Annotated in this window: 56 protein-coding genes (2 of these 56 cut by a window edge); 25 read left to right on the top strand and 31 right to left on the bottom strand. The window is 64.6% G+C overall.

Annotated elements, in window-relative coordinates; genetic code table 11:
• A protein-coding gene (gene queF, locus K0P03_RS13260; protein ID WP_272789829.1) for a preQ(1) synthase crosses the window boundary here: on the top strand, positions 1 to 283 show its 3' portion. 182 nt of this gene lie to the left of the window's left edge; the window shows 283 of its 465 coding nt (coding positions 183-465); the start codon falls outside the window, past its left edge; the stop codon is at positions 281 to 283.
• A 35-nt stretch (positions 284 to 318) separates the two neighbouring features.
• On the opposite strand, the gene K0P03_RS13255 is transcribed toward queF, so the two are convergent.
• Positions 319 to 897, bottom strand: coding sequence for a HupE/UreJ family protein (locus tag K0P03_RS13255; RefSeq protein WP_050744174.1), 579 nt, complete (start codon positions 895 to 897; stop codon positions 319 to 321).
• A gap of 245 nt (positions 898 to 1,142) precedes the next feature.
• Between K0P03_RS13255 and K0P03_RS13250 the strand changes: the two genes are divergently transcribed.
• Together K0P03_RS13250 and leuA are read left to right on the top strand one after the other, a co-directional pair.
• Complete coding sequence (locus K0P03_RS13250) at positions 1,143 to 1,721, top strand: ATP-dependent Clp protease proteolytic subunit (RefSeq protein WP_024270161.1); 579 nt, start codon at positions 1,143 to 1,145, stop codon at positions 1,719 to 1,721.
• 463 nt (positions 1,722 to 2,184) lie between these two features.
• A complete protein-coding gene (leuA, locus tag K0P03_RS13245; RefSeq protein ID WP_024270160.1) occupies positions 2,185 to 3,894 on the top strand; it encodes a 2-isopropylmalate synthase in 1,710 nt (569 codons plus the stop codon).
• 94 nt (positions 3,895 to 3,988) lie between these two features.
• On the opposite strand, the gene K0P03_RS13240 is transcribed toward leuA, so the two are convergent.
• The 4 genes from K0P03_RS13240 to K0P03_RS13225 form a co-directional block, all read right to left on the bottom strand.
• Entirely contained in the window at positions 3,989 to 4,846 is an 858-nt protein-coding gene (locus K0P03_RS13240; protein WP_272789828.1) for an anti-sigma factor family protein, read from the bottom strand.
• Positions 4,846 to 5,364, bottom strand: coding sequence for an RNA polymerase sigma factor (locus tag K0P03_RS13235; RefSeq protein WP_024270476.1), 519 nt, complete (start codon positions 5,362 to 5,364; stop codon positions 4,846 to 4,848). Before K0P03_RS13235 ends, K0P03_RS13240 begins: the two co-directional genes overlap by 1 nt.
• Before the next feature lie 196 nt (positions 5,365 to 5,560).
• Positions 5,561 to 6,193: a tetratricopeptide repeat protein gene (locus K0P03_RS13230; RefSeq protein WP_443020551.1), complete on the bottom strand. Its 633-nt coding sequence runs from the start codon at positions 6,191 to 6,193 to the stop codon at positions 5,561 to 5,563.
• Positions 6,194 to 6,324: 131 nt separating this feature from the next.
• A complete protein-coding gene (locus tag K0P03_RS13225; protein WP_024270474.1) occupies positions 6,325 to 7,227 on the bottom strand; it encodes a metallophosphoesterase family protein in 903 nt (300 codons plus the stop codon).
• Between the two features lie 110 nt (positions 7,228 to 7,337).
• Here K0P03_RS13225 and K0P03_RS13220 point away from each other — a divergent pair, with 110 nt between their 5' ends.
• A complete protein-coding gene (locus K0P03_RS13220) occupies positions 7,338 to 7,838 on the top strand; it encodes an NUDIX domain-containing protein (protein ID WP_443020550.1) in 501 nt (166 codons plus the stop codon).
• A gap of 1 nt (position 7,839) precedes the next feature.
• Here K0P03_RS13220 and K0P03_RS13215 read toward each other — a convergent pair whose 3' ends face one another.
• Positions 7,840 to 8,826: a glutathione S-transferase family protein gene (locus K0P03_RS13215; protein ID WP_272789827.1), complete on the bottom strand. Its 987-nt coding sequence runs from the start codon at positions 8,824 to 8,826 to the stop codon at positions 7,840 to 7,842.
• A gap of 290 nt (positions 8,827 to 9,116) precedes the next feature.
• Between K0P03_RS13215 and K0P03_RS13210 the strand changes: the two genes are divergently transcribed.
• The gene (locus K0P03_RS13210; protein WP_443020580.1) at positions 9,117 to 9,641 is read left to right on the top strand and encodes a GNAT family N-acetyltransferase; all 525 of its coding nucleotides are present in this window, start codon (positions 9,117 to 9,119) and stop codon (positions 9,639 to 9,641) included.
• Positions 9,642 to 9,808: 167 nt separating this feature from the next.
• Here K0P03_RS13210 and K0P03_RS13205 read toward each other — a convergent pair whose 3' ends face one another.
• The 5 genes from K0P03_RS13205 to K0P03_RS13185 all read right to left on the bottom strand — a co-directional run bounded on the left by K0P03_RS13205 (position 9,809) and on the right by K0P03_RS13185 (position 17,353).
• The gene (locus K0P03_RS13205; protein ID WP_130517317.1) at positions 9,809 to 10,342 is read right to left on the bottom strand and encodes a glyoxalase superfamily protein; all 534 of its coding nucleotides are present in this window, start codon (positions 10,340 to 10,342) and stop codon (positions 9,809 to 9,811) included.
• Between the two features lie 185 nt (positions 10,343 to 10,527).
• Positions 10,528 to 12,600 carry a hypothetical protein gene (locus tag K0P03_RS13200; protein ID WP_272789825.1) on the bottom strand — a complete coding sequence of 691 codons (2,073 nt, stop codon included), beginning with the start codon at positions 12,598 to 12,600 and terminating at the stop codon, positions 10,528 to 10,530.
• Between the two features lies 1 nt (position 12,601).
• A complete protein-coding gene (locus K0P03_RS13195; RefSeq protein WP_272789824.1) occupies positions 12,602 to 15,409 on the bottom strand; it encodes a DUF4159 domain-containing protein in 2,808 nt (935 codons plus the stop codon).
• Complete coding sequence (locus K0P03_RS13190) at positions 15,406 to 16,326, bottom strand: DUF58 domain-containing protein (protein ID WP_272789823.1); 921 nt, start codon at positions 16,324 to 16,326, stop codon at positions 15,406 to 15,408. Before K0P03_RS13190 ends, K0P03_RS13195 begins: the two co-directional genes overlap by 4 nt.
• A gap of 13 nt (positions 16,327 to 16,339) precedes the next feature.
• Positions 16,340 to 17,353, bottom strand: coding sequence for an AAA family ATPase (locus K0P03_RS13185; protein WP_272789822.1), 1,014 nt, complete (start codon positions 17,351 to 17,353; stop codon positions 16,340 to 16,342).
• A 193-nt stretch (positions 17,354 to 17,546) separates the two neighbouring features.
• Between K0P03_RS13185 and K0P03_RS13180 the strand changes: the two genes are divergently transcribed.
• Genes K0P03_RS13180 through K0P03_RS13170 form a run of 3 tightly spaced genes read left to right on the top strand, consistent with a single transcriptional unit; the run spans position 17,547 to position 20,067 of the window.
• Positions 17,547 to 18,164 (top strand): DUF1285 domain-containing protein, encoded by a 618-nt coding sequence (locus tag K0P03_RS13180; RefSeq protein ID WP_050744181.1) that lies wholly within the window; start codon positions 17,547 to 17,549, stop codon positions 18,162 to 18,164.
• A complete protein-coding gene (locus K0P03_RS13175) occupies positions 18,161 to 18,793 on the top strand; it encodes a CoA pyrophosphatase (RefSeq protein ID WP_272789821.1) in 633 nt (210 codons plus the stop codon). The genes K0P03_RS13180 and K0P03_RS13175 overlap by 4 nt, the downstream gene beginning before the upstream one ends.
• On the top strand, positions 18,790 to 20,067 hold the full coding sequence (locus K0P03_RS13170; RefSeq protein WP_272789820.1) for a CCA tRNA nucleotidyltransferase: 1,278 nt from the start codon (positions 18,790 to 18,792) through the stop codon (positions 20,065 to 20,067). The genes K0P03_RS13175 and K0P03_RS13170 overlap by 4 nt, the downstream gene beginning before the upstream one ends.
• A 152-nt stretch (positions 20,068 to 20,219) precedes the next feature.
• Here the strand turns inward: K0P03_RS13170 and K0P03_RS13165 are convergent, their stop codons facing one another.
• From K0P03_RS13165 to hemF, 3 genes are all read right to left on the bottom strand, one after another.
• Positions 20,220 to 20,411: a DUF1059 domain-containing protein gene (locus K0P03_RS13165; RefSeq protein ID WP_023516291.1), complete on the bottom strand. Its 192-nt coding sequence runs from the start codon at positions 20,409 to 20,411 to the stop codon at positions 20,220 to 20,222.
• A gap of 166 nt (positions 20,412 to 20,577) precedes the next feature.
• Positions 20,578 to 20,826, bottom strand: a complete 249-nt coding sequence (locus K0P03_RS13160) for a hypothetical protein (RefSeq protein ID WP_024271235.1) — start codon at positions 20,824 to 20,826, stop codon at positions 20,578 to 20,580.
• 85 nt (positions 20,827 to 20,911) lie between these two features.
• On the bottom strand, positions 20,912 to 21,823 hold the full coding sequence (gene hemF / locus K0P03_RS13155; protein ID WP_272789819.1) for an oxygen-dependent coproporphyrinogen oxidase: 912 nt from the start codon (positions 21,821 to 21,823) through the stop codon (positions 20,912 to 20,914).
• Positions 21,824 to 21,994: 171 nt separating this feature from the next.
• Here hemF and K0P03_RS13150 point away from each other — a divergent pair, with 171 nt between their 5' ends.
• The gene (locus tag K0P03_RS13150) at positions 21,995 to 22,252 is read left to right on the top strand and encodes a hypothetical protein (RefSeq protein WP_023516294.1); all 258 of its coding nucleotides are present in this window, start codon (positions 21,995 to 21,997) and stop codon (positions 22,250 to 22,252) included.
• Positions 22,253 to 22,256: 4 nt separating this feature from the next.
• Here the strand turns inward: K0P03_RS13150 and K0P03_RS13145 are convergent, their stop codons facing one another.
• Positions 22,257 to 22,649 (bottom strand): tautomerase family protein, encoded by a 393-nt coding sequence (locus K0P03_RS13145; protein WP_272789818.1) that lies wholly within the window; start codon positions 22,647 to 22,649, stop codon positions 22,257 to 22,259.
• 95 nt (positions 22,650 to 22,744) lie between these two features.
• On the opposite strand from K0P03_RS13145, the gene K0P03_RS13140 reads away from it, so the two are divergent.
• Both K0P03_RS13140 and K0P03_RS13135 read left to right on the top strand, forming a co-directional pair.
• Positions 22,745 to 23,617, top strand: coding sequence for a LysR substrate-binding domain-containing protein (locus tag K0P03_RS13140; RefSeq protein ID WP_050744186.1), 873 nt, complete (start codon positions 22,745 to 22,747; stop codon positions 23,615 to 23,617).
• Positions 23,618 to 23,729: 112 nt separating this feature from the next.
• Complete coding sequence (locus K0P03_RS13135; RefSeq protein ID WP_023516297.1) at positions 23,730 to 25,010, top strand: hemolysin family protein; 1,281 nt, start codon at positions 23,730 to 23,732, stop codon at positions 25,008 to 25,010.
• Positions 25,011 to 25,046: 36 nt separating this feature from the next.
• On the opposite strand, the gene soxR is transcribed toward K0P03_RS13135, so the two are convergent.
• On the bottom strand, positions 25,047 to 25,481 hold the full coding sequence (gene soxR / locus K0P03_RS13130) for a redox-sensitive transcriptional activator SoxR (RefSeq protein ID WP_272789817.1): 435 nt from the start codon (positions 25,479 to 25,481) through the stop codon (positions 25,047 to 25,049).
• A 98-nt stretch (positions 25,482 to 25,579) separates the two neighbouring features.
• Between soxR and K0P03_RS13125 the strand changes: the two genes are divergently transcribed.
• Positions 25,580 to 26,152, top strand: coding sequence for an NADPH-dependent FMN reductase (locus K0P03_RS13125; protein ID WP_023516299.1), 573 nt, complete (start codon positions 25,580 to 25,582; stop codon positions 26,150 to 26,152).
• On the top strand, positions 26,149 to 27,357 hold the full coding sequence (locus K0P03_RS13120) for an MFS transporter (protein WP_272789816.1): 1,209 nt from the start codon (positions 26,149 to 26,151) through the stop codon (positions 27,355 to 27,357). The genes K0P03_RS13125 and K0P03_RS13120 overlap by 4 nt, the downstream gene beginning before the upstream one ends.
• Before the next feature lie 37 nt (positions 27,358 to 27,394).
• Here the strand turns inward: K0P03_RS13120 and K0P03_RS13115 are convergent, their stop codons facing one another.
• Complete coding sequence (locus tag K0P03_RS13115; protein ID WP_272789815.1) at positions 27,395 to 27,856, bottom strand: tRNA (cytidine(34)-2'-O)-methyltransferase; 462 nt, start codon at positions 27,854 to 27,856, stop codon at positions 27,395 to 27,397.
• Positions 27,857 to 28,306: 450 nt separating this feature from the next.
• On the opposite strand from K0P03_RS13115, the gene K0P03_RS13110 reads away from it, so the two are divergent.
• From K0P03_RS13110 to K0P03_RS13085, 6 genes are all read left to right on the top strand, one after another.
• On the top strand, positions 28,307 to 30,160 hold the full coding sequence (locus K0P03_RS13110; protein WP_024271238.1) for an ABC transporter ATP-binding protein: 1,854 nt from the start codon (positions 28,307 to 28,309) through the stop codon (positions 30,158 to 30,160).
• A gap of 128 nt (positions 30,161 to 30,288) precedes the next feature.
• Positions 30,289 to 32,157: an ABC transporter ATP-binding protein gene (locus tag K0P03_RS13105; RefSeq protein WP_272789814.1), complete on the top strand. Its 1,869-nt coding sequence runs from the start codon at positions 30,289 to 30,291 to the stop codon at positions 32,155 to 32,157.
• 263 nt (positions 32,158 to 32,420) lie between these two features.
• Complete coding sequence (gene petA, locus K0P03_RS13100) at positions 32,421 to 32,999, top strand: ubiquinol-cytochrome c reductase iron-sulfur subunit (RefSeq protein WP_023515767.1); 579 nt, start codon at positions 32,421 to 32,423, stop codon at positions 32,997 to 32,999.
• Between the two features lie 14 nt (positions 33,000 to 33,013).
• On the top strand, positions 33,014 to 34,282 hold the full coding sequence (locus K0P03_RS13095) for a cytochrome b (protein WP_024271239.1): 1,269 nt from the start codon (positions 33,014 to 33,016) through the stop codon (positions 34,280 to 34,282).
• A gap of 27 nt (positions 34,283 to 34,309) precedes the next feature.
• Positions 34,310 to 35,197 carry a cytochrome c1 gene (locus K0P03_RS13090; protein WP_050744235.1) on the top strand — a complete coding sequence of 296 codons (888 nt, stop codon included), beginning with the start codon at positions 34,310 to 34,312 and terminating at the stop codon, positions 35,195 to 35,197.
• Between the two features lie 107 nt (positions 35,198 to 35,304).
• Entirely contained in the window at positions 35,305 to 35,847 is a 543-nt protein-coding gene (locus K0P03_RS13085) for an adenine phosphoribosyltransferase (RefSeq protein WP_023513604.1), read from the top strand.
• A 182-nt stretch (positions 35,848 to 36,029) separates the two neighbouring features.
• On the opposite strand, the gene K0P03_RS13080 is transcribed toward K0P03_RS13085, so the two are convergent.
• The 3 genes from K0P03_RS13080 to ychF all read right to left on the bottom strand — a co-directional run bounded on the left by K0P03_RS13080 (position 36,030) and on the right by ychF (position 38,213).
• Entirely contained in the window at positions 36,030 to 36,497 is a 468-nt protein-coding gene (locus K0P03_RS13080) for a MaoC family dehydratase (protein WP_272789813.1), read from the bottom strand.
• Positions 36,484 to 36,954: a MaoC family dehydratase gene (locus K0P03_RS13075; protein ID WP_272789812.1), complete on the bottom strand. Its 471-nt coding sequence runs from the start codon at positions 36,952 to 36,954 to the stop codon at positions 36,484 to 36,486. The genes K0P03_RS13080 and K0P03_RS13075 overlap by 14 nt, the downstream gene beginning before the upstream one ends.
• A 155-nt stretch (positions 36,955 to 37,109) precedes the next feature.
• Entirely contained in the window at positions 37,110 to 38,213 is a 1,104-nt protein-coding gene (ychF, locus tag K0P03_RS13070; RefSeq protein WP_272789811.1) for a redox-regulated ATPase YchF, read from the bottom strand.
• Between the two features lie 158 nt (positions 38,214 to 38,371).
• On the opposite strand from ychF, the gene clpS reads away from it, so the two are divergent.
• Positions 38,372 to 38,683: an ATP-dependent Clp protease adapter ClpS gene (clpS, locus tag K0P03_RS13065; protein ID WP_023513608.1), complete on the top strand. Its 312-nt coding sequence runs from the start codon at positions 38,372 to 38,374 to the stop codon at positions 38,681 to 38,683.
• On the opposite strand, the gene K0P03_RS13060 is transcribed toward clpS, so the two are convergent.
• From K0P03_RS13060 to K0P03_RS13040, 5 genes are all read right to left on the bottom strand, one after another.
• On the bottom strand, positions 38,684 to 39,142 hold the full coding sequence (locus K0P03_RS13060; RefSeq protein WP_272789810.1) for a GNAT family N-acetyltransferase: 459 nt from the start codon (positions 39,140 to 39,142) through the stop codon (positions 38,684 to 38,686).
• 1 nt (position 39,143) lies between these two features.
• Positions 39,144 to 39,860, bottom strand: a complete 717-nt coding sequence (gene pth / locus K0P03_RS13055) for an aminoacyl-tRNA hydrolase (RefSeq protein WP_272789809.1) — start codon at positions 39,858 to 39,860, stop codon at positions 39,144 to 39,146.
• 71 nt (positions 39,861 to 39,931) lie between these two features.
• A complete protein-coding gene (locus K0P03_RS13050) occupies positions 39,932 to 40,681 on the bottom strand; it encodes a substrate-binding periplasmic protein (RefSeq protein ID WP_272789808.1) in 750 nt (249 codons plus the stop codon).
• A gap of 21 nt (positions 40,682 to 40,702) precedes the next feature.
• The gene (locus K0P03_RS13045) at positions 40,703 to 43,096 is read right to left on the bottom strand and encodes an EAL domain-containing protein (protein ID WP_443020549.1); all 2,394 of its coding nucleotides are present in this window, start codon (positions 43,094 to 43,096) and stop codon (positions 40,703 to 40,705) included.
• Between the two features lie 229 nt (positions 43,097 to 43,325).
• Positions 43,326 to 43,934 (bottom strand): 50S ribosomal protein L25/general stress protein Ctc, encoded by a 609-nt coding sequence (locus K0P03_RS13040; RefSeq protein ID WP_023513613.1) that lies wholly within the window; start codon positions 43,932 to 43,934, stop codon positions 43,326 to 43,328.
• 234 nt (positions 43,935 to 44,168) lie between these two features.
• Here K0P03_RS13040 and K0P03_RS13035 point away from each other — a divergent pair, with 234 nt between their 5' ends.
• On the top strand, positions 44,169 to 45,212 hold the full coding sequence (locus tag K0P03_RS13035; protein WP_272789807.1) for a hypothetical protein: 1,044 nt from the start codon (positions 44,169 to 44,171) through the stop codon (positions 45,210 to 45,212).
• A gap of 36 nt (positions 45,213 to 45,248) precedes the next feature.
• Complete coding sequence (locus tag K0P03_RS13030) at positions 45,249 to 45,623, top strand: hypothetical protein (protein ID WP_272789806.1); 375 nt, start codon at positions 45,249 to 45,251, stop codon at positions 45,621 to 45,623.
• Positions 45,624 to 45,626: 3 nt separating this feature from the next.
• On the opposite strand, the gene K0P03_RS13025 is transcribed toward K0P03_RS13030, so the two are convergent.
• Positions 45,627 to 46,817: a benzoate/H(+) symporter BenE family transporter gene (locus K0P03_RS13025; RefSeq protein ID WP_272789805.1), complete on the bottom strand. Its 1,191-nt coding sequence runs from the start codon at positions 46,815 to 46,817 to the stop codon at positions 45,627 to 45,629.
• Positions 46,818 to 47,058: 241 nt separating this feature from the next.
• Here K0P03_RS13025 and K0P03_RS13020 point away from each other — a divergent pair, with 241 nt between their 5' ends.
• The 3 genes from K0P03_RS13020 (at position 47,059) to K0P03_RS13010 (ending at position 50,186) form a co-directional block, all read left to right on the top strand.
• On the top strand, positions 47,059 to 48,018 hold the full coding sequence (locus K0P03_RS13020; RefSeq protein ID WP_050744193.1) for a helix-turn-helix domain-containing protein: 960 nt from the start codon (positions 47,059 to 47,061) through the stop codon (positions 48,016 to 48,018).
• Between the two features lie 150 nt (positions 48,019 to 48,168).
• Complete coding sequence (gene adh, locus K0P03_RS13015; RefSeq protein ID WP_023514574.1) at positions 48,169 to 49,677, top strand: aldehyde dehydrogenase; 1,509 nt, start codon at positions 48,169 to 48,171, stop codon at positions 49,675 to 49,677.
• A 134-nt stretch (positions 49,678 to 49,811) separates the two neighbouring features.
• Positions 49,812 to 50,186 carry a DUF779 domain-containing protein gene (locus K0P03_RS13010; protein WP_023514573.1) on the top strand — a complete coding sequence of 125 codons (375 nt, stop codon included), beginning with the start codon at positions 49,812 to 49,814 and terminating at the stop codon, positions 50,184 to 50,186.
• 167 nt (positions 50,187 to 50,353) lie between these two features.
• Here K0P03_RS13010 and K0P03_RS13005 read toward each other — a convergent pair whose 3' ends face one another.
• From K0P03_RS13005 to pgeF, 5 genes are all read right to left on the bottom strand, one after another.
• A complete protein-coding gene (locus K0P03_RS13005; RefSeq protein WP_023514572.1) occupies positions 50,354 to 50,902 on the bottom strand; it encodes a Kazal-type serine protease inhibitor domain-containing protein in 549 nt (182 codons plus the stop codon).
• 75 nt (positions 50,903 to 50,977) lie between these two features.
• Complete coding sequence (locus K0P03_RS13000; protein WP_023514571.1) at positions 50,978 to 51,910, bottom strand: ribose-phosphate pyrophosphokinase; 933 nt, start codon at positions 51,908 to 51,910, stop codon at positions 50,978 to 50,980.
• A gap of 125 nt (positions 51,911 to 52,035) precedes the next feature.
• The gene (locus K0P03_RS12995) at positions 52,036 to 52,791 is read right to left on the bottom strand and encodes a hypothetical protein (RefSeq protein ID WP_037408730.1); all 756 of its coding nucleotides are present in this window, start codon (positions 52,789 to 52,791) and stop codon (positions 52,036 to 52,038) included.
• Between the two features lie 118 nt (positions 52,792 to 52,909).
• Positions 52,910 to 54,061 carry a M24 family metallopeptidase gene (locus tag K0P03_RS12990; protein ID WP_130517364.1) on the bottom strand — a complete coding sequence of 384 codons (1,152 nt, stop codon included), beginning with the start codon at positions 54,059 to 54,061 and terminating at the stop codon, positions 52,910 to 52,912.
• A gap of 35 nt (positions 54,062 to 54,096) precedes the next feature.
• Positions 54,097 to 54,430: the 3' portion of a peptidoglycan editing factor PgeF gene (gene pgeF / locus K0P03_RS12985; RefSeq protein WP_023513266.1), read on the bottom strand. 458 nt of this gene lie beyond the right edge of the window; the window shows 334 of its 792 coding nt (coding positions 459-792); its start codon lies off the right edge, out of view; its stop codon occupies positions 54,097 to 54,099.

The raw sequence follows: 54,430 nt of genomic DNA, 5'->3' as shown, positions 1-54,430 counted from the left end.
GCATATCGTCATCGACTACATACCGGCTGGCTGGCTGGTCGAATCGAAGTCGCTGAAGCTCTATTTGCATTCCTTCCGCAACCACGGCGCCTTCCACGAGGACTGCACCATCGACATCGCCAAGCGCCTCGTCGGCCTGCTGGAGCCGAAATGGCTGCGCATCGGCGCCTACTGGTATCCGCGCGGCGGCATTCCGATCGATGTGTTCTGGCAGACGGGCGACGCGCCGAAGGGTGTGTGGATCCCGGATCAGGGCGTCCAGTCCTATCGTGGCCGGGGGTGAAGGGGGCGGCGGTTTGTCCCGCCGCCCGTCAGGCATCAGCCGAAGGCGAGAACCAGGCCGGTGAGCGCCGTGATGGCCCCGAGGATGCGGGCCGCGATGGCGCCACCCGAAAGGCGCGCGATGCCGAGGCCGAAACCGATGCCGGCAATGTGGAGCAGCGCGGTCGCGACGACGAAGCCGACGCCGAATTCGAAGGCGCCGGCGCTGCCGAGCTCGCCGCCATGGGCATGGCCGTGGAAGAGCGCGAAGGTGGCGACGATCGCGGCCGAGGCCGCCGTGTCGAGTTTTACCGCCATGGCCACGAGCAGGCCGAGGGCGACGACCGAGGCAAGGATCGCCGGCTCGACGAAGGGCAGATCGATACCCGCCAGTGCGAGGCCGAAGCCGACCGCCATCGTTGTAACGAAGGCCGCCGGCACGCCCCAGAGCGCCTTGCCGCCGATCTGTGCCGCCCAGAGGCCGACGGCGACCATGACGAGGATATGGTCGAGGCCGAAGAGCGGATGCGAGAAGCCGGCCATGAAGGAGCCGTGCTCCTCCGGATTGAGATGAGCGAAGGCCGGTACGGCCGTGACGGCGAGCGCGGCCAGCGCCAGCGGGATGCGTCTGATCATGGTGTCCCCTGTTCCGCCGGTCTGGGGAATGACCGGCGCCTGTGTCGGTAAGGCGAGGATCGTAGGAGCAGTGCCGGCGCCGGGTCCATACGCAAAGTGCGCACCTTGCCGGGCGTATTTACCCTGTTTTCCGGTGGTGCGGTGAGGCTCTATCGCCACCTATTGGTTTTGTTGCATTGTCTTGGCCAGTGAGTCGCATTATCTGACAGCGACAGGACTATTGACGAGCAATCCGGAGACTTTGGATGAGCGACGAAGACGACAAGAAGACGGAACTGCCCCTGGGCAAGGAAACGGAGGCGAACCTTTTCAAGTCGCGTTCGATCTTCATCTATGGGCCGATCAACCAGGAACTGGCGCAGAAGGTCTGCTCGCAGCTCGTGGCGCTTGCCGCCGCCAGCGACGAAGACATCCGCATCTATGTGAATTCGCCGGGCGGTCACGTCGAATCGGGCGATTCGATCCATGACATGATCAAGTTCATCAAGCCGAAGGTCTGGATGATCGGCACGGGCTGGGTCGCTTCCGCCGGTGCACTGATCTATGTCGCCGCACCGAAGGAACAGCGCCTTTGCCTGCCGAACACCCGCTTCCTCCTGCACCAACCGTCGGGCGGCACCCGCGGCATGGCGTCTGACATCGAGATCCAGGCGCGCGAGATCATCAAGATGAACGAGCGCCTCAACAAGATCTTCGCCGAAGCGACCGGCCAGCCGATCGAGAAGATCGCCAAGGACACGGACCGCGACTACTGGCTCTCGGCCGAAGAAGCCAAGGGTTATGGCCTCGTCTCGCGCATCGTGACGTCGCAGGCGGATATCTGATCCGCCCTTGCCCCTCATCCCCCTGCCGGGACCTTCTCCCCGCAAGCGGGGAGAAGGGGCAGAACGGAGAGCCCATCGCTCCTCTCCCCGCTTGCGGGGAGAAGATGCCGGCAGGCAGGTGAGGGGCGCTTCGGCAAAAATCCTGCGCCCCGCTTGCCCTTTCGTCTCTCCCCCGCTATAAGCCGCCTCATGTTGAAGACCAGCGCACAGATCATCGAACGGGTTTCTCGCGGCAGCGCAGCTGTGCGTGAGCGTTCGCGCGGCTTCTCCTCGCTTCTTCTTCTCGGCCTTACGCGCGGTTGCCGGGTTCGCTGAGGAGCGCCCGGCGGCCGAAAAGCCCGTCCGGCAATAGCTCCTCGTTTCACCCCCAATGCATGAATTCCGCTGCATTCGCCGTCGCCAAGCCCGTGTGCTTGCGCTAAGACGTTCTCGCGAATGCCGGGACGACGAAGAGACGAAGACGATGATTTTGAAGACCCATTCCCCCAAGCAGGGCATGCCCGAGGCCGTAACCAAGTATCAGGCCTACCCGACGATCAACATTGCGGACCGCACCTGGCCCGGCAAGACCATTACCGAGGCGCCGATCTGGTGTTCGGTGGACCTGCGCGACGGGAACCAGTCGCTGGTCAACCCGATGGGCCACGACCGCAAGGCCCGCATGTTCCAGCTGCTGCTGGATATGGGTTTCAAGGAAATCGAGATCGGTTTCCCCTCCGCTTCGCAGACCGATTTCGACTTCGCCCGCTGGTGTGTCGAAGAGGGCAATGTGCCTCAGGATGTCTCCCTCCAGGTGCTGGTGCAGTGCCGCCCGGAGCTGATCACCCGCACCTTTGAAGCCCTGGAAGGCGCCCACAAGCCGATCATCCATTTCTACAATTCGACGAGTGAATTGCAGCGCCGCGTCGTGTTCGCCAAGGACGTTCCTGGCATCAAGCAGATCGCCACCGATGCCGCCAAGATGATCACCGACATGGCCGCCAAGGCCGGCGGCGGCTACCGTTTCGAATATTCCCCGGAGAGTTTTACCGGCACCGAGCTGGAAGTGGCGCTGGAGATCTGCAACGCGGTCGTGGAGATCGTCAAGCCAACGGCGGACAACAAGCTGATCCTCAACCTGCCGTCCACGGTCGAGATGGCGACGCCGAATATCTATGCCGACCAGATCGAATGGATGTGCCGCAACATCGACAACCGCGAGAACGTCATCATCTCGCTGCACCCACACAACGACCGCGGCACCGGCATCGCCGCGACCGAACTGGCGCTGATGGCCGGCGCCGACCGCGTTGAAGGCACGCTGTTCGGCAATGGCGAGCGCACGGGCAATGTCGACGTCGTCACGCTGGCCTTGAACATGTACACGCAGGGCGTCGATCCCAAGCTCGACTGCTCCGACATCGAGCGCATCAAGGCCGTCTACGAATATTCCAACGAGATGGCCATTCCCGAGCGCCATCCCTATGTCGGCGAACTGGTCTATACCGCTTTCTCCGGCTCGCATCAGGACGCCATCAACAAGGGCATGAAGGCCATCAAGAAGGCCAACAAGCCGATCTGGGAAGTGCCCTATCTGCCGATCGACCCGCAGGACGTCGGCCGCTCTTACGAGGCGATCATCCGCATCAACTCACAGTCCGGCAAGGGTGGCATCGCCTATATCCTGCAGGAAGACTACGGCATCAACCTGCCGCGCAACCTGCAGGTGGAGTTCCGCGAGGAGATCCAGCGCATTACCGACGAAGAGGGCGTGGAGCTGCCGTCGAAGCGCATCCATGAGAGCTTCATGCAGCGCTATGTCACGCAGCCGGGCACGCGCCTGCGCTTCGTCGATCACCACACCTATCCCGATGATGCCGGCCAGAAGGGCACGCGCATTGTTGCCGCCGAGATCACCGATGGCGGCGAGACGAAGCGCATCGAAGGTAAGGGCACCGGCCCGATCGACGGGTTCATCAACGCCCTCTCGATCTATCTGGGCATTCCGATGTCGGTGGCCGACTATTCCGAGCACTCGCTCCAGCACGGCTCGAACGCGGCGGCCATCGCCTATGTCGAGGTCGAGCATCCCGGCGGCAAGCTGTTCGGCGTCGGCATCAACACCAACATCGTGACGGCCTCGCTCGAAGCCATCGTCTCGGCCGCCAACCGCGTGCTCGCCGTTCGCGGCTAAGCCTTGACAATTCTGGAACGGAAAAAGCCCGGCAGCGATGCTGTCGGGCTTTTTCGATGCCGGAAATCCCAAGGTGCACCCGCTGCGGGAATGCTCAGATCGTCGAGGAAACCGCTTCGGCGATGCGTTCCAGCGCCGGATCGGCCGAGGGGCCGACCACGACATAGGACGCGCTGCCTTTCTGCCAGGAGACGAGGCCGATATCGTTGCGCATGCTTTCGGTGAGGGCCGTGACGGTTTCGACCGGGTCGCTCTGGACGAAACAGATGGCGAAGACCTCGTTCTGGGCATTGCGATAGAGCAGCTGTGCCGCCGGCTTGCCGCCGGCGACCAGCAGGCGCGCGCCTTCGAAGGTCAGGTTCTGGTCGGAAAGGTCAGGCAGCTTGAAGGGCACGCCCGTGCTGGCGGACAGCCATTCGACGATATGTTCCTTGTCGCTCGCCGGCACCTCCACGAGATGGCGTGTCTGGCGGGCGTAGATGCGGTGATAGTCGGCGATATCGTCCAGCCAGGTGCGGGCGGGAGCGAACTGGGTGGAGGCAAGCTCAGACATGCCGTCCTGCCGTTCGCCGACGAGATAACCGGCGGCGCCGCCGGCGAGGAACAGCACGAGCGAGGCGGCAAGCGCCTTTGGCCAGACGGCGGACGGGCGGCGCGGCGCGGCCACGGCGACGGGGATGGCGGCAAAGCCCGCCTTCGGCGGCTCTTCGTCCTTTTTGCCCGCCTCCTTGATGTTGCGCACCAGATCGAGCGGAATGGGCTCCTGCAGCAGCTTGTCGAAGGCGCGCGCGCCGAAATCGCTGCCGAGCTTCAACTTCTCGAAGACAATGCGCGCGTCGTCGTCCTCGGCGAGGATCGCGTTGATCTCGTCCATTTCCGCTTCCGGCAGCTGGCCATCGAGATAGGCCGACAAGCGTACTTCGAGCGGAAGACCCTGTGTGCTCTCCACCATCAGGCCCTCCTTTCCATCTGTTCCGAGATCATGGCCGCAAGCCGGATGCGGGCCGCCGAAAGCCGGCTCATCACGGTGCCGATCGGTATGCCCAGAATATCCGCCGCCTCCCGATAGCTGTGACCTTCGACATTGACGAGGAGAAAGACACTCGAGAGACCTTCCGGCATGGTCATGATCAACTTGTGCAATTGCTTGGCATAGACCGCCTTGTCGGCCGACGCTTCGATATGCAGGCTATCCTGCTCGGCGACATCTACCGTGCCGGACCCTGTGCGGACCTTTCGCTTGCGGATCTCGTCCACCCAGAGATTGCGCGTCATGGCATAAACCCAGCTTTCCAGCCGGCCTTCCCCGTTCCATAGATGGCTCCGCGTGATGGCCCGCTCGCATGCCTCCTGCACGAGGTCGTCGGCATCGCTGCCGTTGCGCGTCAGCGTCATCGCAAAACGGCGCAACTTCGGCAGCAAATTGACCAATTCTCGCCGGAACTCATTCGATTCTGCCGTCGGACGCATTGCTTTTCCAAGGAAACGTTCGGGATCAAAACTCTATTCGCTGCCGGGCGGACAGCGACCGTCTGATATGAAACATTCTTCCTAGGGTCTGCAAGCATGAACGGCAACCCGGAGCGCAGTTTCCCGCGTTCCCTCAACGATTGATCCCTTGTCGGCCGGCGCCGTGCCGTTTCCGGACGGCGCCGCCGGCATTCTGTCAGTAAGTGGTGCGCTCGCCGCCGAGCGACTGGAGCAGCGCGCGATAGGCCCAGGTGTTCTCGCCGCCGCGATCGCGGATTTCGACGAGCTGGACACGGGCGCCTTCGATATCGCCCTGCTCGATCAGCGCCAGGCCCATATAGGAGCGGGCGAGGATATAGTTCTCGTCCTTCTGCAGCGCCCGCTTGTAATAGGCCATGCCTCGCGCCATGTCGCCGAGCTTGCGGGTGTTGTAGCCCATGTAGTTGAGGATGCGCGGATCCTCCTGGTCGTAGGCGGCGCGCAGCGCCCGAAGCGCATTCTCATGCTGGCCGGCATAGGCGAATTCGCGTGCGGCCTCATAGAGCTTGTCGTCGATCTTGCGTTCGGTCTTCTTCTGCTCCTCCGTCTTCGCCTTGTCCTCGGGCGTCGTGCCCTCGGCGGGCGTGCCTTCGGCCGGCTTCAGGTCCTCGGGCGCGACGCATTCCTTCTTTTCCTCGTTCCAGATCTTGCCGTCCGTGCAGGTCGTCGTCGTTTCGGTCGCGACCGGCGGGGTGGTGGTATCGGAATCGGCTGCGCGCGCGGCCGACAGCGCCGTCAGCGAAACGGCGGCGCAGAATGAAAGCAGCATGGTGTGGCGGAGCATGGTCATGGGTTCCCTCTCGTTCTTGTCGTCTGCCCGGCGCTGGCCGTTCGAGCGGCCGGCTCTTTCGGTGCTCTTGCGGGCCGACCGTTCTGAGAGGATATGACGGGGGAATAGAGGGTTTTATTCGGCCGGGGATGCTAGAAACGCGTGGTTTCCGCCAGTGCCAGCGCAAGGCCGTCCGTCGTCAGCGCGTAGCGCTCGCGCATGACGTTCCAGTTCCCGGGGGCGCCGGAAATGGAGAACAGGTTGTAGCCCGCCGGCGGCTTGTGGCCGCCCGGCCCCTGCGAGGCCGAGGCAATGCCGACGACGGGAATCTGCTTCGTCTGCCCGGGCAGCCAATGCACCGTATTGAGGTGGGTGTGGCCGTGCAGCACGAGGTCGGCGCCACCCGTCGAGACCGTGGCGGCGAAGCGGCGGATGCCGATCATGCGCTTGTGGAGCGAGGTTGCGCCGCGGATCGGCGGGTGGTGGATCAGCACGACACGGAAGAGGCCGTGCTTCTCTGCCGCTCGCAGGAGATTGACGGTTTCGCGCGCCTGCCGCCTGCCGAAATAGCCCGAGGCGGCGAAGGGCGGCGTTGCGACCGCCGTCGAGCAGCCGATGATCGCCACCTGGCCGCGAACCCGCATGTAGGGAAAGACGTGAAAGTCCTCGTCCCATTCGGCCGGTGCGTTGTCGCCACGCATGTAGGGATACCAGGCCCTGGTCGATTTTTCGTAGGCGCCCCGCACATAGGCGTCGTGGTTGCCCGGCACGACCGAGACGTTCTCCGGCGTGCCGGCCTCCGCCAGCCAGCTTTTGACGGCGGCGATCTCGAGTGAGGAGGCAAGGTTCACGAGGTCGCCGGTGATCGCGAGATGATCCGGGTCGCGCCGCTCGAGATCGTCCAGAACGATGTCCAGCGTGTTGGCGAAGAGGTGCCGGCGCCGGTTGCGGTGCCAGTTGACGAAGCCGGTGATGCGCTTGGAAAAAAGCTCCAGGAAGGTGAGGGCAGGGAGCGGCCCGAGATGGACGTCCGATATATGGGCAAGTCTGAACATATCCTTCCTTAGTGCATAAGATGCGCAAGGGGAACGCAAGGCGTGGATATTCCTCGGTCTTTGGCACGGTGAGACTTGATTTGGCCAAAAGCTTCCGGCGAAGTGCCGCCATGGACCAGGACAAGCCCGCCGCCGCACCACCGACCCGCAGCCGCCTCAGGCGGCTTGCGACGCGTGTGCTGCACGGCTACTTCGCGCTTTCCCGCGGCATGACGATGGGCGTGCGCGCCGCCTGCTTCGACGAGGCGGGCCGGCTTTTTCTGGTGCGGCACAGCTACGTGCCCGGCTGGCACCTTCCGGGCGGCGGCATCGAGCGCGGCGAGACGGCGCTGGAGGCGCTTGCCAAGGAGATGCGGGAGGAAGGCAACCTCGCGCTCGGCGCGCCGCCGAGGCTGGTGCATGTCTACTACAACCGGCAGACCAGCAAGCGCGACCATGTGCTGCTCTACCGCTGCGACGGCGTCACGCAATCCTCGCCGCGGCTGAAGGATCGGGAAATCGTCGAGGCCGGTTTTTTCGCGCTCGACGCCTTGCCGGTGGCGACCACCGCCGCGACACGCCGGCGGCTGGAGGAGCTCGCCGGCCGGTCGCCGTTCTCGGATCTCTGGTAGATCAGGCGGCTTTCAGCTGCTCCCGGCCATGCGGTGCGGTGAAGTCGAGTTCGGGTCCCACCGGCACGATACCCGTCGGGTTGATCGTCGTGTGGCTGCGGTAGTAGTGCGCCTTGATGTGGTGCATGTTCACCGTTCCGGCGATACCCGGCACCTGGTAGAGTTCGCGCAGATAGCCGGAAAGATTGGGGTAATCGGCGATGCGGCGGATGTTGCACTTGAAGTGGCCGACATAGACCGGATCGAAGCGCACCAGCGTGGTGAAGAGCCGCCAATCGGCCTCCGTCAACCGGTCGCCGGTGAGATAGCGTTTCGTGGAAAGCCGGTCATCGAGACGGTCCAGCATCTCGAAGAGCTTTTGCACGGCGCCTTCGTAGGCGTCCTGTGCCGTCGCGAAACCGGCCTTGTAGACGCCGTTGTTGACGGTGTCGTAGATCGCCTCGTTGAGCACGTCGATCTCCGCACGCAGCGGTTCGGGATAATAGTCCTCGCGCGAACCGGTGATACCGTCGAAAGCCGCGTTGAACATGCGGATGATCTCAGCCGATTCGTTCGAGACCAGGCGGTTCTGTTTCTTGTCCCAGAGAACCGGCACGGTGACGCGGCCGGAATAGTGCGGATCGGCCTTCTGGTAGATTTCGTAGAGTGCGGTGGCACCGAACAGCGGATCGAGCGTGCCGCCGTTCTCGCCCTTGAACTCCCAGCCTCGGGTCAGCATCAGCGGATCGACGACGGAGACCGTGATGAGTTCTTCCAGCTTCTTCAGCTTGCGGAAGATCAGCGTGCGGTGCGCCCAGGGACAGGCATAGGAGACATAGAGATGGTAGCGTCCGGCCTCCGCGGCAAAGCCGCCTTCGCCGGTCGGTCCCGGCGCGCCGTCCGGCGTGATCCAGTTGCGGAACTGCGAGGCGGCGCGCTTGAAATGGCCCTTCGTCGATTCCGTGTCATACCAGACGTCGTGCCAGACGCCGTCCACGAGCATGCCCATGATATTCTCCTTCTGCCGCCTTTCGCGGCCAAAATGTGCAGCCATAGTGCGCATGTGGACGAAGCGTGGATAGGGGCATTTTGATGAACAGTGCGTTTTGCTCTTTGACAGACGCGAAATTTCTGCTATCGGCGCAGGTCAGTACCGGCGCTCAAGCCGGCAAGGAAGACGAACCCCCGCATGTTCTACACCGGAACCCCACGACGACGCTGATGCTCCTGCTGCGCCCCCTGGCGGCGGCGCGATCACCCGCATCCCTCGTTTCGTATCCGGTTCCCTGATCCATGAACATGCTCAAGCACGACCTCGTCTACCTCACGGAAGATGTCTCCCACGACGCGGCCATCGAACACATCAACGAAGAGGCCTTCGGTCCCGGCCGGCATGTGCGTGCGGCTGCGCGCATCCGCGAGCAGGGGCCGCACGACCTGTCGCTCTCCTTCGTCTGTACCGATGACGGCGAGACGATCGCCTCCGTGCGCATGACGCCGGTGCTGGCGGGCGGCGTGAAGGCACACCTGCTCGGCCCGCTCGCCGTGCGGCCGTCGCACAAGAACAAGGGTATCGGCCGGGAACTGCTGCGGATCGCCTGCGCGGCGGCCAAGCGCAAGGGTTCGGAAGCGGTGGTCCTCGTCGGTGATCCGCCCTACTACGGCCCGCTCGGTTTCGAAAAGGTCTCGTGGAATGCGCTCGCCTTCCCCGGTCCGGTCGATCCGGCCCGGGTGCTGGTGATGCCTTTTGCCGAGGATACGCATGCGCGGCTGAAGGGCATCATCTGCTGGCGGTGCAACGAGGCGGCCAAGCCCGGCGTTTAAGGCGCGCCCCTCATCCGCCTGCCGGCACCTTCTCCCCGCGAGCGGGGAGAAGGGGGAAATTGGCAAAGCCCTCCATCCATCGGATCGTCCTGCCGGGAAAAAGGTGCAGCATCTTCCTTCTCCCCGCTTGCGGGGAGAAGGTGGCGGCAGCCGGATGAGGGGCAAACTCAGTCCTTCAACTCCATGAAGCGAATGTGATTGTTGAAGGGATCCGTCACCGTCACCTCCAGCCGCGAGCCCTCATCCTCCAGCCCCGGCTTCATGTAGCGGTAGTCCTTGCCGATCAGCTCTTTCTGGAAGGCGCGGATGCCCGTCATGTAGACGACCATGTTGCCACCCGGCGTTGCGTCGCCCGCGTGCTCGGAAAGATGCAGCCTGAGGCCGCCGCGCGAGACCTGGGTATAGAGCGGAAAATTCTCGCCGTAGCGGTGTTCCCAATCGATGGAGAAGCCGAGGAAGCCGAGATAGAATTCGTGCGCCTTCGCCACATCGAAGATGCGGACGATCGGCACCGCCTGCTCGAATTCGATGCCGGCCGGCGGCCTGGCTTCGATCTTGGCGGACAGGATGTTCCACGTCTCGGCGCCGAACTGGCGGGCGACGATTTCGAGGGCCTGGCTGTGGGGGATGTCGATGTCGCGAGCGGCAAGCGCCTCCCGCAGGGTTTTCGCCATGGTTTTTGCGTCGCGAAAGTCGCGCATGTCCGTTCCTCATATCAGGCGAAGTCTTCGTCAGTGCCCGCATTGCCGACGCCTTCGCCACGATGAACGGTGGAGAAAGGTTTTGGGGGAGGCGTTCGCCATGCCGTTGGAAAGGCGCGGGTCTGCCGGCCGCCTCCGGCCGTGCGGCGACACTAGCCGAACGACGGACGCGGCGCCAGAGGCGATCAACGCCCTTCGCGATACCACATGGCCGAGAAGGCGAGCAGCAGCAGGCCGACGCCGGCAAAACCGGCAAAGAGCGGCAGCGAGTTGATGCCCTTCAGCACTGTCTCGTCCGTCATGCGCAGCGACAGGCGGTTCTCGTCGATGGTGCGGACCTGACCCGACACCGGCAGCAGCGGCGGCAAGGACACGGCCTCGCCCTCCGCATCGACCAGCCGGCGCACCGTCCCCCTCGTGGCCTCGGCGAGCGGCTTCAGGCTCTCGGTGGTCGAGATCGTCGCCTTGAACTCCGGCGCATCGACAGCACCGACATGGACGAGGGCGGAAAGGTTGTCGTTGGTGATCTCGTAGAGGCCGGTCTCCGCCGTCGGCACTTCGGCGCGGTAGAGGCCGGGTTCGGCCTCGGTGAGCGCCACCTGCTGCGTTGCGCCGGAGGGCAGTTTCAGCGTCGCCTCGCCCGGCGCATCGCCGATCGTCTGGCGGTTGATCTGGAGCGTGCGGCCGAAGGTGCGCGCGGTCAGCGCCTCCTCCTCCAGCGCAGGCTCCTGCATCAGCCAGTGCGCCGTGCGGCGATAGAGCGAGACATGCGGGCCGCCCCCTTCGAAACCGCGCGCCCAGAGCCAGCCCTGGTCGGAAAGCAGCATGGCGACGCGGCCCTTGCCGGCGCGGTTCAGCACCAGGAGCGGCTTGCCGTCATTGGCCTCCATCACGACATTGCCATCCGGGCGCTGCACGTCGACGGTGCGGAACCAGCGGCCCCAGCGCGGGGGCTCCTCGCCCGCGCCCTCAAGGCCGCGGGTGACGGGGTGCTTTTTGCCCTGGTCCGAAAGACGCGGATAGAAGGGCGCCTCGTTCATCGCGCCGGTCGGGTTCGCCGGCAGCACGACCGAGAGCGGGGTGCCTGCGATGGAATCGTTGCCCGCATGTTCCGGCCCGGCGGCGATCAGCAGTGCGCCGCCGTTTTCCACGTACTGGGCGATGTTGTCGTAGTAGAGGATCGGCAGCACGCCGCGGTGCTGGTAGCGGTCGAAAATGATGAGATCGAACTCGTTGATCTTGTCGACGAAGAGTTCGCGGGTCGGGAAGGCGATCAGCGACAGTTCGTTGATCGGCGTGCCGTCCTGCTTTTCCGGCGGACGCAGGATGGTGAAGTGCACGAGGTCGATGGCCGTGTCGGACTTCAGGAGGTTGCGCCAGGCGCGCTCGCCGGCATGCGGCTCGCCCGAGACCAGCAGCACACGCAGGTTCTCGCGGATGCCCTCGATGACATGGACGGCGCGGTTGTTCGCCGTGGTGATTTCACCTGCGACCGGCTCGACCTCGAATTCGAGGATGTTGTTGCCACCGCGCGGTACGGTGAAGCCGAGCGGCTGTTCCGTGCCCGGCTGAGTGATTTCCGAGGCGATCTCGTTGCCGTTGAGGCGCACGGTCACGCGGGCGGTGCCGCCGGGGCCTGTGCCGTCGTCCACCACGCGGAATTTCAGCTCCTGCGGCTCGCCGACAATGCCGAAGCGCGGCGCGCTGACGATCTCGATGCGGCGGTCGAATTCATCCGGCCGGCCGGTGACGAGGGCGTGTACCGGCGCTTCGAAACTGGAGAAGGCCGATGCCTCCGGAATGTCGTGCACCTGGCCGTCGGTGATGAGGATCGCGCCGCCGACGCGCGAGCGCGGCACATCGGCGATCGCGGCATTGAGCGCGTCGAAGAGGCGGGTGGAGGGCGTGTCCGACGTGCCGTCGTCGCCGGCTTCGACGATGCGCGGCTCGATGCGGGGATAGCGTGAAAACCGTTCCTTGAGGCCTTCGAGCGTGGCGTTGGTCTGGGCAGTGCGCTGTTCGTTGTCCTGGCTCTGGCTGCGGTCGACGATGACGGGCACGACGGTCGACAGCGCCTCGCGGTCCTCCTGCAGGAAAACGGGGTTGGCGAGGGCGAAGACAAGCAAGGCAAGCGCCAGCGCGCGAATGAAGGCACCGCGCAGGCCCCGCCAGAAGCCGAGGGCGGCAAGCGCGATGCCGACGAGGGCGATTGCGGCGATGGCGAGCCAGGGCAGGAAGGGGGAGAACTGGAGGGTCATGTCATTGTCCCAGCCGTTCGAGGAGGGCGGGAACGTGCACCTGGTCCGCCTTGTAGTTGCCGGTCAGCATGTACATCATGATGTTGACGCCGGCGCGGAAGGCGTGGTCGCGCTGGACTTCATCCGGCGGCACGGTCGGCAGCAGCGCCATGCCGTTGGCATCGACCGCCCAGGCGCCGGCGAAATCGTTGCCGGTGATCATGATCGGCGAGACGCCGTCGCCTGCGCGGGCCGGGCGGCTCGGGTCCTCTGCGCGGTCAAGCTCGGCCTCGATCCAGAGCGGGCTGCCGGCATAGCGGCCGGGGAAGTTCGCGAGCAGGTAGAACGCCTTGGTCAGGACGTGGTCGGCCGGAACGGGTTCGAGCGGGGGAATGTCGAGATTGGCGAGGATCGCCTGAAGGCGTTCGGTGTTCGGGCTCGTCGAGTTGCCGTCGAGCGAGACATACTGATCGCGGGTGTCGAACAGAACCGTACCGCCATTGCGCATATAGGCGTCGATGCGGCTGATCGCGGCGCTGGAGGGCATTTCTGCGCTGGCGCTCACCGGCCAGTAGATGATCGGGTAGAGCGACAGCTCGTCCCTGGAAATATCGACGCCGACAGGTTCGCCGGGCTCCAGCGTGGTGCGGTAGGTGAGGAATTCCGTGAGGCCGGCAAGGCCGCGTTCGGAGATGCGGTCCACTTCGCCCTCGCCGGTGACGACATAGGCGATATGCGTCGTGTCGAGCCGCGACATGATCGTCTCGTCGCCCGGTTTGTTGTCGGCCGCGCGGCTTTCCGACGGCGCGACGATCAGCGCGCCGGCGACGAGTGCCAGAAGCACGGCGGCGGTCGCGCCGCGTTTCGGCACGCTGCGGGTGGCGGCAGCGAAGGCGCCGCCCATGAAGAGCACGATGGCGCAATCGGCAAGCAGCAGGAGGGCGGCGAGGGTGAAGAGATGCGGTTTCAGCGACCAGGTCTCCCTGCCGGCAAGCGGCTCGCGCGTGACGCCCGCGCCGTCAGCGATGGCGAGCGGGCGGATCTCGTGGCCGGGCGGGAAGAGGTTGTGGGCGACATAGCCGTCCTCCGTGCCGTAGAGGCCCGGCGGGTTGTCGAAGCTGGCGATCGCTTTCGTGGTGTTGCCGGCAGCAAGCGGTTTTGCTTCCCCGGTCGCGGCGGCGAGCGTGCCGTTCGCGGTCATCAGCCGGTAGGGCGGCAGGCCCTGCGTCTCTGCGTCGCCGGTCGAAACGCCGCCACCGCGCGAAAGCTGCACGGTGCGGCGGAGCATTTCGACGAAATCGCCCGACAGCGGCAGGTTGGACCAGCCGGTTTCCGCGCTGATGTGGAAGAGCACGATGCGGCCGGAGCCGAGCGGGCCGGTCGTCACCAGCGGCGTGCCGTCGGCAAGGTTCGCCCAGGTGCGCTCGGCAAGGTCCGGCGTCGGTTCGGCGAGCACCTGGCGCTTGATGAGGATGCCTTCCGGTGCGCGCATGCCGAAGAACGGGCTGTTTTGCGGATAGGCGGAGAGCGGTTGCGGCTCGGACCACGACAGCGCGCCGCCCAGCGCCCGTTCGCCCTTGCGCAGCATGACCGGCACCAGCGGATCGTCCGCGGGGGCGGCGGCAAGGCGCGGGCCGGCGAAGCGGATGAGCATGCCGCCGGCTTCGATCCAGCGCTGCACCGCGGCCTGTACATCCTCCGGCAGGCGGCCGATATCGGCCATGATCAGCACGGAGGGGTTTTGCTCCAGAAGCTCGGGAATGGCGACGGAGAGGTCGGCGACGCTCGGCTCGATCAGGTCGGCATAGGGCGCGAGCGCGCGGTTGATATAGTGCAGCGGCGAAAGCAGCGGCTGGCTGGCATCGACCACCTCGCCGGAGAGGAAGGCGACGCGGCGGCGGCGGAAACCGTCGTCGAGAAGATAGGTGCCGCCGGCGTTTGCCAGCCCGTCGATGGCGATGCGGGCAAAATCGTTGCGCAGTTCGAAGGGGGCGGTAATCGTGCCCGTCGTCGTCGTGCTGCCCGCGGCGAAGTCGGCGGTTCCGGTCGCGATCGGCCGGCCGCGGGAATCATGTGCCGTCAGCGGCAGGCTGCGCGCTGCACCGCCGTCGAGGCGGGTGAGGGCGACGGAGAGCGCATCCGAACCGTTGTTCGCCGCCGTGATGGCGACGGCCGGCAATCCGTCGCCGGCGATCAGGCGGAAATCGGCGGGCGAGAGAGCTTGCAGCGCGGAGACCGTCTCGTCGGTCTCGCCGCCCGCCATGCCGTCGCTGATGAAGGCGATGGTGCCCGGCGCGGTGCCGTCGAGCGCGGTGCGCAGCGAGGCGACGGCACCGGCGCGGTCGGCCGGCAGCGGGCGGACCTCCGCCGCGGCAAGGCGGGTACGCGCGGTCGCGGCATCGACGGGCACGGCGTCGTGCTGCCGGTCTGCGGTCAGCACCAGCGAGATCGGCACGTCGCGGCTTTCGGCATCGTCGATCAGCGTCGATGCGGTATCGACGCGCTGTTGCCAGTCGGTGGCGGTGGCCCAGCTATTGTCGATGACGAGGGCGAGGGGGCCGCTCGACGCGAGCGTGTTGGTGCGCGGGTTGAAGACCGGGTCGGCGATCGCAAAAATGATCGCGGCGGCCATCAGCATGCGCAGCAGCGTCAGCCACCAGGGGCTTTGCGCCGGCGTTTCCTCGCGCTTCATGATCGAGGCGAGGATGGCAAAGGGCGGAAAGACCTCGGTGAGCGGTTTTGGCGGGGTCAGGCGCAGCAGCCACCAGATGACCGGCAGCAGCACCAGCGTCGTCAGCACGGCGGGGAACGCGAAGGCAAAGGCGGTCATCGGCCGCGGCCCTCCGTTTTCATGGCCGGCATGCCGGAGAGATACATGTGCACGGCGACCAGTGCCTCGGAGGCGAGCCGGTCGGTGCGGTGGGGAACGAAACTCCAGCCGAGATGGCGCAGATTGTCGGCGAGCGTGTCGCGGCGCGCGCTATAGGCGCGGGCGTAGTCTTCCTTCAGCGTCTCGGCGCGGCCGGCGGTAAGTTTTTGGCCGCTTTCGGGATCGGTGAATTCGGTGCGGCCGACATAGGGGAAGGTTTCTTCCGCGGGATCGGCGATCTCCACCACATGGCCTCTGAGGCCCCGGCGCGCGAGGGGGCCGAGCCGCTCCATGACGTCTTCGACCGGATCCAGAAAGTCGCCGATCAGCACGATATCGCTGTTGCCGCGGATCATGCCCGTGTCCGGGAGGCCGCTGACGGAGGCGTTGTGCATCAGGGCGGTGGCGAGGCGTTCGGCGGCGTTGCGCGCCGCGATCGGCTCCATGACGCCGGGGCAGCCGATGCGCTCACCGGAACGCGCGAGGATTTCGGCGAGCGCCAACATGAGGACCAGCGCGCGGCTCTCCTTCGAGACGGCGCCGAAGGTGGATTTGTACATCATAGACGGCGAAAGGTCGGCCCAGATCCAGACGGTGTGGGCGGCCTCCCATTCGCGGTCGCGCACATAGGTGTGGTCGTCGCGGGCCGAGCGCCGCCAGTCGATGCGGGCAAGGCTCTCGCCGTCTACATAGGGGCGGAACTGCCAGAAATTCTCGCCGATGCCGCGCTTGCGGCGGCCATGCCAGCCGGCGATCACGGTGTTGGCGAGGCGCTGGGCTTCCACCATGCAATCGGGGATGAGGGCCGCGCGCGCCTGCGCCCGCGAAAGCACCTCGCGGGTCGGTGTTGGCTCGACGATCTGGCCGACGGACGCCATGCGCTCTCCTCGCTCAGCCGCCGGCCTGCCGGACGAGGCCCGCGATGACGTCCCGCACCGACATGCCTTCCGCGCGGGCGCCGAAGGTCAGTGCCATGCGGTGCTGGAGGATCGGTTCGGCGAGTGCCAGCACGTCGTCAACGGAGGGCGCGAGGCGGCCTTCGTAGAGCGCGCGAGCGCGGGCGCAGAGCATCATCGCCTGGCCGGCGCGCGGGCCCGGGCCCCAGGCGACGTGCTTGTCGGTCGAAGCGACGCCGTTGCCCGGGCGGGCGGAGCGCACCAGCGAAAGGATCGCGTCGAGCACCTTCTCGCTCACCGGCATCTGGCGGATGAGGGTCTGGATCTCGATGAGGCGATCGGCGGCGATGGCGGCGCTCGTCTGCGCCTCGTGCACGCCGGTCGTTTCGAGCAGGATCTGCCGTTCGGCGGCGAGCTCCGGATAGTGCACGTCGACCTGCAAGAGGAAGCGGTCGAGCTGGGCTTCGGGCAGCGGATAGGTGCCTTCCTGCTCCAGCGGGTTCTGCGTCGCCAGCACATGGAAGGGTTTTGGCAGGTCGTTCGCCCGGCCGGCGACCGTCACATGGTATTCCTGCATCGCCTGGAGCAGGGCGGACTGGGTGCGTGGCGAGGCGCGGTTGATCTCGTCGGCCATCAGGAGCTGGGTGAAGATCGGGCCGGGCACGAAGCGGAAGGAGCGCTTGCCGTTCTCGTCCTGATCCATCACTTCGGAGCCGAGAATATCGGAGGGCATCAGGTCGGGCGTGAACTGGATGCGGCTGGAGGAGAGGCCGAGTACGGTGCCGAGCGTTGCGACCAGCTTGGTCTTGGCAAGGCCCGGTACGCCGACGAGCAGGGCGTGGCCGCCTGACAGTACGGCGAGCATGGTCTGTTCGACCACGCTTTCCTGGCCGAAGATGACCTTGCCGACCTCCTGCTTGATGGCGGCGATGTCGGAGAGCGCCCGTTCCGCGGCGGCGATCACCGCTTTTTCGTCCAGGCCTGCCTCGGGGGAATTCTGAACGCCCATGGTCGTCTCCGCTACCGATCTCAAATTTTGAGGCGAATCGTGGTCTTGCCGCGTTCGCTTCATACATAGAAAGCTTATTAGCTCACCCGTGGCTGACAAGCGGCCACGAAATGACTATCTCGTGAGTGTATCCACCCTTTCCTCTGGGGAGGAAGGGCCTCTCGCGGAGATAGGGTTCAACCGGGACGGAACAATGGCAACGGGCGAAATTCGCGAAAGCGGCGATGCGGCGGGACTGGCCGCGCTGATTTCCCGCGCGGGCGCTGAAACCGGCGGGCGCGGCCTGCCGCCGGTCGAGCGCTGGAACCCGCCGTTCTGCGGCGATATCGATATGGAGATCCGCGCCGACGGTACCTGGTTCTATCTGGGAACGCCGATCGGCCGCGCGCCGCTGGTGCGGCTTTTCTCGACCGTGCTGCGCAAGGACGAGGACGGTAAGGTCTATCTGGTGACGCCGGTCGAGAAGGTCGGCATCCGCGTCGTGGATGCGCCGTTCCTGGCGGTCGAAATGAATGCGTCGGGCGAGGGCGAGGGGCAAAAACTCACTTTCCGCACCAATGTCGGCGATGTCGTCGAGGCCGGGCGGGAGCACCCGCTGCGTTTCGTCATCGAGGGCGAAAACAGCGAGCTGAAGCCCTATCTCCTCGTGCGCGGGCGGCTGGAGGCGCTGGTCTCGCGGGCGATGATGTACGAGCTTGTCGGCCTTGGCGAGACGATCGAGATTGACAGTGTAAAAATGTTCGCCGTGCGTTCGGGTGGCACGGTCTTCCCGGTCATGCCGGCAGCCGAGCTGGATGCACTGTCGCTATGAGTTTTCCCCCTTTTAGCGCTGCGGAATTTCGTCGCCGGGCGATGGAGCAGATGCTGACGCTCGGCGAGGAGAGCTGGCGCGAGCATGGTGACAGCCTGCTCAATCCCGGCGTCATCCCCCATATCGAAGGCATGAAGCTGCGCGATGCCGCGGTGCTGATCCCCGTCGTCGACGACGGCGAGGAGGCGCGCGTCATCTTCACGCAGCGCACCGCGACGATGCGCAAACATTCCGGCCAGGTCGCCTTTCCGGGCGGCGCGGTCGATGACGAGGACACCGATGTCGAGACGGCGGCGATGCGCGAGGCGGAGGAGGAGATCAGCCTCGACCGCCGTTTCGTCGAGCCGGTCGGTCGGCTGCCGCAATACAAGGCATTGTCGGGTTTCTCCATCACGCCGGTTTTGGCGGTGGTGCAGCCGGGGTTCGAACTCACGCCCAATCCGGCGGAAGTCGAGACGGTTTTCGATGTGCCGCTCTCCTTCCTGATGGACCCGCGCAACCACGAGCGGGGCAGCGGCATCTGGCTTGGCGGCGAGCGGCATTATTATCGCATGCCCTATGAGGGGCATAATATCTGGGGCATCACCGCCGGCATCGTGCGGGTGATCTATGAAAGGCTTTATGCATGACGTCTGTTTCGGGCGAGGCGTGGTTTGCCGATCCGGCGCTCGTTCGCGTGCTGGCGCTCTTGAACAGTGACGGCGGGGAGGCGCGCGTCGCCGGCGGGGCCGTGCGCAACAGCCTGATGGGCCTGCCGGTCGCCGATGTCGATATCGCGACGACGCTGCGGCCCGAGGTGGTTGTCGAGCGGGCGAAGGAAGCCGGCATCAAGGCGGTGCCGACGGGCATCGAGCATGGCACGGTGACGCTCGTCATCGAGGGCAAACCCTTCGAGGTGACGACGTTGCGCCGCGACATTTCCACCGACGGCCGCCACGCCGAAGTCGCCTTCGGCACGGACTGGCGGGCGGACGCCGAACGGCGCGACCTGACGATCAATGCGCTCTACGCCGATGCCGGCGGTGCGGTCATCGATCTCGTGGGCGGCCTGCCGGATATCGAAAGCCGCACCGTGCGTTTCATCGGCGATGCGGGAACGCGCATCGCGGAGGATCACCTGCGCATCCTGCGCTTTTTCCGCTTCTTTGCGCTCTACGGCAGCGGCCGGCCGGATGCGGACGGGCTGAAGGCCTGCGCACGGGCGAAGGGCAGCCTTGGAAAACTTTCAGCCGAGCGCGTCTGGTCCGAGACGAAGAAATTGCTCGTAGCGCCCGATCCCGGCCGCGCGCTGCTCTGGATGCGGCAGGCGGGCGTGCTCACCGAAATCCTGCCCGAGACGGAGAAGTGGGGCATCGATGCGATCCCCGGCCTGATCCATGCCGAAAAGGCGTTCGGCTGGAAGCCAGACCCGATGCTGCGCCTTGCCGCCATGGTGCCGGCGGATCGCGACCGGCTGAAGGCGCTCGCCGAGCGCCTGCGCCTTTCCAAGGCGGAGGCGGCCGTTCTCGACCATTGGGCGGCCGCGCCGGAAATCGCGCCGAAACTTGCCGAGACGGCATTCGAGCGGCTGCTTTATCGCAGCGGTGTGCAGGGGCTGACGATGCGGCTGAAGCTGGCACTGGCGTCCGCCCGGGCGCGGGGCCTTGGTGACCCGGAGGCGCTGGCCTTTGCCGGCCTTTGCCAGCGGCTTCTTGCCCGGGCCGAGAAATGGCACCGGCCGACCTTCCCGCTAAACGGCGCGGACGTGCTTGCCGCAGGTATTCCCGCCGGCCCGAAGGTCGGTGCGGTTCTGGGGGCGATCGAAGAGGCATGGGTGGCGGGCAACTTCCATGACGGCCGCGCAAAGCTGCTTGCCCGTCTGGCGGCGATGGCAAAGGAGGAGGGGGAACCTTCCACGCCCTGAGCGCATCACGATCCTTCAGGTTCGCGTCTGACGTCAGGCTTTTGATTTTCCGGGTGCTACCGCAAACGGCTCATTTCGCGCCATGGGCTACTTGACCTTCTCCCCGGCGGGGAGAAGGTGAGCAGGCGGTGTGAATTTATCGGAAATGCCTGTCAGGCGGCGTCGGCCGCCTTCTCGTCGACGATGCGTTCCTTGATGTGATCGACCATGCTTTCCCGGATGATCGCCTCGCCATGGGCGGTGCGCATATGCTCGACCGCACGGCGGACGACTTCGGCGTCGTCATTGGCCCGCGTATGCCAGTCGCATCCGGGGACGAGTGAACCGCATTCAAAAAGTCTCATGACCTATCTCCTGTCGTTTCAGCGGAACCAGTGTAGCAGATGAGGCCCGATCAGCCAAATTGCAGCCGGGCCTGCGGCATCAGGAAGCCGTCCCATCAAACGGCAAAAGCCGCCCGAGGTTCCGCCCCGGGCGCGATTTCGTTGCTGCATTTCCAGCCGGCTGTTGTCAGGCCGCGTCGTCCTTCGCCCAGGCGTCGAAGCAGCAGGACGACTGGAATTGCGCCGGGGTGGTGTGGTGATCGACGAGATGATGCACCACGCCGCTGGCAAGCCGCAGCCGGGCTTCTTCGACGAAATAGGCGTGCGGCAGGTCCAGCCCGCTCTCGGCACGTATGGTTTCGGCGAAACGATCGAGAAATTCGGGAGATTTCGGGTCGGAACCCGTCTGCATTGCCTCTTGTGCTGCAATCTTCATGACTGCTTCCTCCATGGACTCATGCAGCAGGCATTATACCACGGAAGGCGTAGGTCTGTAATCACAAGGCAGGGAGGGCCGGCCTTCAGGGCCAGCGCACCACCGGGGGAAGCGAGGAGAGGATCGACTCGACATTGCCGCCCGTCTTGAGGCCGAAGATCGTGCCGCGGTCGTAGAGCAGGTTGAACTCGACATAGCGGCCGCGCCGCACGAGCTGTTCGTCGCGGTCTTCTTCCGTCCAGCCCTTGTTGAAGTTCGACCGCACGATCTTCGGATAGACCATGGCGAAGGCGCGCCCGACATCCTGGGTGAAGGCAAAATCGGCATCCCAGCCGCCAAGCTCTTCCGACGAATGCAGCCAGTCGTAAAAAATGCCGCCGGTGCCGCGCGGTTCATTGCGGTGCTTCAGGAAGAAGTAGTCGTCGCACCAGGCCTTGAATTTCTGGTGATCGGCGACGGGATGGCGGTTGCAGGTGATCTCCATCGCCTTGTGGAAGAGCGTGGTGTCCGGATCGTCCATCATGCGGCGGCGGTCGAGCACCGGCGTCAGGTCCGCACCCCCGCCGAACCAGTGGCTGGTGGTGACGACCATACGCGTGTTCATGTGCACGGCGGGTACGTTGGGGTTCACCGGATGGGCGATGAGCGAGATGCCGGAGGCCCAGAAACGCGGGTCCTCGCTCGCGCCGGGAATCTGGCCGCGAAACTCCGGCGAGAATTCGCCATAGACGGTCGAGGTGTGCACGCCGACCTTCTCGAAGACGCGGCCTTCCATCATCGACATGCGTCCGCCGCCACCTGCGCCGCCCTCGCGCAGCCAGTCCTTGGCGACGAAGCGGCCGGGCTGCATGTCGGAGAGCGGCCCTTGCAGGTCGTCCTCAAGCGCCTCGAAGCTGGCGCAGATCGCGTCGCGCAGCTGCCCGAACCAGGCCTGCGCGGCGGTCTTCTTCTCTTCGATGTCCTCGGGCAGGCCTTTCGGCAGGTCTGGTCGTTCCATGGTGCTTCCCGCTGGCGGGCAGCCCGCCGAATCGTATTTTCGCCACAGTCCAAAACTTTGCGCCATTTGGCAACCGCGGGCGGGGCATCGGCTGGGGACGACGGGACTCGCAAAACGCGCGGGGGCGGCTTATCTTTCCTCCGTTGAATGTGCTGCCAGGAGGAAATCTGCATGGCGCGTGTTCCCGGTCCGCCCCCGCTTGAAGGGCTCCGGCGCCATATCGAGCGTCGCCGTCGCGAAAAACCCGCCCGCGAAGGCCATTTCGTCCGCGAGACCTTCTGCCTCGACCGGCAGGCGGCGCGAGAGAAGGCGCGTGAATGGTTCGACCTCTGGCCGAAGGCCGCCTACTGGACCGAGGTCGAAAGCTGGCGCGCCATGGAGGGCGACCGCATCGAATTCACGATGCGCCGCCTGCCGAGCGCCGATTGATGCGTCACGCCGCAAGGGCGACGTGCCGGCTTTCCTGTGTCCGGCCGCCGTACCCCCAGCTGTCCATCGCGATATCGCGGATGACCACATAGGTCACGGGATCAAGATGTGCGCCCAGCGTCTCCTCAAGCAGGGCATAGGCGGCGGCGATGAAGCAGGCCTTTTCCTCTGCCGTGTTGGTGCCCTCGCTGATCAGGATTTCGAAATGGCCGGCCACCTTCTGCCGTCGCGCGCCGATGGTCCAGTTGGCGATCGGCGTTCCCTCGACGAGGACGGCGGTCGCTTCGGCGCGCTTGCCGAGCAGCGTGACGGCAAGGCGGGTCGCCTCGTCCTGAAGGTGCAGGCGCTCGCCGTCCGTCAGGTTCTTGCCGGCGAGGCGGATGTGGAGGAAGGGCATGGTCGTCTCCTGTCTCGTGTTGACGGAAGGAGCCTATTGCGCGACTATTGTTTTTAAAATTGAGAAGCATTGCCGGTATGGTTTTGGAAAACTGAATGGTCTCTCCGCGCAACTTCGACATGGACGTGCTGCGCACGTTTGTTACGGGCGTGCGCCTCGGCAGCTTTGCGAAAGCCGCGGAGGCGCTGGGGCGGACGCCGCCGGCCGTCAGCCTGCAACTGAAGAAACTGTCTGAACTCAGCGGTCAGACGCTTTTCGTCAAGCAGGGCCGGGGCCTCGTACTCACCGATGCCGGCGAAGCCTTGCACGACTATGCGGTGCGCATTCTCGACCTGAACGACGAGGCGATGATGATGCTGGGCTCCAGCCGGGCGCTCGACGGCTGGCTGCGGCTCGGTATCCCGCAGGACTTTGCGGAGACCTCGCTGCCGCCGGTGCTCGGCCGCTTTTCGCGGGCGCACCCGAAGCTGCGCGTCGAAGCGCGGGTCGATCGCGGGGCCAAGCTGGTGGCGGCGGTCGAGCGCGGCGATCTCGACATGGCCGTCACCTGGGGCGGCCAGAAGAGCGCCCATTGCCGGCACATCGCCACCCACCCGGTCGTCTGGATCGCGGCCGTGGACCATGACATCTCCGCCGGCGCGCCGGTGCCGCTCATCGCGTTCGATCCACCCTGTACGTTCCGGGCGGCCGCCGTCGAGGCGCTTTCTGCGACCGGACGGGAATGGCGCCAGGTCTTTTCCAGCCCCGGGCTTGCGGGGCTCTGGGCGGCGGTGACGGCCGGGCTCGGCGTGACAATCCGCACGACCACGGGCATGCCTTCCCATCTGCGCGTGCTCGACCCGCAACAGGCGGGGCTACCGGTGCTCGGCAGTATCGACCTGATGCTGCACACGGCCGAAGCACAGCCGCCCGCGCCGGTCGGACGGCTGCGTGACATCCTCCTCGAAATGCTCGTGATCCCCACCTGACACGACCGTGATCGGCAAGTTCGATTGACGGCGACCCGCCGCGCCCCTATCTTGCGGCCATCGTCATCAACAGAAAGGCGCCGTTGCGGTTCAGAAGCACGGCTCACAGTCCTTGTTCGAACTCGCGATTGCTGTCTTCCTTATCCTCTTCAATGGGGTCTTTGCCCTTTCCGAACTTTCCATCGTTTCTGCCCGAAAGCCGCGCCTGAAGACCATGGCTGCGCAGGGCTCGCGTGGCGCTGCGGCAGCGCTGAAGCTGGCGGACCACCCCGGAAAATTCCTCTCCACCGTCCAGATCGGCATCACCCTCATCGGCATTCTCGCCGGTGCCTTCTCGGGTGCCGCGCTCGGCGGACGCCTGCGTGACATCCTCTATGCCGAGGGCGTGCCGGACTGGCTGGCCGATCCGCTCGGCTACGGTATCGTCATCTTCATAATCACCTATCTGTCGGTGGTGGTCGGCGAACTGGTGCCCAAGCAGATCGCGTTGAAGAACCCGGAGCGTTTTGCCGCGCTCGTCGCGCCCGCCATGTCGCTGCTCTCGAAGATCGGTGCCCCGGCGGTCTGGATCCTCGATGCCTCGACGCGGTTGATCTTCCGTCTGCTTGGCCAGCATCAGGTCGCCGAAAGCATCGTCACCGACGAGGAAATCAAGACCATCGTCGCCGAGGCGGAAGCTGCCGGTGTCATCGAGGGCGGCGAAAAGCTGATGATCGCCGGCGTCATGCGCTTCTCCGACCGTGAGGCGCGCGGTCTCATGACCCCGCGCAACGATGTCGACTGGATCGATCTCGGCGACACGGTGGAGGAGATCCACAAGACCCTGACCGACAGCCCGCATTCCCGCCTGCCGGTCGCCGATGGCGGGCCGGAGACGATCGTCGGCATCGTGCAGAAGCGTGAGTTGCTTTCGGCCCTGTTGAACGGCCAGCCGCTCGACATCCGCAGCTTCGTGCGCCCCGCGCCGATCGTGCCCGATACGATGGATGCCATGCGTGTGCTCGAAACGCTGCGCAATTCCGAAGTGCCGATCCTGCTCATCCATGACGAATACGGCCACTTCGAAGGCATCATCACGCCTGCCGACGTGCTGGAGGCGATTGCCGGCGTGTTTCGCGCCGATATCGAGGAAGGCGACGACGATTATGCGGTGCAACGCGAGGATGGCTCCTGGCTGATCTCCGGCTCCATGCCGATCGACGAGATGGCCGACCGTCTCGGCCTGCAGCTGCCGGCCCGCCGCAGCTACCAGACCGCGGCCGGCCTCGTCATCGAATCGCTGCAGAAGCTGCCGAAGACCGGCGAGATCACGGAAACCCAGGGCTGGCGCTTCGAGGTCGTCGACATGGATGGTCGCCGCGTCGACAAGCTGCTCGCCACGCGGCTGGATTAATCCGACACCACAAATGCGGTTGCGTCCCGCTGAAGATCAGGGCTCAAGCAGTCTCGGGCCCGGGCCTTCGGCCGCCAGTTCGTCCAGCGGGTTGCGCAACGGGCATTCCTGCAATGACAGGCAACCACAGCCGATGCAGCCGTCCAGCTGGTTGCGCAGCTTGGTGAGGCGGGCGATGCGCTCGTCGAGTTGGCCACGCCAGTTTTCCGAAAGCCTGCGCCAGTCGAGACCCGTCAATGGCCGGTCGTGCGGCAGCACCGACAGGGCCTCGGCAATCTCCGAAAGCGGAATGCCGGTGCGCTGCGCCACCTTGATCACCGCCACGCGGCGCAGGATGCCGCGTGGATAGCGCCGCTGGTTGCCACGGTTGCGCTGGCTGTGGATCAGCCCCTTTGCCTCATAAAAATGCAGGGTGGACACTGCGATCCCGCTGCGCTCGGCGACCTCGCCGACGCTGAGTTCCCGGGGCATTCCGCTCTTCGGACATTTTTCCGTCATGGCTGTTGACCTCAACTTAAGTTGAGGTTTTATACCAGCGGCTCCTAACTTTTCCAAGACGGAGCCGACGCATGACTGAAAGACTGACCATCGCCCTCATCTATGGCAGCGGCCGCGAAGGGCGCTTTGCCGATACGATCGCGGGATGGCTGGAGCCTGAACTCTCCGCGCTTGGCTATCACGACATCATCCGTATCGATCCGGTGGAGCTGACCTTCACGCCGGGCGGTCTCGACGAGGCATCGGCCCAGCTGGTCGAAAGCCGTATCTCGCGGGCGGACGCTTTCCTGATCGTCACGCCGGAATACAACCACGCCTACCCGGCCGCGCTGAAGGCGATCATCGACAGCTGCTTCCGCCCCTGGCATGCAAAGCCGATCGCCTTCGTCTCTTATGGCGGCGTCTCCGGCGGCCTGCGCGCCGTCGAGCAGCTTCGGCTGGTCTTTGCCGAGCTGCATGCGGTGGCGATCCGCGAGACGGTAAGCCTTGCCCATGCCTGGACGCAGTTCGACCCGGTCGGCAATCCCTTCCGCCCCGGCCAGCTCAACGGCCAGCTCGCCGTGCTGATGAAACGCCTGATCTGGTGGGCCAACGCCCTGAAGGCGGCACGCATCGCAACCCGCTACGACGAGGTGGCCGCATGAAGCCAGAACACTATGCGGCAGCGGAGGTCGCGCGGTCCCCCGCCGAGACCCGGCGCAATGCGACGCTGCTCTTCATCAGCACGCTCACCATCATGTCCGGCGCGACGATTTCCGCGTCGCTGCCGGGCATCGCGGCGCGGTTTGCCGATGTGGAGAATGTCGCGCTGCTCAGCAGGCTGGTGCTGACGTTGCCGGCCGTGTTCATCGCGCTCTTCTCTCCGGCGGCGGGCTTCCTGGTGGATCGTTTCGGCCGCAAGCCGCTGCTCGTCGCCTCGCTTGCGTTGTTTGCCGGTGCCGGTGCCTCCGGGCTTTTCCTCGATACGCTGCCGGGGCTCCTCGCCGGACGCGCTGTGCTGGGTATCGCCGTCGGCGGCATCATGACGGCGACGACGGCGCTGGTCGGCGATTTCTTTCAGGGGGCGGCGCGCGATCGCTATATGGGCCTGCAACAGGCCTTTGTCGGTATCGGTGGCACGATTTTCCTGACGGGCGGCGGGTTCCTTGCGGAGGTCCAATGGCGCGGGCCGTTTCTGATCTACACGGTGGCGATCCTGCTGGTGCCGGCGGCGCTTGCTTTCCTGCCGGAGCCGCGACGTGCACGGCCGGCGGGTGCCGCGGTGGGGGAGGGCCGGCTCGACGGGCGGGCGATAGCGCTGCTCGCCCTTTTGTTCCTGGCAGCGGCCGTCAACATGATCGCCTTCTACATGGTCCCGACGCAGCTACCCTTCTACCTCGAATCGCTCGGCTTTTCCGCACCGAGCCTTGCCGGTGCGGCGATCGGCGCGGGGCAGCTCGTCGGCGTGGTGAGCGCGCTCGCCTTCGCGCCCCTCCGGCGCCAGCTCGGCATCATGGGCGTCTTCGGCCTCGGCTTCGTTTCGGCCGGTCTTTCCTTCCTCCTGCTCTCGACGGCGGAAAGTTATGTCAGCGTGCTCGTCGCCATGGCCGTCTCCGGTGTCTGCATGGGCACGATCATGCCGAACTTCGCGGCCGCGGCGATGCTGCTTGCCCCTCCGGCCCGCCGCGGCCGCGTCTCCGGTCTCCTGGTTTCCAGCATCTTTGCCGGCCAGTTCCTGTCGCCCATCGTCTCGCAGCCGCTGATTGCCGCATCGGGTTACGCTGGCGCCTATGCCCTTGTCGGTGCCGTCGTACTGGTCTTCGGCATCGTGGCCTTCGCCCTGCGCTGGGTGTGGCCGGGCGATGGCTAAGGCGTTTTGGAGACCCCTGGAAAGGGGGTACGTTCGGTCAGGCGAAGCCCGTCTGGCGCAGCGCCTCGCCACAGATCATTGCGGCCGAGAGCGCGACATTGATGGAGCGTTGCCCCTCGACCATGGGAATGAGCACGCGTCCATCCGCCCTGTCGTGGACGTGATCGGGAACGCCGGCGCTTTCGCGGCCGAACAGCAGGATGTCCGTCGGCTTGTAGGCGAAGTCCGTATAGCGCCCGGCGGCCTTGGTGGAGGCGAGCACCAGGCGGCGGCCGCTCTCTGCCCGCCACGCCTCGTATCGCTCCCAGTTGACATGTCGTGTCAGCGTCACGGCGGCAAGATAGTCCATGCCCGCACGCTTGAGGCTGCGGTCGGAAATATCGAAGCCGGCCGGCTCGATGAGGTCGACCGAAAGGCCAAGGCAGGCGGCGAACCGCAGGATCGTGCCGGTATTGCCGGCAATGTCGGGCTGGTAAAGGGCGATGCGGAGTGTAGACATGCGGTTTCGCCTACAGCAATTCCGGCCGGGGTGCGAAGCGGTTTGTCTTCAAAATTGCGAAAAGACAAGAAGGGTGCGCCATCCCGCCTCGCGGCGAAAAGCGGCAGAGGGGGCGCCCGGATGTGGCGACACGGCAACAGAATTGGCCGGAAAGACGAAATTGCGACAAAGTGGCTGGCAAATTGCGGCGTTTCGGGTTAACCAGAGCCATCTTCAACGCGAGAAAAGGGAGGACCACTATGGATACCATGTATCGACCACGCCTCCCGGCTGGAATCACGCCTCTTCTCGCGTAGGCGTTTTGCCACCAAGATTCCCTTCGTTTCTTCTTTTTACTTCGTCGTGTGACGCTTTTCGTCGCCCCACGGCAATCCTACCGGAACCCCGTTCCTGACCGCGCTCATTTTGCGCCGTCCGCGCCGGTTCCGTCTTTCTATTACGGAGAAAGCCATGTTCGGCTGGTTCGAAAGACGTTTGAATCCCTATCCTTCCGAGGCGCCCTCGCTGCCTCCGAAGGGCCTTTTCGCCTTCCTTTGGCACTATACGCGCCCGGCTGCGCCGTGGCTTGCGCTGCTCGGCTTCTGCTCCATGGTGCTCGGCATTGCGGAAGTCGTGCTGTTCCAGTTCCTCGGCAGTATCGTCGACTGGCTTTCGGCCGGTGACAAGACGACGTTCCTTGCCCGCGAGGGCGACACGCTGGTCTGGATGGCGGTCCTGCTGCTCGTCGTCATCCCGGGGTTTGGCGCGCTGCACACCATGACCATGCACCAGGCGCTCGCGGGCAATTTCCCGATGATCGCCCGCTGGCAGATGCATCGCTACCTGATCCGCCAGAGCATGACCTTCTTCTCCAACGAGTTCGCCGGCCGCGTGTCGACGAAGGTGATGCAGACGGCGCTTGCGGTGCGTGAAGCCGTCATGAAGATCATCGACGTCTTCATCTACGTGGTGAGCTACTTCATCTCGATGATCGCGATCATCGCCGCGGCGGACCTGCGTCTGGTCGTGCCGCTGCTCGTGTGGTTCGTCGCCTATGTCAGTATCCTGCGCTATTTCGTGCCGAAGCTGATGGTGATCTCGCGCGAGCAGGCCGACGCGCGTTCGATGATGACGGGCCGGATCGTCGACAGCTACACCAACATCGCGACGGTCAAGCTGTTCTCGCATGCCGGGCGGGAGGAGAGCTATGCCCGTGAAGGCATGGACGAGTTCCTGCAGACCGTTCACAAGCAAATGCGGCTGATCACCCTGTTCAATATCCTGATCGACATCAACAATGTCGTCACGATGTTCTTCACGGCGGGCATCGGCATCTACTTCTGGATGACGGGCGATGTCTCCGTCGGTGCGGTGGCAGTCGCCATCGGCCTCGTCATGCGCATCAACGGCATGTCGCAGTGGGTGATGTGGGAAGTGACCGCGCTCTTCGAGAACATCGGCACGGTCTATGATGGCATGGGCATGATGACGCGTCCGCACGACATCAAGGATGCGCCGCAGGCGCCCGCCTTGCCTGCCGCCAAGGGCGCGATCAACTTCGACCATGTCCGCTTCCACTACGGCAAGAACAAGGGTGTGATCGAGGATCTGTCGCTGTCGATCGGGGCGGGGGAGAAGGTCGGCCTTGTCGGCCGCTCCGGCGCAGGCAAGACGACGCTGATGAACGTGCTGCTGCGGTTCTACGACCTCGAATCCGGCAGGATCACCATCGATGGCAAGGATGTCGCCACGGTGACGCAGGACAGCCTGCGTTCGCAGATCGGCGTGGTCACGCAGGACACCTCCCTGCTGCACCGCTCGATCCGTGACAACATCGCCTACGGCAAGCCGGACGCTGACGACGCCGAGATCATCGAGGCAGCCAAGCGCGCCAATGCCTGGGACTTCATCGAAGGCCTCACCGACCAGCAGGGGCGCACGGGCCTCGATGCCCAGGTCGGCGAGCGCGGTGTCAAGCTCTCCGGCGGCCAGCGCCAGCGTATCGCGATCGCCCGCGTCTTCCTGAAGGACGCGCCGATCCTGGTACTGGACGAAGCGACCTCGGCGCTCGATTCGGAAGTCGAGGCGGCGATCCAGGAAAACCTCTTCGCTCTCATGCAGGGCAAGACGGTGATCGCGATCGCCCATCGCCTGTCGACGCTGACGGAGATGGACCGCCTCATCGTGCTCGACAAGGGCCGTCTCCACGAGACCGGCACCCATGCCGAACTCGTCGCCATGGGCGGCATCTATGCCGACCTCTGGACCCGCCAGTCCGGCGGCTTCATCGCCGACGACGCCGAGGCGGAAGCGGCGGCGGAATAGTCGGGCAGAAGGCACCCCTTTCCAGCAGAAGGGGTGCCTTCCTCAAGCGAGCAATCTTCGCACGCGATGCCCTTCCACCTTTCCAATCTTTAATTTGTCGCCCGTCAAAAACCGCCTATATCGATGGCATGATCTTCCGCCCGCTCTTCTCCTGGTTCGAGAACTGGATTCAGCCCTTCGCGCGGCGGGATGATCTTCGTCCGCCGCAGGGGCTTCTCGCCTTCATCTGGTTCTATGTTGGCCAGGCCAGGGCGCCGTTTGCGACGATGCTGGTGCTCGGCGGCGTGACCGCGGGCATCGAGGCGGCGACCTTCTGGTTCGTCGGGCGGCTGGTCGATATCCTGGCGACGGTGAAGCCGGGAGACGGATGGGGCGGGCTTATGGCCGCGCATGGGCCGGAGCTTCTGCTGATGCTCGGCCTCATCGGCCTCGTTCGCTTCGTGATCACCTTTCTCACCGCGCTCGTCGACCAGCAGGTCATCACGCCCGGCTTTTACAATCTCGTGCGCTGGCAGTCCTATGTGCATGTCGCGCGACAGTCGCTGTCCTTCTTCCAGAACGATTTTTCCGGGCGCATCGTCACGAAGGTCTGGTCGGCGGGGCAGGCGACCGGCGACGTAATCACCTCCTTCATGGAAAGTGTCTGGTTCGTGACGATCTACACGGCCTCGACGCTGGTGCTGCTCGGCGGGCTCGACTGGCGGCTTGCCGCCGTGCTCGGCGTGTGGCTCGTGGTGTTTTCCGTGCTGGCACGCTATTTCGTGCCGCGCATCCGCGAGCATTCGCGCCAGACCGCCGAGGCCGCGTCGATGCTGAGCGGCCGTATGGTGGATGCCTACTCCAACATCCAGACGCTCAAACTGTTCGGCCGCGACGAGGCGAACGACCGCTACATGCGCAGCGGTTTCGATACTTTCCAGACGACGACGCTCGATTTCACGCGCTTCCTGACAGGCGTGCGTGCCTCGATGGCCTTCGTCTCCGGCCTGATGATCGTCGCCATGGCCGTGCTCTCCATCCATCTTTGGCTCGGCGGCGTTGCCAGTTCCGGGGCCGTCGCCTTTACCATGGCGCTGGTGCTGCGGCTGAATTTCCTGCTCAATCGCCTGATGACGCAGCTCAACAGCATCATGCGCAATATCGGCACGATCCAGAACTCGGCCGATCTCATCTCCCAGCCGATCGGCCTTGTCGACAAGCCGGATGCGATGGAAATGAAGGTCGTGCGCCCGGACATTCGCTTCGAGGCCATCCGCTTCCACTATGGCCGCAAGTCCGGCGTCATCGACGACCTGACGCTGTCGATCCGGCCCGGCGAGAAGGTCGGCATCGTCGGCCGGTCCGGTGCCGGCAAGTCGACGTTGGTCAATCTCCTGTTGCGCTTCTACGATCTTGAGGGCGGGCGCATTCTCGTCGGTGGGCAGGATATCGCCACCGTCACGCAGGAGAGCCTGCGCGCCAATATCGGCATGGTCAGCCAGGATACCGCGCTCTTGCACCGCTCGATCCGCGACAACATCCTCTTCGGCAATCCCGACGCCAGCGAGGACGAGATGATCGAGGCGGCGCGAAAGGCCGAGGCGCATGATTTCATCCTCACGCTGGAAGACCAGCGTGGGCGCAAGGGGTACGATGCCCATGTCGGCGAGCGCGGCGTCAAGCTTTCAGGTGGTCAGCGCCAGCGCATCGCCATTGCCCGCGTCATGCTGAAGGATGCACCGATCCTCGTGCTCGACGAGGCGACCTCGGCGCTCGATAGCGAAGTCGAGGCGGCGATCCAGTCGAACCTCGAGCGGCTGATGCGCGGCAAGACCGTGCTCGCCATCGCGCACCGCCTCTCCACTATCGCTGCGCTCGACCGGCTGATCGTCATGGATCGCGGCCATATCGTGGAGGAGGGGACCCATGCGGAACTCGTCGCGCGCGGTGGTCTCTATGCGGATCTCTGGTCGCGCCAGTCGGGCGGTTTTCTCGGCCATGAGGAAGCGGCGCAATAGAGCCGCAGGGCGTCGTCCTTCGCATGCTTTTTGAGCCGGGAAGCGCTGGAGGTTCAAGGCGATGCCTGCGCCTTGTCAAGATGCTCCGTTTTTCCCGCGACAATGTGCCCACCTCCCCTTGCCAAGGCTGGACATAATTTGCGATCAAGCATAGAACGCGCCGGATTGACGGGGAATCTATGGCCGTATTGTGTCCGGATTTGACCGGTTTCCAAGGGGCGTGGCGGGTTTCCGCAGACTTTGCGTGAGAGGATGGTTTAGCCGTGAGCGAACACGAGACATCAAGCGAATCCCTGGGCGAGCCCACTCGCCGCGATTTCCTTTACCTGACCACCGGGATGGCTGGCGTCGTGGGCGGCGTTGCGGTTGCCTGGCCGTTTATCGACCAGATGCGTCCGGATGCGTCGACGCTGGCGCTTGGCGCCATCGATGTCGATGTCTCCAGCGTGACCCCTGGCATGTCCTTGACGGTCAAATGGCGCGGCAAGCCGGTCTTCATCCGCAACCGCACGGACAAGGAAGTCGAAGAGGCCAAGGCCGTTCAGCTTTCCGACCTCAAGGACGCTGTTGCTCGTAACGCCAACATTGCTGCCGACGCCCAGGCGACGGACCTCGACCGCTCGGCGGGCGTGGGCAAGGAAAACTGGATCATCATGGTTGGTGTCTGTACCCACCTCGGCTGTATTCCGCTCGGCCAGGCCGGCGATTTCGGCGGCTGGTTCTGTCCCTGCCATGGTTCTCACTACGATACCGCTGGTCGTATTCGTAAGGGGCCGGCCCCTGAGAACCTTGCTGTGCCGACCTTCTCGTTCGTATCCGACACAGTCATCAAGATCGGTTGAGGGGACACCTGATAATGAGTGCTGAACATTCCACCTACCAGCCGACGACTGGCATCGAAAAATGGGTCGATTCGCGCCTGCCTCTGCCGCGCATGATCCATGACAGCTTCGTGTCCTACCCGGTTCCGCGCAACCTGAACTATGCCTACACCTTCGGCGCCATGCTGTCGGTGATGCTCATCGTGCAGATTCTGACCGGTATCGTGCTGGCCATGCACTATGCCGCCGAAACCTCCGTCGCGTTCAACTCCGTCGAGAAGATCATGCGCGACGTGAACCACGGCTGGCTGCTGCGCTACATGCACGCCAACGGCGCGTCCTTCTTCTTCATCGCGGTCTATCTCCACATCGCCCGCGGCCTCTACTACGGCTCCTACAAGGCGCCGCGCGAAATCCTCTGGATCCTCGGCGTGGTCATCTATCTCCTGATGATGGCGACCGGCTTCATGGGCTACGTTCTGCCCTGGGGTCAGATGTCCTTCTGGGGCGCGACCGTTATCACCGGCTTCTTCTCGGCCTTCCCGTGGGTCGGCGAGTGGATCCAGCAGTTCCTGCTCGGCGGCTTCGCGGTCGACAACCCGACGCTGAACCGCTTCTTCGCGCTGCACTACCTGCTGCCGTTCATGATCGCCGGCGTCGTCGTCCTGCACGTCTGGGCGCTGCACGTCACCGGCCAGACGAACCCGACCGGCGTCGAAGTGAAGTCCAAGACCGACACGGTCGCCTTCACGCCCTATGCAACGCTGAAGGACGCCCTTGGCGTTTCGGTCTTCCTGATCGTCTTCGCCTGGTTCATCTTCTACATGCCGAACTATCTCGGCCACCCGGACAACTATATCCCGGCCGACCCGCTGAAGACCCCGCCCCACATCGTTCCGGAATGGTACTACCTGCCGTTCTACGCGATGCTGCGCGCCATCACCTTCAACATCGGCCCGATCGACTCCAAGCTTGGCGGCGTCCTCGTGATGTTCGGCGCGATCATCGTGCTGTTCTTCCTGCCCTGGCTCGATACGTCCAAGGTCCGTTCGGCTGTCTACCGCCCGTGGTACAAGCTGTTCTTCTGGATCTTCGTGGCGAATGCCATCCTGCTCGGTTGGCTTGGCGCCATGCCGGCGGAAGGCATCTACGTCATCCTCTCGCAGCTCGGTACGCTCTACTACTTTGGCTTCTTCCTCGTCCTCATGCCGATCCTCGGCCTGATCGAGACCCCGAAGCGCATTCCGAATTCGATCACGGAAGCGGTTCTGGAAAAGAAGAACGCCAAGGCGGCCAAGGCCTGATAGCGAGCGACGAAAGGAACCATGACAATGAAAAAGCTTGTTGCAGGCATTCTGTCGCTCGCACTCGTCGCCGGTCTCGGCGTCTCCTTCGCCACGGCGGAAGAGGCGGCGCCTGCCGGTGGTGCCGAAGCGGAACACGCCGCCAGTGCCACACCCCACTACCCGATCCACAAGCCCAAGCAGCAGGAATGGTCCTTCGCCGGCCCATTCGGCAAGTATGACAAGGGCCAGCTCCAGCGCGGCCTGAAGGTCTATACCGAAGTCTGTTCTGCCTGCCATTCGATGAGCCTCGTCTCTTTCCGCACGCTGGAAGGTCTCGGCTACTCGGAAGCCCAGGTGAAGGCTTTTGCAGCGAACTACGAAGTGCAGGACGGCCCGAACAGCGACGGTGAGATGTTCACCCGCAAGGCTGTGCCGGCCGACTACTTCCCGTCGCCCTACGCCAACCACGAGGCGGCTGCCGCTTCGAACAACGGCGCCGCTCCGCCGGACTTCTCGCTGATCGCCAAGGCACGCGGCATCACCCGCGGCTTCCCGCAGTTCGTCTTCGACATCTTCACCCAGTATCAGGAAGGTGGCCCGGACTACATCTACTCGCTGCTGACGGGGTACGATGAAGAGAAGCCGGCGCATATCGAAGTCGGCGAAGGCACGCACTACAACCCGTACTTCGCAAACGCTGCGGCGCTCGCCATGGCAAAGCCGATCTCCGACGACCAGGTCACCTATGACGACGGTTCGCCGCAGACGGTCGACCAGTATGCGCATGACGTCTCCGCCTTCCTGATGTGGGCCGCAGAGCCGCACCTGGAAGAGCGCAAGCGTACCGGCTTCATGGTCATGGTCTTCCTGGTGATCTTCACCGGTCTGATCTACCTGACGAAGAAGTCGGTCTACGCGAACAAGGAAAGCTGAGCGGCTCCGTCGCTCTGTCGAAAGGCGGCCTTCGGGCCGCCTTTTTTGTTGTGGGGGACTGCGGCACCTGCAATAACCGGAGAAAGCCCTCCGCAGTCGGAATTCCCATGTCTACACTCGAAAACGAACTCGTCGCCGCGATCCGCAACATCCCGGACTATCCCAAGCCCGGCGTGATGTTCCGCGACATCACCACGCTGCTCGGCAATCCGCGCGCCTTCCGCCGTGCGGTGGATGAGCTGGTGCACCCCTATGCGGGCATCGGCGTTGCCAAGGTCGCCGGCATCGAGGCGCGCGGTTTCATCCTCGGTGGCGCGATGGCGCACCAGCTGTCGACGGGCTTCGTGCCGATCCGCAAGAAGGGCAAGCTGCCGCACGAGACCGTGCGCATTGCCTACAGCCTGGAATATGGCGTGGACGAGATGGAGATGCACAAGGACGCCATCAAGCCGGGGGAGAAGGTCATCCTCATCGACGACCTGATCGCGACCGGCGGTACGGCGGAGGCTGCGGTGAAGCTGCTGCGCCAGATCGGCGCGGATATCGTCGCGGCTTGTTTCGTCATCGACCTGCCGGAACTCGGCGGGCGCAAGAAGCTCGAAGCGCTCGGCGTGGAAGTGCGCACGCTGGTGGCGTTCGACGGGCATTGAAGGCAGCTGCCGGCTGTCTGGGGTGGTGGTGTCGCTCCTCATCCGGCCTGCCGCCACCTTCTCCCTGCAAGCGGGCGAAGGGATAGGCCGCGCCGGTTTCCCAACTGACGCTGTTTGTGGAGCACATCCTCTCTCCCCGCTGCGGGGAGAGGGTTAGGGCGAGGGCAAAGCGAACGGGCGGTTCAGACGAATTCCAGAACCGTGCTCTCGAAGCGAATGACCGGTTCGCCGTTCTGGTTCCTTCCCGCGCACAGGATCGTATTGATCAGCCGGCCCGGCCGTGAGGCGAGTTCGCGCGAGGCGGTCAGGGTCACCGAATAGGTGATCGTGTCACCGGCAAAGACCGGCTTCAGCCAGCGCAGGTTCGTGAAGCCGGGGGAGGGGCCGAGGTTCGGGGGCGTGATGCCCTCGCGGGCCAGGCGTTTGCATTCGCCCGCCCAGAACGGCACGAAGCATTTCATCCAGCCGGCGGAGGAATGCCAGCCGGAAGCGCAGAGGCCACCGAAAAGCGCCTGCTTGGCCAGCTCCGCGTCGAGATGGAAGGGTTGCGGGTCGAAATCCCCTGCGAAGCGGATGATGTCTTCCGCCGTGAAGGTGAGGTTGCCGATTTCGACGGCCTTGCCGAAGGCATAGAGCTCAGCCATGCGCATGGTCGGCTTCCTTTTCGGCAAGGCGCATCATGTTGATGTATTCGCAAAGGGCGACCGTTTCGCCGCGCTGGTTCGTCACCGTGGCGCGCATGCGCACGATGCCGATTTCGGGGCGCGAGCGTGAGGTGTGGGCATCGAGCACTTCGCAGTGGCCGCCGAGCGTATCGCCTGCCAGCACCGGGCGCTTCCATTCCATCAGGTCGACGCCGGGCGAGCCTTCCGAGGTGGAGCCGTCGATATAGGCTTCGAAGAGCATGTGCATCATCACGGCGCTGGTGTGCCAGCCGGAGGCGGCAAGGCCGCCGAGAATGCTTGCGCGGCCGGCGGCCTCGTCCATGTGCATCGGCTGGGGATCGAATTCCGTCGCGAAGGCGACGATCTCGGTTGCCGTGAGCGTGCGCTTCGTGAAGTCGAAGCGCCGGCCCGGCGTGAAGTCTTCAAAGGTGTAGTTGGCCACGTCGCGATCCGTTCTGTTGCGGGGGGACAATGGCGAGGGTGTCCGGCTTTTGCAAGCGCCGGCGGAATTGGCGGGACGCCATGTCCTTCAAGCGCAAAGAAAAACCGCCGCCCCAGCCGGGGACGGCGGTCTCGAATGGAGGCTGTCGGGTCGTCTTACGTGTTGAAGCGGAAGTGGATGACGTCGCCGTCCTGCACCACGTATTCCTTGCCTTCGTCGCGGCCCTTGCCGGCTTCCTTCGCGCCGACTTCGCCCTTGTAGGCGATGTAGTCGTCATAGGAGATGGTGAAGGCACGGATGAAGCCGCGTTCGAAATCCGTATGGATGACGCCGGCCGCCTGCGGGGCCTTGGTGCCGCGCACGATGGTCCAGGCGCGGGTTTCCTTGGGGCCGACGGTGAAATAGGTGATAAGGTCGAGCAGGTGGTAGCCGGCGCGGATCAGCCGGTCGAGACCCGCTTCTTCAAGGCCGAGCGCCGAGAGGAATTCGGCGGCTTCCTCTTCCGGAAGCTGGGCGACCTCGGATTCGATCGCTGCCGAGATGATGACGCATTCGGCGCCCTGTTCCTTCGCCATGGCGGCGACGGCTTCGGTGTGCGTGTTGCCGGTCGAGGCATCGGCCTCCGCGACGTTGCAGACATAGAGAACCGGGTGGGAGGTGAGGAGGTTGAGACCTTTCAGAACCTCGATTTCCTCGGGCGCCAGCGTCTTGAGGAGCAGGCGGGCCGGCTTGCCTTCGTTGAGCAGCTTCACCACGGCTTCCATGATCGGCAGCTGCGCGAGGGACTCCTTGTCCTTGCCGGTGGCGCGCTTGCGGGTCTGTTCGACGCGGCGTTCCAGGCTTTCGAGGTCGGCGAGCATCAGCTCGGTCTCGATCGTGTCGGCATCGCCGACCGGGTTGATGCGGCCCTCGACGTGGGTGATGTCGTCATCCTCGAAGCAGCGCAGCACATGCACGACGGCATCGACTTCACGGATGTTGGCGAGAAACTTGTTGCCGAGGCCTTCACCCTTCGAGGCGCCGCGCACGAGGCCGGCGATGTCGACGAAGGAGATGCGGGTGGGGATGATTTCCTTGGAACCGGCGATGCTGGCGAGCGCCTTCATGCGCGGATCGGGAACAGCCACTTCGCCGGTGTTCGGCTCGATGGTGCAGAAGGGGTAGTTTGCCGCCTGGGCGGCCGCCGTCTTGGTCAGCGCGTTGAAGAGGGTCGACTTGCCGACATTCGGCAGACCGACGATACCGCATTTGAAACCCATGGAAGTGGTCCATTCGTCTTAAGAAAATCGTTGCCCTCGCTATGGGGGATGGCGGGGGCAGGGTCAAGGCCTTCGGCCATGCAGGGCCTTGAAGTCGCCTCTCCTGCGGTGCACAATGGGGCTCACACCGCTCGGAGCCGGAATACGAGGAGCTTCCCATGAGCAATGGTGACACGACCCTCACCCCGAAAACCGTGACGGAGCCGAAGCTGGAGCGCCCGAAGCTCTACAAGGTCATTCTCGTCAACGACGACTACACGCCGCGCGAATTCGTGACGCTGGTGCTGAAGGCCGTCTTCCGCATGGCGGAGGAGACGAGCTATCGCGTCATGATGACCGCACACAAGATGGGCACGGCGGTGGTGGTCGTCTGCGCCCGCGACATTGCCGAGACCAAGGCGAAGGAAGCGACGGACCTTGCCAAGGAGGCAGGCTTCCCGCTGCTCTTCCAGACCGAGCCGGAGGAGTAGTCAATTCGGTGTGGGACGGCGGATCTGGAAGCCGGTCTTGTCCTGCCGGAAGCCGCAGCTCGTGTAGAAGGCATGGGCTTCGCTGTCGCCCCGGCCCGTCAGCAGCATGACCTTGTAGCAGCCGGCCGCCCAGGCCGTATCGATCGCATGCCGGATGACGGCACGGCCGAGGCCCCGCCGGCGGGCGGTGTGGTGGGTGACGACGTTCTCGATCAGCGCATAGGGGGCGCCGCCCCGGGTGAGGTTCGGCACGATGACGAGCGTGCAGGAGGCGAGCGGCTTTTGCCTGTCCGCGGCGACGAAGATCGTCATGCCGGGCTGGGCGAGGATTGCGGCGAAGCGATCATGCGCCGTTGCCGCATCCAGCGGCGGATCGGCAGGATTGAGTTCGGCATAGAGCGCGAGCAGCCCCGGAAGATCGCCCGGTTCTGCGGGGCGCAGGTCCACGTCCGCAGCCATCCTAGTCGCCCTTGTTGCCGAGCAGTTTCTTCAGCATCTCCGCCATCGGCCCGGTCGTCGGCAGGATCTTCGGCTGGGCGTGGTTGCGCGCCTGGCGGATATGGGACTGGCCGGCCGGTTTCTGTGCGGGGGTCTTTTCCGCTTCCGGCTTGCTGCCGGTGGCGAGCGCCAGCTTGTTCATCAGCTGCGAATCCTCTCCCCGCACCAGCATGTCGGCATTGAGGGCGAGCTCGTCGAGCAGCGGGTCGAGCCAGCTATGGTCGACCTTGGCGAAATCGCCGAGCACATGGTTGGTGACGAGTTCCTTGGCGCCCGGATGACCGATGCCGAGGCGCAGGCGCCGATAGTCCTTGCCGCAATGGGCGTCGATCGACTTGATGCCGTTGTGCCCGCCATGGCCGCCGGCGACCTTGATGCGCGCCTTGCCTGGCGCAAGATCCAGCTCGTCGTAGATCGCGACGATGTCCTTCGGCGCCAGCTTGTAGAAGCGCATGGCCTCACCGACGGATTCGCCCGACAGGTTCATGAAGGTCTGCGGCTTGACGAGCAGCACCTTCTCGCCGGCAAGCTCGCCTTCGGAGATTTCTGCCTTGAACTTCTTCGACCAGGGCGAGAAGGGGTTCTTGCGGTGGATCGCGTCCAGCGCCATGAAACCGATATTGTGGCGGCTGCCCGCATATTTTGCGCCCGGATTGCCGAGCCCCGCGATGATCTGCATGGAATGGTCCGCAAAATGGATCTGTCCGGCCTTCACCACCGCGAAAGCGACCGGAAGTCAACCGTCCGCATTCATTTCTTCGCGCCACCATCGGCCGTGCGCGGGTTCGGCGGCAGGCCGTAGGCTGTGTAGATGTGGTCCTGCTCACCGCTGACGATGAGCTGGTCGAGCGCCGCCTGCAGCCGCTTGATAAGCGCGGGTGGGGTCTGCCTGTGGCAGGCGAGGCCATAAATCTGGCCGGCCATCAGCATGGCCTTTTCAACCGGCTGGCCCTGGTTGATGAGGTTCTCATAGGTCTTGATCGAGGTCGGCATCAGGTCGATGCGGCCGGAGAGCAGCTTGCGCACCGAAATGTCGATGTCCGCTGCAAGGTCGATCTCTTTAAAACCGAGGCCCTCCAGCGCTTCGACGGCAAAATCGCCACGTTGCGAGCCGACCTTCATGGCAAGCGCGTCCTGCAGGTTTGCCGGCCCCTTGCTGCCATCCTTGCGCTTCAGCAGCACCATTTCGTCTTTCAGCAGCGGATTGACCCAGGCGAAGCGATCGGCGCGCTCCCGGTTGTAGCCGGTCGTGAAGACGCAGTTCATCGGCTGGCTTTCGGCCATCGCGAAGGCACGGGCCCAGGGCATGATCTCGATCGTGTAGTCGATACCGGCGGCCTTTGCCATTGCCTCGACCTGTTCGACCGCGATGCCGGTGATCTTGCCGTCCTTGGAATAGTTGAAGGGGGCGTATTCCTCCGTCACGAAATGCAGCGTTTCGGCGAGCGGCGCTGAAAAGGGGGCGAGCGACAGGCAAAGCGTCAAAAGCAGCGTCTTCATCGTCTCGTCCTCAGTCTTTCATCAGGAGGCAGCGGCGCGGCGCTCCGGCCTTTCCGTCATCGTGAATTCGTCCAGTTTCTCCAGGAGCGCGTCAAGCGGAAGAGGACGGCTCAGGAGATAGCCTTGGCCGAACTCGATCTGCATGGACTGGAGGATATCCCACTGTTCCGTCGTCTCGATGCCCTCCGCCACGACCGCACAGCCCATCTGGTGCGAGATCGTGCGGATACCCTCGATCAGCATGCGACTCTTGCGGCGCACGTCCGGCTGGTCGGAAGAGAGCGAGCGGGTGAAGGACTGGTCGACCTTGACGATATCGACGGGAAAACGGTTGAGATAGGACAGCGAGGAATAGCCGGTGCCGAAATCGTCGAGTGCGATGCGGCAACCGAGATCGGAAAGTGCGTCGAGCACCTCGCGCACGATGGGATTGTCGAGCATCAGCACGGCCTCGGTGATTTCCACCACGATGCGCGACGGTGTGACGCCGTGTTCCAGGAGCAGGGCGGCAAGGCGGGCGGGCAAAGCGGGCTCGAACTGCAGGGGCGAAAAGTTCACGGCAAGATAGCTGTCGGCAAGCCCATCGAGCTTTGAAATGACGGCGAGGCTGGCGATCGACTTCGAGAGGATGGTGTCCCCGATGCGGCTGATCGAACCGTTCTCCTCAGCGATGCCGATGATCTCGGCCGGCGGCAGCAGGCCGCGCTCGGGGTGGCTGAGACGCATCAGGGCCTCGAAGCCGGCGACGCGTCCGTCAGCGAGCGAAACGATCGGCTGGAGATGGGCGACGAACCAGTCGTCGCGCAGGCCCTGGTCGATGAACTGCTCGGTTTCCAGCCGCTTGCGGGCGATGTCCACCATATTGTTGTCGAAGAGCTGCACGCCGTTCTTGCCGCTGCGCTTGCGCGCATACATCGCCATGTCCGACTTCTGCAGCAGGCAGGCCGCCGTCGAGGCGTGATCAGGATAGACGGCGACGCCGATGCTGGCGCTGACTTGCAAGTCAGCGCCGTTGATGGTGAGGGGCGTGCGCAGGCTCGCGACCAACCGTTCGCTGACATCCATGGCGAGCTGCCGCGCGTTCGGGGCGGCGAGCAGGATGGCGAATTCGTCGCCGCCGAGCCGGGCGATGCGGTCGCCCGCACGCAGCTGCCGGCGCAGGCGTGTCGCCACCTGGCAAAGCACGTCGTCGCCGGCGGCATGGCCGAGATTGTCGTTGATCCACTTGAAGCGGTCGAGATCGACGAAGAGGCAGGCGAGCTGTTGGCCGAGCCTGTCGGCGGTGCCGATCAGCTCGTCGAGCACCGATTCGAAGCCCTGCCGGTTGAGCAGGCCCGTCAGGTGGTCGGTGATCGCCTGGTGATGGTTGCGGTTCTCCGCCTCCTTGAGGTCGGTGACGTCGGTCATCACGGAGAGCGACAGCGCCTGGCGGTGGCTACTGGCAGCGGCGCCGGTTTCCAGGATCAACACGTCGATCATGCTGCCATCGGCGCAGCGGAAGCGGACGGTCGCCTCGCAGATGCCGCCATTGGCGTTGTTCTCGTCATGGCGCCTGCGATAGGTCTCGCGCCAGTCCTCGGCAACGAAGTCGGTGAACTTCTGGCCGATCACCGCGGCGCGGCGATAGCCGGTCGCGGTCAGCCAGTAGTCGCTGACCGCGGTGATGCGGTTCTCCGCGTCGATGGAGAAGAGCATGGCCGGCGTGAGATTGTAGATGTCGGTGGCGCGGGCATGAGCGAGCTTCAGCTCCTTCTCCTCGCGCTCCAACTGGCTCTGCATCTCGTTGAAATTGTGGGCGAGGGCGCCCATCTCGTCGCTCGATGTCCAGTCGACATGATGGCGCGAGCCGAGCCGGCGTGTCGCCTCGATGGCGGCCGTCAGCCGCATCAGCGGGCGGATGACGGTGATGCGGTTGCCGATGATGGCGGCGGTAAAGAGTGTCGCCACGGCAAAGAAGAAGATGGCGAAGATGCTCATCTCGTCCGTCGAGAATCGCGAGAGCAGGCCCTCCTTGTGGATCCAGATTTCCGCCGTACCGACCTTCTTGATGCCGTCGTTCGCCTTGTAGAGGATGTCGGTCTTGACGATCGAGCGGGCGTCGTCCGGGTCGGGGCGCGTCGCGGGCTTGCTGATGTCGATGACATTCGAGGTGTCGCGCACATGGACGAAGGAGATGTCGGCATCTGCCTGCAACGCGCTGACGATCTGGTCGATGCTGTCCTTGTCGAAATCCCACAATGGCTTGCCGAGTGCCTGGACGTTGGCCTCAAGCAGCACTTCTGTGTTCTCCAGGCGCTCCCGCGCGACGCGGTCGGAGGAAAGGATCAGGAAAAGTGCGAAGAGCGGGGCGACGAAGATGAACAGGGCGCCGATGACGATGGCAATGAAGCGGCTTTCCACCGAATGCATTTTCATGCCGGTTGCCCCCATGCCATGATGCCAAGCCCGCCCATAACGCCCCTCTTTGGCTTTCGCCATCTGTGAGGCTTAGATTTTCATCAAAGTCTTAAATGTTGCTGAAATCGCCGTCCGGAAAAGTGCTGAAAATTCAGGCCTCACGCCACGGTAGTGGCGGAAAGCGGGCAAAGAAAAGCCCCGCATCCGTCGGGATGCGGGGCTTTCGAAGCCGTCAGAACGGAACCGATTACTCGGATGCTTCCGTTGCTTCTTCTTCCTTCACGCCGGCAGCCGGGACAGCGATCGTGGCGATCGTGAAGTCGCGGTCGGCGATGACCGGGCTCGTGCCCTTCGGCAGCTTGACATGCGAGATGTGGATGCCGTCGCCGACCTTCAGGCCGGCCAGGTCAGCCGTGATGAATTCCGGAATGTCGCCGGCCAGAGCATGCAGTTCGACAGCGTGGCGAACGATGTTCAGGACGCCGCCGGCCTTGATGCCCGGGGACTTCTCTTCGTTGACGAAGTGAACCGGAACTTCGACGACGACGTGGGTGTTGCCCGAAACGCGCAGGAAGTCGACATGCATCGTGAAGTCGCGGACCGGATCAAGCTGGTAGTCCTTCGGCAGGACCTTGATCTTCTCGCCGTTGACATCGATCGTCGCAACGGTCGTCTTGAAACCGCCGGCGTGGATACGCTGCGTGACGTCCTTGGTCGACAGGGCGATGGAGAGCGGGGCCTGCTTGTCGCCGTAAATGACTGCGGGAATAAGGCCGTTGCGGCGAAGTTCACGGGAGGACCCCTTACCAACCCGTTCGCGCGTCTCGGCCTTGAGCTCGTAAGTGTCGTGGCTCATGGCTTTACCTTTCGTGTGTTACTGGAGAGCCCTTCGCAGGCAGGGATCGCCCTGCCGCCGCAAAAAGCTTGAGGATTTCGTGAAAGCCTCATCCACGTTGCCTCCAAGGGTGTCTACGCGGACGGGGGCTCGATAAACGAGAACGCCCGGAAATGCAAGGCCCGCAGCCGGATTGACACGATGCGGTCATGATTGGATGTTCGCTTGCAAATCAGTTCGGCGAAGGAAACCACGATGAGAAGACAGATCCTGATGGCCTCGGCCGCATTCGCGCTTGTATCCGCAAGCCCGGTCCTTGCCCAGGAGGTTTCGCCAGCCGAGGCCGAAAGTATCCAGCAGAAGCTCACGCGCTACCTGCCGCAGGATATGATCGAGGCGGGTCTCGTCAGCGTCAAGGCGGCGACCTCGTTCTACGAGCTGCGCTTCAATCCGGCCGTGCTGCTCGAGAAGCACAAGTCCGGCGCGGTGACGGTCGAAGGGTTGAAGCCGATGACGGCCTATCTGAGGCCCATGCCGGAAGGCACCTATCGTATCGAGGCGAACGACAATCTCGACATCAAGGGGTCCGTCGACGTCGCGCCGGGCAAGAACTCCTTCTCCTACATCATTGCCTCGATGAAACTCGAAGGCATCTATGATCCTGAAATCCTCTACTTTACCTCCGCCGACTGGAACGCCGAGAAGATCGCCTTCACCAGCACCTCGCCGCAGGAGAGCATCACGGCAAGCTTCGGCGAGACGGTGATGCGTCTTGCCGCGGAGAAGAAGGGCGAGGGCATTCTCGACATTTCCAGCACGGGCGTGATGAAGGCCTTTGCCGAGACGATCACCGGCGGTGCGAACGGCCGGGTGGATATCAGCGCCGACACGGTCGACATCGATGTCAGCATGGATGGTGCGCGCAACAAGGTGGTGCAGGACCTCGTCTTCTTCGTGCTCGACAACATGCACAAGGACAAGCTGGAGGCGGCGGATGCGGCGCGGCTGAAGGAGATGCTGCGCTCCGCCCTGCCGGTCTTCGACAACCTCACCGAAACGATCAAGGCCTCCAATGTGAGCGTCGGTACGGAGCAGGGTACGTTCGGCGCCGAGAGCATCAGCTATGTCATCGACATGAACGGCATTGCCCATTCCACCCGTGTCGGCTTCGGTTTCGGCGTGGAGAAGCCCAAGCCGCCGGCCGGCATCCTGCCGGCGGCCTTTGCGGAGGCGCTGCCGGAGCGCGCGACCTTCAAGGCGGCGGTGACCAATCTCGATCTTGCCGGCGCGGTCAACTAACTCATCGACCATGCCGATTTCACCAAGCCCGAGCCGTTGACGGAGGCGCAGAACCAGGAGATCGGCCGCATCATCCTGCCGGACGGCGCGATGACCATGGAATTCGAGGACATTTCCGCCGTCTCGCCGATCTACGACGTGCATCTCGCCGGCAAGATGCTGGTCTATCCCGAGCAGCAGGATCGCCATAGTGCGGAAGTGACGGTGACTATGCGCAACTTCGACAAGACGATCGCCTATCTCCAGAAGAACGCCGCCACGGTGCCGGAATTCGGCCAGGCCGCCTTCGGCCTCCTGATGATGAAGGGCCTCGCCCGCGATGCCGGCGGCGGCGCGCAGGCCTGGGACCTGACGGTCGACAAGGACGGCAAGGTGCTGGTCAACGGCCAGCCGCTGCCCTTCCAGCAGTAAGGATCAGGACCTGGCGCGGCGCCTTGCCGTGAGGCGGGCAAGCGCCAGCATCAGCCCTCCGGCGATCAGCCCCCAGAAGGCGCCGGAAATGCCGGCGAAGGAAACACCCGAGGCGGTGACGAGGAAGGTCACCGCCGCAGCCTCGCGGCCCTCCGGCTCCTTGAAGGCGTTGAGCGCCGAGCCGGCAAAGGCGCTGATCAGCGCGAGGCCGGCGACGGCCTGGATGAGGATCGGCGGGGCGAGGCTGACAAAGGCCGTGACGGCGCCTGCGGCAAGCCCGAAGATCACGTAGAAGACGCCGGCATTGATCGCCGCCCAGTAACGCTTGGCCGGGTCGGGATGCGCGTCGCTTCCGGCGCACATGGCGGCGGTGATGGCGGCAAGGTTGACCGCATGGCCGCCGAAGGGGGCCGACAGCAGCGAGAAGAAGCCAGTGACGGCAAAAAGCGGGCCGGGACTGGGCTCGTAGTGGTTGACCTTCAGAACGGCGATGCCCGGAATGTTCTGCGAGGCCATGGTGACAATGAAGAGCGGCAGTGCGATGCCGACGAGCCCGGCGACGGTGAAGACGGGTGCGACGATCTCCGGCCGCGGCAGCAGCGAGTCGGCGAGGCCTGAAAGGGCACCTTCGGGAATGTCGATGCCGAAGGCAAGCACGGCGACGAAGGCGGCAAGCGCCGCCGGTACGGCGTAAAGCCTGTTGATGCTGCCGACGACCACCCAGGCAAGGACGATCGGCAGGCCGAGCAGCGGATCGAAGGCGATGGCCTTCACCGGTGCGAAGCAGAGGCCGATGAGGACGCCCGACAGCATGGCATTGGCGAGGGTCGCCGGGATTGCAGCGACCATGCGGCCAAGCGGCTTCCATAGACCCGCGATGACGATCAGCACCGCGCAGACGAGGAACCCGCCGACGGCCGTCGCAAAGCCGCCCTCCACGGCGCCGGAACTTGCCAGCAGTGCGGCGCCCGGTGTCGACCAGGCAATGGAGACGGGGAGCCGCGTTGTGGCGCTGAGCACGATCGCGCAGACGCCCATCGACACGGACAGCGCCATCAGGCCGGAGGCCGCCTGCGCCTCCGTGGCGCCGACGCCGGTCAGTCCGTGCAGCACGACGGCGAAGGAACTCGCAAAACCGACGAAGGCGGTGAGCAGGCCCATGAACAGGGCTTGGGCGGAAAAATCACGAAACATGGCAAGGATCGATGCTGGACAGGAATGTGCACTGGTAACAGGCGCCGGGCGGCTTGGAAACAGGGTTTCGGCAAGGGCAGGACCCGGCAGGACGGACAGGAGGCCATTGCCTCGACGGAGCCCTGTTCGCCCCAGTCTTGTACCTTTGTCCTGCTGGACCGGCAGGCGCAAACATGGCTATAGTCGTTGAGCGTTGTATTCTGGCGCGACGATCGGTCGAAGCTTTCGGGGAGGAGAGCGGATGCCCATGCGTTTCGATCACGCAGATCATGTGCAGAGCGTTGCGGCCCACACCTCGGCCGCGGCCAGTTCGCCGGTGGCTGCTTCCTGGCGCCGCTGCCTCACGCTGCACGGGCTTTCCCCCGAAGAGGCACGCCACCCCTGGCGCCTGACCGAGCCGGAATTCCGGCAGGCGCGGGCGCGCTCCAGCGTGCTGATCGAGGAGGCGCGCGGCGAGATCGACCGGCTCTTCGCCACGGTCGGCAAGGCCGGCTGCTGCCTGCTCCTGACGGATGAGAACGGCATTGCGCTCGAACGGCGCGGGGCGGCGGGCGACGACCGCGATTTTCGCGGTGTCGGGCTCTGGTCCGGCACGGTGTGGAGCGAGGCGAGCGTCGGCACCAACGGCATCGGCACCGCGTTGGCCGACGAGCGGCCCGTGCTCATCCTGCGCGACCAGCATTTCCTCTCGCAGAACACCGGCCTTTCCTGCACCACTGCGCCGATCCGCGATCATACGGGGCGCATCGCTGCTGCCATCGACATTTCCACCTGCCGTGACGATGCGGGCGAGATGACCATGTCGATCCTCTCGCAGGCGATCCGCGATGCCGCCGCGCGCATCGAGGCGGGGCTTTTCCGCCGCGCCTTCTCCGCCGCGCGCATCCTGCTTGTGCCCGTCGAGGGGCGTAGCGCGCCGGCGCTGCTCGCCGTCGATCGCGACGACCTGGTTCTGGGCGCAACCCGCGCCGCGCGCCAGGTGCTCGGTCTCGACGACCGGCGCATCGCCACGGGCGTCGCCGCCTCCGACCTCCTGCAGGAGGATAGGGCGGAGGACGGGCGCGACCTCGACGATGCGGAACGCGCGGCGCTGCGCCGCGTGCTGACACGCGCCGGGGGCAATGTCAGCCAGGCGGCCGACCTGCTCGGCATCAGCCGCGCGACGCTGTACCGCAAGATGAAGAAGCTCTCGATCAACTGATGTTGCAATGCAGCACAGGCTGTCGCGCCGGCCTGTCTCAATTCTGAAACAGTCGCCGCCGCCATCGTCCTGCCCCCTCTACCGCGATCGGCCGAAGCGCAGCACCATCCTCTCCGACGGCCCGTCCGGGCCCTACATGGGAGGAATGACATGCTGCACCAGAAGATCGTCGAAAACCCGTACAAGGCAAAGTACGGCAACTTCATCGGCGGTGAGTGGAAGGAGCCGGTCGCCGGCCGCTACTTCGACAACATCACGCCGGTCACCGGCGGCAAGCTGTGCGAGATCGCCCGTTCTGACGCTGCCGATATCGAGCTCGCCCTCGACGCAGCCCATGCCGCGAAGGACAAATGGGGCCGCACCTCGACCACCGAGCGCTCCAACATCCTGATGAAGATCGCCCAGCGCATGGAGGACAATCTCGACCTTCTCGCCCGTGCGGAAACCTGGGACAACGGCAAGCCGCTGCGCGAGACGCTGGCCGCCGACATCCCGCTCGCCATCGACCACTTCCGCTATTTTGCATCCTGCGTTCGTGCACAGGAGGGCGGCATCAGCGAGGTCGACCACAATACGATCGCCTATCACTTCCACGAGCCGCTCGGTGTTGTCGGCCAGATCATCCCCTGGAACTTCCCGATTCTGATGGCTGCCTGGAAGCTGGCGCCTGCTCTCGCCGCCGGCAACTGCGTGGTGCTGAAGCCGGCCGAACAGACGCCGTCCTCGATCCTCGTCTGGGCCGAGCTGATCGGCGATCTCTTGCCTGCCGGCGTGCTCAACATCGTCAACGGCTTCGGCCTGGAAGCCGGCAAGCCGCTCGCCTCCAATCCGCGCATCGCCAAGATCGCCTTCACCGGCGAGACGACGACCGGCCGCCTGATCATGCAATATGCCAGCCAGAACCTCATTCCGGTCACGCTGGAGCTTGGCGGCAAGTCGCCGAACATCTTCTTCGAAGACGTCATGCGCGAGGATGACGACTATCTCGACAAGGCGCTCGAGGGCTTTGCGATGTTCGCGCTGAACCAGGGCGAGGTCTGCACCTGCCCGAGCCGCGCGCTGGTACATGAGAAGATCTACGACCGCTTCATGGAGAAGGCCGTCAAGCGTGTCGAGAAGATCGTGCAGGGCAACCCGCTCGATACCGCGACGATGATCGGCGCGCAGGCGTCGTCCGAGCAGCTTGAAAAGATTCTCTCCTATATCGACATCGGCCGGCAGGAGGGTGCGGAACTGTTGACGGGCGGTGCGCGCAACGATCTCGGCGGTGATCTCTCGGGCGGTTACTATGTCAAGCCGACCGTCTTCCGCGGTCACAACAAGATGCGCATCTTCCAGGAGGAGATCTTCGGGCCGGTGGTCTCGGTCACGACCTTCAAGGACGATGCGGAAGCGCTCGCCATCGCCAACGACACGCTCTACGGCCTCGGTGCCGGCGTGTGGAGCCGCGAAGCGAACCGTTGCTACCATTTCGGCCGCGACATCCAGGCCGGCCGTGTCTGGACCAACTGCTACCACGCCTATCCGGCCCATGCGGCCTTCGGCGGTTACAAGCAGTCGGGCATCGGCCGCGAGAACCACAAGATGATGCTCGACCACTACCAGCAGACCAAGAACATGCTGGTCAGCTACTCTCCCAAGGCGCTCGGTTTCTTCTGAGCGACCGCTCTCCTTCTCCCCCCCCCCCCGGAGAAGGCGTGCAACGGGCGTGGGAGCGCTGTCCGCCGTCGCTCCTCGCTCCATCCCTCTCCCCGTAGCCGGGGAGAGGGAAAACCGTTTGGAGGAGAGCTGCCATGACCGAAGTCACGACCGAGCCGCGTGTGGTGGCGACAGACGCCGCGCTGTCGCTCATCCGGGAGATCCAGGCCGATCATCCCGAGATCCTGTTCCACCAGTCCGGCGGCTGCTGCGACGGCTCCTCACCGATGTGCTATCCGGCGGACGACTACATTGTCGGCGATCGGGACGTAAAGCTCGGCGAGATCGGCGGTGTGCCGGTCTATATCAGCGAGAGCCAGTTCGATGTGTGGAAGCACACGCAGCTGATCATCGACGTGGTGCCGGGTCGGGGCGGCATGTTCTCGCTCGACAATGGCCGGGAGAAACGGTTTCTCACCCGCTCGCGCCTCTTTGGCGGCGGTGAGGCCTGTCCACTGCCGGGGCGCTGACGAGGTTCGAGGCAATCGCCCCGACTTTTATGAAAATCCGCCCGCGCTCGACTTCATCCTCGGGCTGGACCCGAGGATCCATATTTTTCAATGGGCTTAGGTGGCCGGGTCAAACCCGGCCATGATGACGGAGGCGTTGAGCGTGCAGCCTACCGATCGGGATGGGCTCAGCCAATCGGGCACTGGCCGCGCCGATAGACCGTGAAGCCGGCCGCCTCCGCCGAGCAGGCATTGCCGAACTCCTTGAAATCCGGGCCGCGGCGCCCGCAGACCGGATTGTAGTCCATCGTGCAGGCGCGCTGGTCACGCGGGCGTTCACGGTCGCCCCGGTCGTTGCGGTCACGCTCCCGCTCCCGGCGGTCCCGATCGTTGCGATTGCGGTCCCTGTCACGGTCGCGGCCGTCATTGTTCCAGCCGTCGCGATCCTCGTCCTGCCAGCCGGTCTGGTCGCGATCCGGGCGGCGGAACTGGCATTCGCCGCGGCCGATGATGCCGTAGCCGCTGGAGCGCGCTTCGCAGGCATTGGCGAAGGTCTGGCGGTCGCGGCCGCGCTCGCCGCAGACCGGCGCATATTCTCGGGTGCAGAATTGCGGCGGGCGGGGATTGTAGCCGCCGGGGCCTTCATCGACCTCGACCGAGCAGGCCGCCAGAGTGCCGGCGGCGAGAAGGAGGACGGCAGGCCCCGCGAGCCGGGATAGAAATGGTAGTGAGATCATGGTTTTCCCCTGACGAATCTGAGGGGAACTTAGCGCAGAAATGCCAGGGCCGATATCGGCCCCGGCAAAAATCCGTCAGTCGAAGAGGCTCGATACCGATTCCTCGGCGCTGGTGCGGTTGATCGCTTCGCCGAGCAGGTTGGCCGTCGAGATGACGCGGATGTTGTGCGCCGACTGGACGGCCGTTGTCGGCTGGATCGAGTCGGTGATGACAAGCTCCTTGAGCTTGGACGAGGTGACGCGCGCGACGGCGCCGCCCGACAGAACGCCATGCGTGATATAGGCGGTGACACTGGTCGCGCCGTTCTTCAGCAGCGCCTCGGCCGCGTTGCAGAGCGTGCCGCCCGAGTCGACGATATCGTCGATCAGCAGGCAGTCCTTGCCTGAAACGTCGCCGATGACGTTCATCACCTCGGATTCACCCGGACGGTCACGGCGCTTGTCGACGATGGCGAGCAGACAGTCGAGGCGCTTGGCGAGCGCCCGGGCGCGCACCACGCCGCCGACGTCGGGCGAGACGACCATGACGTTTTCGAGGTTGTAGTTTTCCTTCACGTCGCGGGCCAGGATCGGCACGGCGTAGAGGTTGTCCGTGGGAATGTCGAAGAAACCCTGGATCTGGCCGGCATGCAGGTCCAGCGTCAGTACGCGGTCGGCACCGGCCTCGGTGATGAGGTTGGCGACAAGCTTTGCCGAGATCGGCGTACGCGGGCCGGGCTTGCGGTCCTGGCGGGCGTAGCCGAAATAGGGGATCACGGCCGTGATGCGGCGTGCCGAGGAACGGCGCATCGCATCGATCATGATGAGCATTTCCATCAGGTGATCGTTGGTCGGGAACGAGGTCGACTGCACGACGAAAACGTCCTCGCCGCGCACGTTCTCCTGGATTTCAACGAAGATTTCCTGGTCTGCGAAGCGTCTGACCGTGGCCCGGCCGAGCGGAACATTCAGATAATTGCAGATCGCTTCGGCCAGGAGCCGGTTCGAATTGCCCGCGAAAACCTTCATCTATGGTCCGCCTGTGGATTATGCTGATGGGGGGGCTTTAAGCGGCAAAATCCGTGAATGCAAGGGCTTTGCGATATCCGAAAAGCGTTTCTTCGCATTTCGCTGTGATTAACCCTGCGACGTGCTTAACCGCGTGTGGCGCCGCGCCAGTCGAGATACTGGCGGATCGTCTTCTGGGCGATGCCCTCCATCGTGCGCGCCGGCACGGCGGCCCAGGGATCGGAGGCTGTGCCCGAGACGCTTTCCTGGCCCTGGATGCGATGCAGCCGTGCGCCGCTGCCGTCGAGCACGTCCCAGACATAGACGACGGTGGTCTTGCCGTTGTCGTTCATGGCGGAGAAGTAGCCCTTCAGGATGTATTTGCTCGAACTGTCGGAGGCGCTGCGGATCGTCAGCCCGTTGGAACGGGCTTCCGCGCCGAGCCGCTTGGAGAGCGGTGTCACGGCCTCGACCGGGGCGCCGATGATCGGCAGGAAGCGCACGGTCTCGCCTGCTTCCGCGGCCGGCGGGACGGTGGCGACCTCTTCCGCGCCGGTCGACGTTTCGGCCGCGAGCGAGCGCTGGGCGGTGGTGCGGGCAAGCTCCGCGTCCTGCTGGCCCCCCGCATTGCGGGCAAGCGCGTCGGCCTGGCCCTGCAGCGTGCCGGCGGTGTCCGCGCCCGTCGTGGTGCCGGATGACGGGGTGAAGGCCGTCTCCTGGGTCGTGCGCGTGACGGGTGTCGTCTGTGCGCTCATCTGGTCGAGGTCGTTCTGAGTGACGGGCGGCGAATTGAAGGTGCCGCCGCCGACATCGACCTGCGGCGTCAGCGCGTCCGTGCTGTTGCAGCCGGCAAGGGTGGCAATGAGGCCGATCAGTGCCAGCCGCTTCATCAGCTCTTGCATCATTGTCGTCCGTGTCCTGCGGAAGGCTTTTCGCCTCCTCCGTTCCCCGCAACGATTTATGGGTGCGGCCTCAAGGCCTGTCAATCGCGGGATCGTGCGGGGTCTGCGGGTGGATCCCTCAGACCTCGATGAAGTCGAGCCCGTAGCGCGAAAGCGCCTTCGGCGTGTCTGTCGTCGTCAGGTAGGTCTGGCCGAGCGTCATGGCCGTGCCGCTGTCGGAATCGAGCACGATCGTGTGCACGAAAAGCGTCATGTTCGGCTGGATCTCCTGGGGGTTTCCGACCAGGAACATCTGCTGCTCCATCCAGGATGGCGCAAAGCGCGCGCCGACGGAATAGCCGCAGGTGTTGAGCCTGTGGCGGGCAAGGCCGCGCTCGTCGATGATGCGGGCGAAGGTCTCGAAGACGGTGCCGAAGGTATTGCCGGGGCGCAGCACCATTTCCATCGCCTGCATGGCCTCGCGGCAGGCGCTGTAGAGCTCGCGGTGGCGGTTGGACGGCTCGCCGATGATGGCCGTGCGCATCATCGGCGCATGGTAGCGCGCGCTGACGCCTGACCATTCCAGCGTGAGCTGGTCCTCCGCATCGAGCTTGCGCCGGCCGGACTTGGAGCGGCAGAGCAGGGCGTCGGCGCCCGAGCCGATGACGAATTCATTGGCGGCATAGTCGCCGCCGGCGGCCAGCACCGCATTCTGCAGCGCCGCGAGGATCGCCGCCTCGTCGCCGCCGGGCACGATGAGCGGCAGGGCAGCGGCCAGCGCATCGTCGGACAGCGCGGCAGCACGCTCGACATAGGCGATCTCGGCCGGGCTCTTGATGAGGCGCAGCCGGCTGACGAGGCTAGAGGCGTCGACGATCTGGCCGAAACTCTGGAGCTGGTTGTCGAGAAGGCGGGCGTTGCGGCCGGTAAGGCCATGCGTGTCATATTCGACGCCGATGCGGCAACCGAGCAGGTCGAGGTCGGAGAGCAGGTTCTTCAGGTCCATCGTCGGATCGGCCGTGATGCGGTCGATCCAGATCTCGATCTTCTCGATGTTGGAGGTGTGGCGGGCCTGGCGCAGGTCTGCCGAACGGGTCAGCAGCACCATCTCGCCGGTCGCCTTCACGACGAGCGTCTGGAAGAAGCAGTAGCCGAAGGTGTCGTAGCCGGTCAGCCAATACATGCTCTCCTGCGCGAAGAGCAGCATGGCGTCGATCTTCTCCTCCCGCATGCGGGCGGTGAGGCGCTGGAGCCGGTTGGCGTATTCCTCGCTGTCGAAGTGAAGTGCCATGGCGGTGTCTCCCTCGTCCTGTGTCGTTGGGGGCCTCAGCCCCTTAGCATGATCGCCGATATCTGGCGGCCGTAGTCGGGTTCCTGGCGGTGCGTGGTGCGCCGGTAGGAGAAGAAGCGCTCTTCGTCCGGATAGGTGCAGATGTCGAGATTTTCCGCCGTCACCCCGGCGTCGGTCAATCGCTGCGTGGTCAGACCCGGCAGGTCGAACATGGCGTGGCCGGGTTTTTCCGAGGGCGTGAAATAGCGCGCATATGCCGTGTCGACGCCGAGGAAGCGTTCCACGAATTCCGGCCCGACCTCGTAGCTCTTCCGGCTGATCGAGGGGCCGAGACTGGCGACGATGGCCTGCCTGCGGGCGCCGAGCCTT

Origin of the sequence: Shinella sp. HY16 (genome assembly GCF_028534175.1) — a bacterium.
Lineage (GTDB): Bacteria > Pseudomonadota > Alphaproteobacteria > Rhizobiales > Rhizobiaceae > Shinella.
Note: the sequence above shows the minus strand (reverse complement) of the source record. Positions and strands in the feature narration are given on the sequence as shown.

What these genes read in the sequence shown, in the direction of transcription:
- K0P03_RS13165 (WP_023516291.1), bottom strand. Translation starts at nt 20,411, where the DNA reads ATGAGACTTTTTGAATGCGGTTCACTCGTCCCCGGATGCGACTGGCAT.
- K0P03_RS13005 (WP_023514572.1), bottom strand. Translation starts at nt 50,902, where the DNA reads ATGATCTCACTACCATTTCTATCCCGGCTCGCGGGGCCTGCCGTCCTC.
- K0P03_RS13190 (WP_272789823.1), bottom strand. Translation starts at nt 16,326, where the DNA reads ATGGCGTCCGTCGGCCAGATCGTCGAGCCAACACCGACCCGCGAGGTG.
- K0P03_RS12990 (WP_130517364.1), bottom strand. Translation starts at nt 54,061, where the DNA reads ATGGCACTTCACTTCGACAGCGAGGAATACGCCAACCGGCTCCAGCGC.
- K0P03_RS13225 (WP_024270474.1), bottom strand. Translation starts at nt 7,227, where the DNA reads ATGTTCAGACTTGCCCATATATCGGACGTCCATCTCGGGCCGCTCCCT.
- K0P03_RS13205 (WP_130517317.1), bottom strand. Translation starts at nt 10,342, where the DNA reads ATGCGCGACTTTCGCGACGCAAAAACCATGGCGAAAACCCTGCGGGAG.
- K0P03_RS13110 (WP_024271238.1), top strand. Translation starts at nt 28,307, where the DNA reads ATGTTCGGCTGGTTCGAAAGACGTTTGAATCCCTATCCTTCCGAGGCG.
- K0P03_RS13045 (WP_443020549.1), bottom strand. Translation starts at nt 43,096, where the DNA reads ATGAAAATGCATTCGGTGGAAAGCCGCTTCATTGCCATCGTCATCGGC.
- K0P03_RS13025 (WP_272789805.1), bottom strand. Translation starts at nt 46,817, where the DNA reads ATGTTTCGTGATTTTTCCGCCCAAGCCCTGTTCATGGGCCTGCTCACC.
- K0P03_RS13020 (WP_050744193.1), top strand. Translation starts at nt 47,059, where the DNA reads ATGCCCATGCGTTTCGATCACGCAGATCATGTGCAGAGCGTTGCGGCC.
- soxR (WP_272789817.1), bottom strand. Translation starts at nt 25,481, where the DNA reads ATGCCCCGGGAACTCAGCGTCGGCGAGGTCGCCGAGCGCAGCGGGATC.
- K0P03_RS13050 (WP_272789808.1), bottom strand. Translation starts at nt 40,681, where the DNA reads ATGAAGACGCTGCTTTTGACGCTTTGCCTGTCGCTCGCCCCCTTTTCA.
- K0P03_RS13090 (WP_050744235.1), top strand. Translation starts at nt 34,310, where the DNA reads ATGAAAAAGCTTGTTGCAGGCATTCTGTCGCTCGCACTCGTCGCCGGT.
- K0P03_RS13140 (WP_050744186.1), top strand. Translation starts at nt 22,745, where the DNA reads ATGGTCTCTCCGCGCAACTTCGACATGGACGTGCTGCGCACGTTTGTT.
- K0P03_RS13085 (WP_023513604.1), top strand. Translation starts at nt 35,305, where the DNA reads ATGTCTACACTCGAAAACGAACTCGTCGCCGCGATCCGCAACATCCCG.
- K0P03_RS13120 (WP_272789816.1), top strand. Translation starts at nt 26,149, where the DNA reads ATGAAGCCAGAACACTATGCGGCAGCGGAGGTCGCGCGGTCCCCCGCC.
- hemF (WP_272789819.1), bottom strand. Translation starts at nt 21,823, where the DNA reads ATGGAACGACCAGACCTGCCGAAAGGCCTGCCCGAGGACATCGAAGAG.
- K0P03_RS13215 (WP_272789827.1), bottom strand. Translation starts at nt 8,826, where the DNA reads ATGGGCATGCTCGTGGACGGCGTCTGGCACGACGTCTGGTATGACACG.
- adh (WP_023514574.1), top strand. Translation starts at nt 48,169, where the DNA reads ATGCTGCACCAGAAGATCGTCGAAAACCCGTACAAGGCAAAGTACGGC.
- ychF (WP_272789811.1), bottom strand. Translation starts at nt 38,213, where the DNA reads ATGGGTTTCAAATGCGGTATCGTCGGTCTGCCGAATGTCGGCAAGTCG.
- K0P03_RS13170 (WP_272789820.1), top strand. Translation starts at nt 18,790, where the DNA reads ATGACGTCTGTTTCGGGCGAGGCGTGGTTTGCCGATCCGGCGCTCGTT.
- clpS (WP_023513608.1), top strand. Translation starts at nt 38,372, where the DNA reads ATGAGCAATGGTGACACGACCCTCACCCCGAAAACCGTGACGGAGCCG.
- K0P03_RS13210 (WP_443020580.1), top strand. Translation starts at nt 9,117, where the DNA reads ATGCTCAAGCACGACCTCGTCTACCTCACGGAAGATGTCTCCCACGAC.
- K0P03_RS13105 (WP_272789814.1), top strand. Translation starts at nt 30,289, where the DNA reads ATGATCTTCCGCCCGCTCTTCTCCTGGTTCGAGAACTGGATTCAGCCC.
- K0P03_RS13250 (WP_024270161.1), top strand. Translation starts at nt 1,143, where the DNA reads ATGAGCGACGAAGACGACAAGAAGACGGAACTGCCCCTGGGCAAGGAA.
- K0P03_RS13175 (WP_272789821.1), top strand. Translation starts at nt 18,161, where the DNA reads ATGAGTTTTCCCCCTTTTAGCGCTGCGGAATTTCGTCGCCGGGCGATG.
- K0P03_RS13080 (WP_272789813.1), bottom strand. Translation starts at nt 36,497, where the DNA reads ATGCGCATGGCTGAGCTCTATGCCTTCGGCAAGGCCGTCGAAATCGGC.
- K0P03_RS13200 (WP_272789825.1), bottom strand. Translation starts at nt 12,600, where the DNA reads ATGACCCTCCAGTTCTCCCCCTTCCTGCCCTGGCTCGCCATCGCCGCA.
- K0P03_RS13000 (WP_023514571.1), bottom strand. Translation starts at nt 51,910, where the DNA reads ATGAAGGTTTTCGCGGGCAATTCGAACCGGCTCCTGGCCGAAGCGATC.
- K0P03_RS13060 (WP_272789810.1), bottom strand. Translation starts at nt 39,142, where the DNA reads ATGGCTGCGGACGTGGACCTGCGCCCCGCAGAACCGGGCGATCTTCCG.
- K0P03_RS13195 (WP_272789824.1), bottom strand. Translation starts at nt 15,409, where the DNA reads ATGACCGCCTTTGCCTTCGCGTTCCCCGCCGTGCTGACGACGCTGGTG.
- K0P03_RS13010 (WP_023514573.1), top strand. Translation starts at nt 49,812, where the DNA reads ATGACCGAAGTCACGACCGAGCCGCGTGTGGTGGCGACAGACGCCGCG.
- pth (WP_272789809.1), bottom strand. Translation starts at nt 39,860, where the DNA reads ATGCAGATCATCGCGGGGCTCGGCAATCCGGGCGCAAAATATGCGGGC.
- K0P03_RS12995 (WP_037408730.1), bottom strand. Translation starts at nt 52,791, where the DNA reads ATGCAAGAGCTGATGAAGCGGCTGGCACTGATCGGCCTCATTGCCACC.
- K0P03_RS13255 (WP_050744174.1), bottom strand. Translation starts at nt 897, where the DNA reads ATGATCAGACGCATCCCGCTGGCGCTGGCCGCGCTCGCCGTCACGGCC.
- K0P03_RS13240 (WP_272789828.1), bottom strand. Translation starts at nt 4,846, where the DNA reads ATGGTGGAGAGCACACAGGGTCTTCCGCTCGAAGTACGCTTGTCGGCC.
- K0P03_RS13040 (WP_023513613.1), bottom strand. Translation starts at nt 43,934, where the DNA reads ATGAGCCACGACACTTACGAGCTCAAGGCCGAGACGCGCGAACGGGTT.
- K0P03_RS13125 (WP_023516299.1), top strand. Translation starts at nt 25,580, where the DNA reads ATGACTGAAAGACTGACCATCGCCCTCATCTATGGCAGCGGCCGCGAA.
- K0P03_RS13115 (WP_272789815.1), bottom strand. Translation starts at nt 27,856, where the DNA reads ATGTCTACACTCCGCATCGCCCTTTACCAGCCCGACATTGCCGGCAAT.
- K0P03_RS13185 (WP_272789822.1), bottom strand. Translation starts at nt 17,353, where the DNA reads ATGGGCGTTCAGAATTCCCCCGAGGCAGGCCTGGACGAAAAAGCGGTG.
- K0P03_RS13180 (WP_050744181.1), top strand. Translation starts at nt 17,547, where the DNA reads ATGGCAACGGGCGAAATTCGCGAAAGCGGCGATGCGGCGGGACTGGCC.
- K0P03_RS13145 (WP_272789818.1), bottom strand. Translation starts at nt 22,649, where the DNA reads ATGCCCTTCCTCCACATCCGCCTCGCCGGCAAGAACCTGACGGACGGC.
- K0P03_RS13160 (WP_024271235.1), bottom strand. Translation starts at nt 20,826, where the DNA reads ATGAAGATTGCAGCACAAGAGGCAATGCAGACGGGTTCCGACCCGAAA.
- leuA (WP_024270160.1), top strand. Translation starts at nt 2,185, where the DNA reads ATGATTTTGAAGACCCATTCCCCCAAGCAGGGCATGCCCGAGGCCGTA.
- K0P03_RS13035 (WP_272789807.1), top strand. Translation starts at nt 44,169, where the DNA reads ATGAGAAGACAGATCCTGATGGCCTCGGCCGCATTCGCGCTTGTATCC.
- K0P03_RS13150 (WP_023516294.1), top strand. Translation starts at nt 21,995, where the DNA reads ATGGCGCGTGTTCCCGGTCCGCCCCCGCTTGAAGGGCTCCGGCGCCAT.
- K0P03_RS13230 (WP_443020551.1), bottom strand. Translation starts at nt 6,193, where the DNA reads ATGACCATGCTCCGCCACACCATGCTGCTTTCATTCTGCGCCGCCGTT.
- K0P03_RS13220 (WP_443020550.1), top strand. Translation starts at nt 7,338, where the DNA reads ATGGACCAGGACAAGCCCGCCGCCGCACCACCGACCCGCAGCCGCCTC.
- K0P03_RS13235 (WP_024270476.1), bottom strand. Translation starts at nt 5,364, where the DNA reads ATGCGTCCGACGGCAGAATCGAATGAGTTCCGGCGAGAATTGGTCAAT.
- K0P03_RS13095 (WP_024271239.1), top strand. Translation starts at nt 33,014, where the DNA reads ATGAGTGCTGAACATTCCACCTACCAGCCGACGACTGGCATCGAAAAA.